Consider the following 57,400-nt stretch of genomic DNA (forward strand, 5'->3'; position numbering starts at 1 on the left):
AACTGGTCGCACGCCAAGACCCAGGGCGTCTACAACATGGTCCGCGACTTCAAGTCCCGCGGCGTGCCCATCGACTGCGTCGGCTTCCAGGCCCACTTCAACTCCGGCAACCCCGTGCCGTCCAACTACGACGTGACCCTGCGCAACTTCGCCGCCCTCGGCGTCGACGTGCAGATCACCGAGCTGGACATCGAGGGCTCCGGCAGCTCGCAGGCGCAGCAGTACCAGGGCGTCGTGCAGGCCTGCCTGTCCGTCGCGCGCTGCACCGGCATCACCGTGTGGGGCGTGCGCGACTCGGACTCGTGGCGCGCTTCCGGCACCCCGCTGCTCTTCGACGGCTCCGGCAACAAGAAGGCCGCCTACACCAGCGTCCTCAACCAGCTCAACGCCGGCGGCACCACGAACCCGAACCCCAACCCCACGACCCCCGGCCCGACGACGCCCCCGCCGACGACGCCCCCGCCCACCGGCGGCGGCAGCTGCACGGCGACGTACTCCGAGGGACAGAAGTGGAACGACCGCTTCAACGGCACCGTCACCATCCGCGCGAACACCAACATCAGCGGCTGGCAGTCGACCGTCACGGTCCGCAGCCCGCAGCGGATCATCGCGACGTGGAGCGGGTCCCCCACGTGGGACTCCTCGGGCAACGTCATGACCATGCGGCCGAGCGGCAGCGGTGCGCTGTCGGCCGGTCAGTCCACGACCTTCGGGTTCACCGTCCAGCACGGTGGGACCTGGACGTGGCCGAGCGTCACCTGCACGGCCTCCTGACGCTCTAGGGGTCAGGTCGCGCGCGGCGGGCACGGCACCGACAGGTGCCGTGCCCGTCGTCGCTCCCGCTCAGACGGACGTCTCGCTCAGCAGGGCGCCGGCCGTCGTCGAGCCGGGGGTGGCTCCGGTGCGAGCCGCCTGCCGGGCGTGCCGCTGCAGGACGGCGTTCACCGGGGTGGCGACGCCGTGCAGCCGGCCGAGCAGCACGATCTCGCCGTTGAGGTGGTCGGCCTCGATCGACCCCGTGCCGCGCACGAGGGACTGCCACGACGACCCGCCGGTGCGCTCCTGCCCGGGCAGCCGGGTCATCCGGAAGCCGGCCCGCGCGGCGTCGTGCACGGCCTCGTCGAGCACCGCGACGCCTGCGGCGCTCAGCACCGCGCGGCCCTCGGCCTCGGCCCGGGCGGACAGCTCGGCGACCGCGTCGTTGCGCGTGGTGCCGCACAGCGCCTCGACGGCGTTACCCAGGTTCGACAGGAGCTTGCGGTACTTCCACTGCATGACGTCCGCGGTCACGGGGGCGTCGAACCCGGCGCCGACGAGGTCGCGGGCGTAGGCCGTGACCAGGTCGGGGTCGGCGACGGGGGCGGCCGGCCCGACCGTGAGGACGCCGGGCACGGGGGTCCCGCCCGCGGAGACGCGGCCGGGCTCGAGGTAGGTCGCGGGGAGCCAGACGCACATCGCGACGACGGAGGCGAACCGGCGCAGCGCCTCGCGCTCGTTGTCCACGCCGTTCTGCGCGCAGACGACGGGCAGCCGTTCCGCGGCCGTCCCGCCGCCGGCCACGGGGCGGTCCGCCCAGTCGCCGAGCGCGGCGGGCGTGTCCTGGCTCTTCACGGCCAGCACCAGCACGTCGTCCGCACGGAGCTCGACGTCCTGCGGCCCGGCGGCGACCGGCGGTTCCACCCGCACGGTGCCGCTGGCCGTCGTGACCTCGAGCCCCCGCGTCCGCAGAGCCTCCAGCTGCGCGTTGCGCGCGACGAGCACGACGTCCTTCCCGACGCTCGCCAGCAGCCCTCCGACCACGCCGCCCACTGCACCTGTCCCGATGATGATGTGTCGCACCGGGACACGGTCGCACGACGGCACGGTCCGCCGCCTGACGACGTCATCGACTACGTCACACTGCCCATCGCTCGGACTGCAGGGACCGGATCCGGCCGCGTGCCTTAGTTTTGCCCCGTGACCGCACCCCTTCCCCCGAGCGACACCGTGCAGAGCCATGCCGCCGACGGCGCCACCGGCTCCGCCACGAGCCCCGTGAGCCACGAGGTGCCCGAGCCGCTGCGCAACGACGTCCGGGTGCTCGGCGAGTTCCTCGGCCGCGTGCTGCGCGAGGCGGGCGGCGACGACCTGCTCGCCGACGTCGAGCACCTGCGCGAGCTCGCGATCCGGGCGCACAACGGCCCCGACGCCGGGGCGCTGGCCCAGGCCGAGGAGCTCGTCGCCGGGTTCAGCCTGGCCCGTGCCGAGGAGGTCGCCCGCGCGTTCACGTGCTACTTCCACCTGGCCAACACCGCGGAGGAGTTCCACCGCGTGCGGGTCCTGCGGGACCGCGAGGCCAACCTCCTGCCGCACCACCTGGCGCCGGACGACTCGCTGCCGTCGGCGGTCGCGCAGCTGGCCGACGAGGTGGGCGAGGACGTCGCACGGCAGCGGCTCGCGGAGCTCGAGTTCCGGCCGGTGTTCACCGCGCACCCGACGGAGGCCCGTCGCCGGGCGGTGTCCAGCGCCATCCGCCGCATCGCCGAGCTCGTCGCCGAGCGCGACCTGCGCTACACGGGCGGGATGTCGCTGGCGGAGAACGACCGCCGGCTGCTGAGCGAGATCGACACCCTGTGGCGCACCGCCCCGCTGCGCGAGGCCAAGCCGTCCGTGCTGGACGAGGTCCGCACGGTGATCAACGTGTTCGAGGCGACGCTGGCCGAGGTGCTGCCCGCCGTCTACCGCCGCCTCGACGACTGGCTGCTGGCGGACGCCGCGGGCACGACGGCTCCGGCGGTGCGCTCGTTCGCGCGCCTCGGCACCTGGATCGGTGGCGACCGCGACGGCAACCCGAACGTCACCGCCGAGATCACCGAGACGGCCGCGGCCATGGCGTCCGAGCACGCCCTGCTGGAGCTCGAGTCCTCGGCCCGCAAGACCGCCCACGGCCTCACGCTCGACGCCTCCGGGACGCCCGGCTCGGCCGAGCTGGGTGCGCTGTGGCAGCGCCAGCGCGGCCTGTCCGCGCCGCTGGCTACGCGGATCGCCGGCGACGCCCCCAACGAGCCGCACCGCCGGGTCGTCTACTTCCTGGCCGAGCGCATCGCGGCGACGCGGACGCGCAACGCCGACCTCGGCTACGGCTCGGCCACCGAGCTCGAGGCCGACCTCGCGGTCGTGCAGCGCTCCCTGGCGGAGGCCGGTGCGACGCGTGCGGCCTACGGCGACCTGCAGCGCCTCCTCTGGCAGGTGCAGACCTTCGGGTTCCACCTGGCCGAGCTCGAGGTGCGTCAGCACTCCCAGGTGCACGCCGCCGCGCTGGCGGACCTCGCCGCGAACGGCATCGACGGCACCCTGGAGCCGCGCACGGTCGAGGTCATCGACACGTTCCGCGCCATCGGTGCGGTGCAGCGCCGCTACGGGGTGCTCGCGGCGCGTCGCTACATCGTGTCGTTCACGCAGTCGGCCGAGCACCTCGCGGCGGTCTACCAGCTGGCGGAGATCGCGTTCGCCGGGGTGGACGCTCCCGTCATCGACGCGATCCCGCTGTTCGAGACGTTCGCGGACCTCGAGGCGTCCGTCGACATCCTCGAGGGCGCGCTGGCGCTCCCGCAGGTGCAGCGCCGGCTCGCGGAGAACGGGCGTCGCGTCGAGGTCATGCTCGGCTACTCGGACTCGTCCAAGGACGTCGGTCCGGTGTCCGCCACCCTGACGCTGGACGCCGCCCAGCGCCGCATCACGGAGTGGGCCCGGCGTAACGACATCGTCCTCACGCTGTTCCACGGCCGCGGCGGTGCCCTCGGGCGCGGGGGCGGCCCCGCCAACCGCGCTCTCCTCGCGCAGCCGCCGGGGTCGGTCGACGGCCGGTTCAAGCTCACCGAGCAGGGCGAGGTCATCTTCGCGCGCTACGGCGACCCGGTGATCGCGGCCCGGCACATCGAGCAGGTCGCCGCCGCGACCCTGCTGGCCGGGGCGCCGTCGGTCGAGCGCCGCAACTCGGCCGCGACCGAGCGGTTCGCCACGCTCGCGGCCAAGCTCGACGAGTCGTCGCGAGTCCGCTTCCACGAGCTGGTCAAGGCCCCGGGCTTCCCGCAGTGGTTCGCCGAGGTCACCCCGCTGGAGGAGGTCGGTCTGCTGCCGATCGGCTCCCGGCCCGCGCGCCGCGGCCTGTCGGTCGAGTCGCTGGACGACCTGCGCGCCATCCCGTGGGTGTTCAGCTGGTCGCAGGCGCGGATCAACCTCGCCGGCTGGTACGGCCTGGGCACCGCGCTGGCGGCCGCGGGTGACCTGGACGAGCTGCGTGAGGCGTACGCGCAGTGGCCCCTGTTCACCACGATGATCGACAACGTCGAGATGTCGCTGGCCAAGACCGACGAGCGCATCGCCGAGCGGTACCTGGCGCTCGGGGACCGCGACGACCTGGCGCAGCTGGTGCTCGACGAGATGGCGCTGACCCGGCAGTGGGTGCTCGCCATCACGCAGAGCGAGGCGATCCTGTCCCGCCGGCGGATCCTCGGCCGTGCGGTGCAGCTGCGCAGCCCGTACGTGGATGCCCTCTCGCTGCTCCAGCTGCGCGCCCTGCGCGGCCTGCGCACGGGCGACGCCCCGGAGCAGGCGGACGACCTGCGCCGGCTCCTGCTGCTCACCGTCAACGGCGTGGCCGCCGGTCTGCAGAACACCGGCTGACCAGACCGCCCCCGACGCTCGGAAGGACCCGGCCTGCGCCGGGTCCTTCCTGCGTTCACGGTCCGGTCGGTCCGAACCGCTCGGTGCGGATGCGCTCCGGGTCGTGGCCGAGGTCGACCAGGGTGTCGGCGACGGCCTCGACGAAGGGCGTCGGGCCGCAGACGAACACGTGCGCGCGCTCGTCCGGCGGGAAGCAGGCGGCCTCCAGCAGCGCGGCGTCGATGCGGCCCACCGGACCGGTCCAGCTCTCGGGTGCCCGACGCGTCCACACCCGGGTGATCTCGACGTCGCCCCCGAGGGCCTCCAGCTCGTCGGCGTAGATCGCGTCCGCCGGCGTGCGCACGGAGACCACCAGCCGGAACGGTGCCCGGCTTCCGGCCAGCCGGCGGGTGCGCAGCATCGACATGAGCGGGACCAGACCGGACCCACCCCCGATGAGCTGCACGGGGTGCGGGTCGGCGGGCTGCCAGACGAACCAGTGCCCGACCGGTCCGCGGAGCTCGATCTGGTCGCCCACCTGCAGGTCCTCGGTCAGGTACGGGGAGACCTCGCCGCCGTCGACCACCTGCACGGTGAGCGCGATCCGGCTGCCGTGCGCGGCGGGGTCCGGGGGGACGCCGGGGAGCCCCATCGTGCCGGCCGAGGCCAGGGAGTAGGAGCGCTGGGTGGAGTACCCGTCCTCGGCGGTCAGGCGGACGTCCACGTGCTGGCCGGCCAGGGCACCGCGCCAGCCGGGGACGTCGATCTCGAGCGTCATGGCGGTGGGCGTCTCGGCGGTGCGGGCGACCAGCGTGCCGACCATCCACGGGAGCGCGTACAGCTGGTTGTCGGAAGGAGTGTCCAGGGTGTCCACGCTCAGTCCCCCCAGTACCGCTGCTCCTTCCACGGGTCCCCGTAGGCGTGGTACCCGAGCCGCTCCCAGAACCCCCACGTGTCCTCGGTCATGAGGTCGAGGCTGCGGACCCACTTGGCCGACTTCCAGAAGTACAGGTGCGGGATGAGCAGCCGGGCGGGACCGCCGTGCTCGGGCGGGAGGGGAGCGCCGTCGTACTGGTAGGCGATCCAGGCCTTGCCGCCGCGCAGGTCCGCCAGCGGGACGTTCGTGGTGTAGCCGCCGTCGCAGTGCGCCATCGCGTACTGCTCCTCGGGGGCGACCTCGACGCCGTCGAGCAGCGTGTCCAGCGAGATGCCGCGCCACGCCGAGTCGAGCTTGCTCCACTTGGTCACGCAGTGGATGTCCTTGACGATGTCGTCGTGCGGCAGGTGCGTCAGCTCCGACCACGTCCAGGACGCCCGGGGGGCACCGCCGGCGGTGATGGAGAAGGTCCACGTGGACAGGTCGGCGCGGGGCGTGGGGCCGGCCGACAGCACCGGGAAGCCCCGCTCGAGGTACTGGCCGGGCGGGATCCGGGGGTCGACGTCGCGCTTGCCGCGGAACCCGCGGGAGATGATCGCCATCAGGTGGCCGTGGGGTTCGGCATGGTCACTCCCGGGTGTCGGAGACGCTCGGGATCATCATGCGGCCCCGCGTCGTGGATGCGCCAGAGGCCGGCCCGAGGAATCGGACCGGCCTCTGATCTGCAGGTTCGTCAGCCGCGCGAGTACACGACGCGCGGTCCGCCGGACGTCGACGCGCCGGAGCCGCCCGAGCCCCGACCGCTGCCGCCACGACGGCGACGCTGGCCGGACCCGGCTGCCGGAGCGGCCGCTGCGGGAGCGCCACCGCGGCCGCGGCCACGGCCACGTCCACCGCCGCCCCCGCCGCCACCGCCGGCCGGCTGCGCGGGCGGAGCGACGTACTTCACCGGCGCGGCGACCTCGCCGACGAGACGCGTGAGCGTCGCGTCGCCGGGGAAGACGGGCTTCGGCGTCGCGGTGATCTTGGCGGCACGCGTGAGCTGGCGGACGTCCCCGCGCTGCTCGGGCAGGACGATCGTGACGACGTCACCACCGGAGCCGGCACGGGCGGTACGGCCGGAGCGGTGCAGGTACGCCTTGTGCTCGGCCGGCGGGTCGACGTGCACGACGAGCTCGATGTCGTCGACGTGGATGCCGCGCGCGGCGATGTCGGTGGCGACGAGCACCCGGACGGCACCGGAGGAGAACGCCTCGAGGTTCCGCTCGCGGGCGCCCTGGGCCAGGTTGCCGTGCAGGTCCACGGCGGGGATGCCGTCCATGGTCAGCTGCTTGGCCAGCTTCTTGGCCTGGTGCTTGGTGCGCATGAACAGCACGCGGCGGCCGGTGCCGGAGGCGAGGTGGTGGACGACCTGCTTCTTGGCGTCGGCGTCGCGCACCTCGAACAGGTGGTGCGTCATGGCGGCGACGGGGGACTCGGCGCTGTCGACGGAGTGCTCGACGGGCGAGGTCAGGTACCGCTTGACCAGCTGGTCGACGCCCTTGTCCAGGGTGGCCGAGAAGAGCAGCCGCTGGCCGGCCTTCGGGGTCTTGTCCATGATGCGCTTGACGCCGGGCAGGAAGCCGAGGTCCGCCATGTGGTCGGCCTCGTCCAGCACGGTGACCTGCACGTCGTCGAGCGTGAGGGCCTTCTGGTTCAGCAGGTCCTCGAGGCGTCCCGGGCAGGCGATGACGATGTCGATGCCGCCGTTGAGCGCGGAGGTCTGCTTGCCCTGGGACACCCCACCGAAGATGACGGTCGTGTTGAGGCCGAGCACCTTGGCCAGGGGAGCGACGGTCGCGTCGATCTGCGAGGCGAGCTCGCGCGTCGGGGCCAGCACGAGGGCCCGCGGGCGCCGCGGTGCCTTGCCCTTGCCAGCCGTGGCGGCGAGCCGCACGACGAGCGGCAGGGCGAACGCCAGGGTCTTGCCGGAGCCGGTGCGGCCGCGGCCGAGGACGTCGCGGCCCGCCAGCGAGTCGGGGAGCGTGGCGGTCTGGATGGGGAAGGGGGCGGTGATGCCCTGTGCCGTCAGTGCTGCCGTGAGGGCAGCGGGCACGCCAAGGTCGGTGAACGAAGTCATAGAGAGAGCCTCTCGGGGCTGGGTCGGGGTCCGCCGCCAGAGCAACCAGAGCGGGTGCTCCGGGGGACCTCCACGACGCGGGGCGCGCAGGTTCGCGCAGCCCTTGGTGCGCCTACCCTCTCACACCAGCCGCCTCGGGACCGCTCGCGGTGTCGAGCGTCACAGGAGACGATCGGACCCCGAGGACCGTCTGACGAGGAGGAACGCGCCCGAATGACCACTCCCGTCATCGCGTCCGCGCACGAGCTGGTGAAGGTCTACGGTGCCGGGGCGACCGCCGTCCGGGCGCTCGACGGGGTCGACGTCGACCTGGTCCGTGGCGAGCTGACCGCGATCATGGGGCCCTCCGGATCGGGCAAGTCGACGCTGATGCACTGCCTGGCGGGGCTGGACCGGCCGACGTCCGGGACGGTCGTGGTCGACGGTCAGACGGTGAGCAGCATGTCGGAGCGGAAGCTGACGGCGCTGCGCCGCACGCGGATCGGCTTCGTCTTCCAGGCGTACAACCTGGTGCCCACGCTGACGGCCCTCGAGAACATCACGCTCCCGCTCGACATCGCGCGCCGGGAGGTCGACCAGGCCCATCTCGACCTCGTGGTGGAGACGCTCGGCCTCACCGACCGGCTGGGGCACAAGCCGAGCGAGCTGTCCGGCGGGCAGCAGCAGCGTGTGGCCTGCGCACGGGCCCTGGTGGCACGACCGGCCGTGGTGTTCGCCGACGAGCCGACGGGGAACCTGGACAGCACGTCGGCGGCGGAGGTGCTGGGCTTCCTGCGCAGCAGCGTCGACGACCTGGGGCAGTCGGTGGTCATGGTCACCCACGACCCCACGTCGGCCAGCTACGCGCACCGCGTGCTGTTTCTCGCGGACGGGCGGCTGGTGGGCGAGCTGCGCGACCCGACGGCGGAGGGCGTCCTCGCCGCACTCACAGGACTCACGGCCCGTCCCACCGGCGCGCCCTGATGGTCCGGGTCGCCCTGCGGGGGGTGCGCGCGCACCTCGTGCGGTTCTGCCTGTCGGTGCTCGCCGTCGCGCTCGGGGTGGCGTTCGTCGCCGGGACGTTCGCGCTGCGCACGATGCTCAGCTCCACGTTCACGGACATCGTGGCGACGACCACGCTGGGGGACGCCTACGTCCGCGGGTCGGAGGCGGCCGGCGGGACAGGGGGTCCCGACCGGATCAGCCCGGAGGTGCGCAACCCCGTCCCGCTCACGCTGGTGGGCGACCTCGAGGCGGTGGACGGCGTGGCCGCGGTGCTGCCCGACGTCCAGGGACCGCTCGTGCTGGTCGGCGCCGACGGCACGGCGGTGCAGAGCACGCAGGCGCCGAGCTTCGCGTTCGCCTACGACTCCCGGGACCCGGCCGTGGACGTGGTCGACGGACGCGCCCCGCAGGCCGCCGACGAGATCGCGGTCGAGTCGGCGACGCTGAGCGCGTCGGGGCTGGCGGTCGGTGACGCGACGAGCGTGGTGGTCGGCGGCGAGGTCCGGCCGGTGACGGTCGTCGGCGAGATCGGGCTGGGAGCCGCGCTGGCCGGTGCCACCGTCGTGTTCCTCGACCCGGCGACCGCCGAGGCCTCGTTCGCGCCGGACGGCACGGTCGCCACCATCGCCGTGCTCGCGGACGACGGGCTGTCCGAGCAGCAGCTGGTGGACCGGCTCGCACCCGCCCTGGCGTCCTCGGGCGTCCCGGCGGAGGCGGTGACCGGGGACGAGGTGCGTGAGCAGTCGACCGCGAACATCCTCACGGTCCTCGGGTTCATCACCACGTTCCTGCTGGTGTTCGCGGGCATCTCGCTGTTCGTGGGCGGCTTCATCATCGCCAACACGTTCTCCATGTGGGTCCGGCAGCGGACGCGCGAGCTCGCCCTCCTCCGGGCGGTCGGCGCGTCACCGCTGCAGGTGTTCACGTCGATCGTCCTGCAGGCTGCGATCGTCGGGGTGGTCGGCGCGATCCTGGGCGTGGCGGGCGGGCTGGGGCTCGTCGTGGTTCTCCGGGGCGTGCTCGGCACGTTCGGCATGGACCTCACGGGCCGGGTTCCGGTCGACGGGTTCACGCTGGTGGTCTCCGTGCTCGTCGGGACCCTGGTCAGCGTGCTCGCGGCGGCCCTGCCTGCCCGCCGCGCGGCGCTCGTCCCGCCCGTGGAGGCGCTGCGCGACGAGGTGCTGCTGCCGGAGCGCTCGCTGACCCGGCGGGCGGCGGTCGGGATCGCGCTGGTGGTGCTGGGCGTCGCCGCCGTGGTGGTGGCGCTGCTCGACCCGACGGCGGACCGCGCCGGGGCGGTGCTCGGGATCGGCGCGGGTGCGGTCGTCCTCGGCGTGCTGGCCGCGTCGCCGGTGCTGGCGCGCGGGTTCCTGCGGGTGGTCTCGATGCCGTTCGCGGCCTGGCGGCCCGTGGGTCCGCTGGCGCGCGGCAACGTCACGCGCAACCCGCGACGCACGGCCAACACGGCGGGTGCCCTCATGGTGGGCATGGCCCTGGTCGGTGCTGCCGCGGTGATCGCGGCGACCACGCAGGCCTCGACCAGCGCCATCGTCACGCAGGAGGCCACGACCGACTACATCCTGCGCGGCGCCGCGCAGGGCACGGTGCCGGAGCAGGCGATCACCGACGTCCGCGCACTGCCCGACGTCAAGGCGGCCGACACGTTCGCGACCGCCAGCGTGCTCGTCGACGACGCCCCGTTCGCCGTCACGGGCATCGACCCCACCGCCGTCGGCCGCAGCATCCGCACCGAGGTGGTCGAGGGCGACTTCCCCGGCGCGCTCGCGGCGGGCGAGGTCGCGGTGCAGCGGACCACGATGGACGACGAGGACTGGTCGCTGGGGGAGGAGCTGCGGTTCGTCGGCTCGTCCGGCGTCGAGACGCTCACCATCGGGGCGGTCATCGACTCGCCCGCGTTCGGGGTGCCCTTCGTCGTGTCGCAGGACGTGCTGGACCCGCTCTTCCCGCCCGACGAGCAGCGGGTGACCACCGTCTTCGTCACCGCGGCCGACGGGGCGGACGTCGAGGCGCTCCGCGGCGAGCTCACCGCGGCGGTCCGCCCGTACGTCGTCGTCTCGGTCATGGACAGCGAGGAGTTCGTGTCCGACCTGGCCGAGCAGGTGGACCGGGTGCTCGTCATCCTCTACGCGCTGCTCGGGCTGTCGGTCGTCATCGCGGTGCTCGGCATCGTCAACACGCTCGCCCTGTCCGTGATCGAGCGCACCCGGGAGATCGGGCTGCTGCGCGCAGTCGGTCTGGGCCGGCTGCAGCTGGGTACCACGATCACGCTGGAGTCGGTGCTGACCGCCGTGTTCGGCACGACCGTCGGCCTCGTCCTCGGGGTGGCCCTGGCGGCGACGCTGCCCACGGTGTTCGCGGACGTGGGGCTGCGGACGCTCGCCGTCCCGTGGGGGAGCCTCGCGCTGATGCTCGCGCTCGCGGTGGTGGTGGGGGTCGTCGCGGCGCTGTGGCCCGCGGTCCGAGCCGCCCGCCTGCCCGTCCTCGACGCGGTCAGCACGGAGTGAGCAGCCGCTCAGCACGGCGTGACCCGATGTGCGCGCCCGCGGTGACCTCGGCCGATACCCTCGGAGGGTGAGCGACACGGGCTACGGCGACTTCGAGTTCGAGCGTCGCTTCTGGGCGCGTGACGTCCCGCCGGACCTCCTCGACGAGTCGCCCGCCCTCATCGTGCAGAGCTACGTGCTGGCCGACGCCGGGTTCGCCATCCGCGTCCGGGTGCAGGCCACCGTCGCGGGGCTCGTGCTGGACCAGGGGCTGGACGAGCTGGCGATCCTCGACCGCTACGCCGACCAGATGGACTTCTGCGCGATCACGGTCAAGGGGCCCATGAACGAGGGCACCCGCTACGAGGCCGAGCGCGAGCTCGACGTCTCCGTCGGGATCGAGCTGGTGCGACGCGGCGGCGCGCGGGTGGCCAAGACACGCCACTCGGTGTGGCTGGGCGACGACGGCTGGGTGGTGGACACGTTCGCCGGCGGCAACGCGCCGCTGATGATCGCCGAGGTGGAGCGCGGCGGACCCGTCACCGACCTGACCATCCCCGACTTCTGCGTCACCGAGGTGACGTCGGACCCGCGGTTCTCCAACGACGCGCTGGCGGGGACGCCGTACGGGACGTGGTCGGCCGCCTACGAGTCCGAGCTGGCGGCCCACGGTCCCCGGTTCCTGGAGAGCCTCGGGCACAACCACCGCACGGTCGAGCCGACCGACTAGCCCATCCAGCGGCGGTGGCCGTGTCGCGCGACGCGCCGCAGCGGTTTCGCCGCGGCCTCCTGCGCCGCCTCACCGGCACGCTGCTCCAGCGCGTGCAGCCGCCCGTACGTGAACGTGCTCTCCCCGTCGAGCTCGGCCTGGTGGGCGAGCCGGCGCAGCGTCTCCTGCCGGGTCACCGCGTCGTGCTGCGTCCCGAGCACCTCCTGCACGCGGTGCGCCCGCCTCGCGCTGCGGCGGGCGGGGGCGCCGACGGCCTCCGCCGCGACCTCGCTGGCGTACCGCGCGCGACGGGCCGCCTTCCGGACCTCGTGCATCGCCTCGTCGCGGTCCTCCGGGTCCTCGCAGGCCGCGGCGATCTCCATCGCGTGGTCGAGGCGGTCCCACGCGCGGCGGGCACGCCGCGGCAGGACCGTGGTGGCGTCGCGGGCCGCCTTCGGGCCGCCCGGCAGGTCCTCGGTCAGCGTCGTGAGGAGCTCGGTGAACCGTGCCGACGCCAGCCAGGCGTCGAGAGCGTCCTGCGCGGCGAGGCGCGCGGCCGTGCGGTCCTCGTCGATCCGCTGCTCGACGGGTCCGACCACGAGCGACGGGTCCTCCTGCGACAGCCTGCGGCGCAGCGCGTGCCGCTCGACGTGGGCGTCCCGTGCGGCGCCGAGCACCCGGCCCAGCTCGGCGAGCTCGTCGCGCAACCGGTCGGTGACCGCCCGGTCCAGCACCGGGCGGTACACGGACAGTGCCGCGCGCAGCCGACGGGTGGACACCCGTGCGTCGTGGACGGCGTCGTCGTCCCCGTCCCGCACGGCGGGGACCGCGGCAAGGAGCCGCTCGACCTGGGTCGTGACGTACGTCTGCACGACCTCGCGTCCGGATCCCATCCGTCGAGCGTGGCACGACGGCCCCCCTGGCGCGCGTGCTGCCGGACCGCTCCCGGGTCCGACGTCGGCTCCCTCGTATGCTGGCCGTCGACCGCGACCAGGAGGTAACAGCTGTGCCGATGGGCCGTCGCGCCTCCGTGGTGGTCGCGCTGGTCGCCGTGCTCCCCGTGCTCGCTCTGGCCGGCTGCACGGACGACGGTGCGGTCGGGCCGACGCCGACGCCGAGCACAGCCGCACCGACCCCCACCCCGACGCCGACGCCCACGCCGGTCTCCGCCCGGCTCGAGGCACCGCCCGAGCCGGCGACCGTCCTGCCCGGGGTGACGCCGCAGGACGCGGCGCTCGAGGCGTCGCGCGCGGTGTTCGCCGCGGCACCCGTGGTGGTCGTCGCGCCGGTCGACGACGTCGCCGCCCAGCTCACCGCCGCGTCGGCGGCCGTCGCGCTCGGCGCCCCCGTGCTGGTGACCGGACCCGGGCTCGACGCGGCCCCGGTCCTCGCCGAGCTGACGCGGCTCGGGACGCAGGCCGTCGTCGTGGTCGGAGCGGCCGCCCTGACGCCTCCGGACGAGCTGACGGCGGTGCTCGTCGCCGCCGGTGCCGGTGCGGACGCCCTGCGCGCGGCCACGGGGATGCGGTTCGGGGCGGCGACCGAGGTCGCCGCGGGGCAGGAGGCGGGAGCCGTCCGCGCGCTCGCAGGCCCGCGGCCGGCGGTGCTGGTGGTTGCCGGTGCCGTGCCCGTCCCCGCGCCCTCGCCGAGCCCGTCAGGATCGTCGACCCGGTCGCCGAGCGCGTCGCCGCCACCCTCGCCCACCGCGTCGCCGCAACCCGCGCTCCCGCCGGTCCGTCCGCCGGCGGCCGTCACCGGCACGGTCGCGCTCACCGGGGTCGGCGTCGACCCGCTCCCCGCGCTGGCGACGCTGCGAGCAGCGGGCGTGCCGGTGCTCGACACCCCGGGCGGCGACCCGCGTGCCACGACGCCCGGCGTCCAGGCCCTCGCTGCGGCCGCGCCGCAGCGCACGATCGCGCTCGGCGCCGCGTTCGGCCCGGCGGACCGGCTGGCCCGCCGGGTGGCCACGGCGTCGACCGGGGCGCTGCTGGGCGGCGGCGGTCAGCTGGTGTTCCCGCAGGTCCCCGGGGTGCCGGGCAAGAAGTACGTGGCGCTGTACGGGACCCCCGGCTCGTCGGCGCTGGGGGTGCTGGGGGAGCAGGACGTGCCCGCCACGCTGGCCCGCGCCGACGCCACCGCCGCGCCATACCGGTCGCTCACGGCGGACGCCGTCGTGCCCGCGGTGGAGATCATCGCCACCATCGCGTCAGCCGGACCGGGGGAGGACGGCAACTACTCGCGCGAGCGGCCCGTCGAGGAGCTCCGCCCGCTGGTGGAGGCCGCCGGAGCCGCGGGCATGGCCGTGGTCCTGGACCTGCAGCCGGGCCGCACCGACTTCCTCACGCAGGCCCAGCAGTACGCCGACCTGCTCGCGCTCCCGTACGTGGGCCTCGCTCTCGACCCCGAGTGGCGCCTGGCCCCGGACCAGGTGCACCTGCGGCAGATCGGGTCGGTCGGCGTCGACGAGGTCAACGGCGTCGCGACGTGGCTCGCGGACTTCACGGCCCAGCGTGCGCTGCCGCAGAAGATGCTCGTCCTGCACCAGTTCGCGGGCCGGATGATCCAGGAACGGGCGCGGCTCGACACGTCCCGGGACGAGCTGGCGATCGTGATCCACGTCGACGGCCAGGGCTCGCAGCCGGCGAAGGCGGGAACCTGGAACGCGCTGCGCACGGACGCGCCGCCCGTGCACTGGGGCTGGAAGAACTTCTACGACGAGGACGTCCCGATGCTGGACCCGACCCAGACCTACCAGGTCCAGCCGGTCCCGGACCTGGTCACGTACCAGTAGTCCCGCGCTCGACCAGGAACGTCCGACCGCGGGCGTCGACCACGCGGTCGAACTGCTGCTGGAGCTCGGCGTCCCGGGCCACCTCGTCGTCGGACAGCACCTTGCGCGGACCGCGCGGGTTGCCCACCTGCGCCGGTCCCAGGTAGGTCAGCAACCACTCCGTCAGGTCGCGGCGCGGCTTCTTCGGCATGGGGGCTCCTCGGTAGTTCGTGCCCTAACTATATGTGCACGACCTAGGATGAGCCACATGGACGATCCGCTCGCCGTCGAGGCCCAGGTCTGCCTGACCATGTCGGCGGCCGCCCGGAGCCTCGTCGCGTTCTACCGACCGTTGCTCGAGCCCCTCGGGCTGACCCATCCGCAGTACCTGACGATGCTCGCGCTGTGGCAGTACGGCCGCCTCTCGCTCAAGGACCTGGCGGCGCTGCTGCACCTGGAGCCCGCGACCACGTCACCCCTGGTCAAGCGCCTGGAGTCGATGGGCCTCGTGCGGCGCGAGCGGGCCGCCGACGACGAGCGCGCGCTCGACATCGTCGTCACGGACGCCGGCCGCGCCATGCGGGCCTCGGCCGTCGGGATCCCGGCCGCGATGGTCGAGGGCCTCGGGCTCGCCCCGGAGCAGATCGAGCAGATCCGCGCGGCCGCGGAGCTGCTCATCACGGCGACGTCGGCGACTACGCCCGCATGATCTGCTGCACGGCCCACCGGTTGCCGTCGGGGTCCGCGAAGAACGTGAACCGGCCCCACGGGTACTCGACCACCGGCTCGGCCGCGACCCCGCGGCCGACCAGGTACTCGTAGGTCGCGTCTGCGTCGTCGACGACGACCTGCAGACCCTGCTGCGCACCGGCGGGCATCGACGTCATGCTCACGTCGAGCACGATCGAGCACGCCGAGCCGGGCGGGGTGAGCTGCACGAACCGGAGGGTCTCGTCGACCGGGACGTCGTGGTCGGCGACGAAGCCCACCTGGTCGACGTAGAACGCCTTCGCACGGTCGATGTCCGTCACGGGGACGTTGACGAGCTCGAGCTTCATGTCCATGGAGAACTCCTTCGGTGAGGTCGTGGACCCAGCCTCCTCGCAGAAGAGGTCAGATCCTGTCCGTGCGGCGAGCCGGGAGATCCGTAGGCTCGGAACCATGACGCACCCCATCCGCATCGGAGTCCAGCTCCAGCCCCAGCACGCCGACTACGCGCAGATCCGCGACGCGGTGCGCCGCACCGAGGACCTCGGTGTCGACGTCATCTTCAACTGGGACCACTTCTTCCCGCTGAGCGGGGACCCGGACGGCAAGCACTTCGAGTGCTGGACGATGCTCGGCGCCTGGGCGGAGCAGACCAGCCGGGTGGAGATCGGCGCGCTCGTGACGTGCAACTCCTACCGCAACCCCGAGCTGCTGGCGGACATGGCCCGCACGGTCGACCACATCAGCGGAGGTCGGCTGATCCTCGGCATCGGTGCCGGCTGGTTCGAGAAGGACTACGACCAGTTCGGCTACGAGTTCGGCACCGCCGGCTCCCGGATCGCGGACCTCGCGCAGGCGATGCCCCGCATCACGGCGCGCTGGGCCGCGTCGAACCCGGTCCCGACGCGCCAGATCCCCGTCCTGATCGGCGGGGGCGGCGAGCGCAAGACCCTGCGGGTCGTCGCGGAGCACGCCGACGCGTGGCACTCGTTCGGCGACGTCGACACGCTCATCCGCAAGAGCGCGATCCTCGACGAGCACGGCGCCGCCGTCGGCCGGGACACCGCCGCGCTGGTCGAGCGGTCGGTCGGTGTCGGGGCGCCGCCGAGCGAGGTCGCCGACGCGTTGGTCGCGGCCGGGGTCACGCTCTTCACGGTCGGGACGAGCGGGCCCGACTACGACCTGTCGCTGGCGGCCGAGTGGGTGGCCTGGCGCGACGCGCAGGGCTGATCCGCGGCCACCCGCATAGGCTCGGCCCCGATGAGCGAGCCGCGCAGCCCGGAGCCGGGCGTCGAGCGACGGTGGTGGCCGCGGGCTCTCGTGGTGGTCGCCGCCGTGCTCGTCGCGCTCACGTTCGGGGTCACGACGGCGTCCGTCGAGAGCAGCCTGGGCCCGCACGAGGCCCGGTACGACGTCACCACCGACGACACGGTGACCATCGACCTCGGCCCGCTCGGCACGCTCGAGATCGACTCGCCCCTGCCGCTGACGCTCGGCGTCCGGGTGACCGTGCAGGAGATCCCGGCGTCCGTCACCGAGCTCACCCCGGCGCGCACCCTGGCGGCGCTCAGCGGAGACCTGCAGAGCTACCTGCAGTTCTTCTCCGGCCCGCAGGGGACGATCCAGGACGTGGCGCGGGCGCTGGGCGTCGACGCGCTCGGGCGGACCGCCCTGGCGCTCGCGGTGCTCGTCGGCGGCTGGTACCTGGCCCGGCTGCTGGTCGGTGCGGCGCGCCGGGCGGAGCTGCACGACCGGCTGCGGCCGCACCTGCGCTCGGCGGTCGTCGGGGTCGTCGTCGTCGCGCTCGTCGGCACCGTCGTCACCTCGAGCCTCGGGCGCCGCGACCGGCCGTCGGTGTCCCAGCGGGCCTCGTCGGTGTTCGACGGCACGCACCTCGAGGGGGCTCGGGTGACGGGACGGCTCGGCGGTGTGATCGACACCTACGGCGGGCAGGTGGTCGCGGAGCTGCGCAAGAACGAGAAGTTCTACGCGGAGGCGAACGCGTCGGTGCAGGCCGCCTGGGACGAGCGGGAGGAGCTCCTGGCCGCCGACCCCGAGCCGTCCCCGACCGGCAGCCCGGAGCCACGGGCGAGCGCACCGGCCGACGACGAGGACCTGGTGACCGTCGTCGTCGTCTCCGACCTGCACTGCAACGTCGGCATGGCACCGCTCATCCGGACGGTGGTGGAGAGCTCCGAGGCCGACCTCGTCCTCGACGCCGGTGACACGACGATCAACGGGACCTCGGTCGAGCAGTACTGCGTGACGACCTTCGCGCGCGCCGTCCCCGACGGCGTGCAGCTGGTGACCTCGCCGGGCAACCACGACTCCGCCGAGACGTCGAAGAACTACGCACGGGCAGGAGCCACGGTGCTGGACGGCGCGGTGGTCGAGGTCGACGGCCTGCGCATCCTCGGCGACAGCGACCCCAACGAGACGCGCGTCGGCGCCGGTGGCACGGCGCAGGCGGGCAAGGAGACCGCGTCCGAGGAGGCGCAGCGCCTCGCCGAGGTCGCCTGCGACGACCCCGACGGCGTGGACCTCCTGCTGATCCACACGCCCGCCGTCGGCCAGCAGACCCTGGACGACGGTTGTGCCGCCGCGCAGATCTCGGGGCACCTGCACCGTCGGTACGGTCCCGAGCGGGTGGGCCGCAGCGTCCGCTACATCAGCTCGAGCACCGCCGGCGCCACCCTGGGCCAGGCGACCGTCGGACCGCTCAACGGCGTCGCCGAGATGACGGTGCTGCGCTGGGATCCCGACACCCGGCGGTTCGTCGACTACCAGCTGGTCCAGGTGCACCCGGACACCACCGCGACCGTCTCGCCCCGCCTGCAGTGGCCCGGTCCTCTCGCGCCTCAGGTCGTCGGCCCTTCACCCGTGTGATCTGGGTCACCCTGACCTAGGGTGGGTGTGCGTGCCGGCCTGAGCTCCTGTCAGGTCGGTCCGTGCGAGGGGGTGGACAGGTGACCCGAGGAGCCGTGCGGGTGGGCGGTGGGGAGCGGGACGCGCGAGCGCGTCCCGTCGTTCGCGCCGCGCTGACCTGCGCCTGCGTCCTCGTCGGCACCCTCGCCCTCGCCCCGTCGGCGTCCGCCGCCTCCGGCGAGGGGGAGCTGCGCCCCGGCGAGTCCCTCGGGTCGGGGCAGGGGCTCGTCTCGGCGGACGGGACCCAGACGCTCGTCGTCCAGCCCGACGGTGTGCTCGCGCTGTTCGGTGCCGAGCCCGAGCCGCGCTGGGTGTCCGGCCCTGCGGTGCCCGGCTCGTCCCTGGTCGTCGCCCCGAGCGGCGACGTGGCGCTGACGGCACCCGACGGCACCGTCACCTGGCGCCCGGACGCACCCGCCACGGTAGGGTCCCGGCTCGTCCTCCAGGACGACGGCGACCTCGTCGTCCTCGACCCGCAGGGCACCCAGGTGTGGGAGTCCGGGACCGCCGTGCGGCCGTCGATCCTCCCGTCGGGCGGTGTCCTCGAGCCGGGGGACGCCCTGTCCTCGCCCGACGGCCGCCACACGCTCCTCGTGCTCGACGACGGCGACGTCGCGCTGCTCGGCCCGGACGCCGCGACGCGGTGGTCCACGGGCACCGACCAGCCGGGCGCCACCCTGACCCTGAGCGAGGACGGCAACCTCGTCGTCGCCGACCCGGACGGCGACCGCCTGTGGCGCAGCCGCACGGCCGGCCACCCCGGGTCGTCCCTGGTCCTGCAGGACGACGGCGACCTCGTCCTGTACGACGTCGCCGGGACCGCCGTGTGGAGCACCGGGACCGTTGTCGGTCCGCCCGCGCTGGCCGCCGGGACGCCGCTGGCCGCCGGCGGCCGGCTCACGTCCCCCGACGGGCACCTGCACCTCGAGCTGGGTGCCGCCGGGCTCGTCCTCGCGTACGACGACACGGTCGTCTGGACCGCGGAGGCCCCCGGCGCGACGGCACTGGCGGTGCAGGGCGACGGCGACGTCGTGCTCACCGGCGCTGACGGCGCGGTCCTGTGGGCCAGCGCGACGCCGGGCCACCCGGGGGCGACGCTCCAGCTGGAGGAGGGCGCGATGCTGCTGCGCGCGCCGACCGGGCAGGAGCTGTGGCGCGTCGACGTCCCGGTCGAGCTCGTCGCGGGCAGCCAGGTGGCCACGGACTGCGACGACGTGTCCGGGCCGGTCCCGCAGGCGGACACCGTCGTCACCGCGTTCGGGGTGCGGGTCCACGCGTGCCTCGCCGACGCCGTCGACGCGCTCATGACCGCCGCGCGTGCCGACGGCATCGAGCTGCGCGCCTGGGGCTGGCGAAGCTCCAGCCAGCAGATCGCGCTGCGCGCCGCCAACTGCAGCGCCACCGAGGCCGACCCCTCGGTGGTCACCTGCCGCCCGCAGACCGCCCCGCCCGGCACCTCGCGCCACGAGCGTGGCCTCGCCCTCGACTTCACCGTCGCCGGATCGGTGCTGCGGTCCGGGTCGCCGGCCTTCGCCTGGCTGAGCCGGCACGCGCAGGACTACGGCCTGGAGAACCTCCCCGGCGAGCCGTGGCACTGGAGCGTCGACGGCTGGTGAGCCGGACGTGGTGGGTCGCGCCCTAGGCTGGTCGCCGTGAGCACGCCGACGACACCCGAGCTGAGCGCCGTCACGCAGGACTACCTCAAGGTCGTGTGGTCGGCTCGCGAGTGGTCGGATCAGCCGGTCACCACCAAGATGCTGGCCACCCGCCTCGGCGTCGGGGCCTCCACCGTCTCCGAGACCGTCCGCCGGCTCGCCGACAGCGGCCTGGTCACCCACCAGCCCTACGGCGCCGTCGAGCTCACGGCCGACGGCGAGCGCCACGCGCTCGCGGTCGTCCGCCGCCACCGGCTGGTCGAGACGTTCCTGGTGGAGATGCTCGGCTACGGCTGGGACGAGGTCCACGACGAGGCCGAGGTGCTCGAGCACGCGGTCTCCGACCTGTTCGTGGAGCGGCTCTCGGCACGTCTCGGGCACCCCACCCGCGACCCGCACGGGGATCCGATCCCCGGCTCCGACGGCTCGGTCGACGTCCCGGCGGCCAGCGTGCTGTGGGACGTCGAGCCGGGGGAGTGGGCCGTCGCACGGATCTCCGACGCGGACCCGGGCCTGCTGCGCTACCTCGAGTCGGTGGACCTGCTGCTCGACGCGCCGGTCACGGTGGTCGAGCGCCGCACGGTCGCCGGGGTGATCTCGATCCGTGCCGCGGGCTCCACCGTCGACCTCGGCGAGGTCGCGGCGCGCGCCATCTGGCTGGTCCCCGCGGCCGGGCACCCCGTACGCTGACGGTCATCCACCGGAGCTGACGACGTCGCACTCCGTCTCGCGATCGAATCGATTCGTCCGGAGGCTCCTCGTTGGTCACCCTGTCGCCCGCGCGCTCCCGCGCCGCGCTGCTCGCCCTCGCGCTCGGCGGGTTCGGCATCGGCACCACCGAGTTCGCGACGATGGGTCTGCTGCCGGAGATCGCCGACGACCTGGGCGTGTCCATCCCCGCCGCCGGGCACGCCATCACGGCCTACGCGCTCGGCGTCGTCGTCGGCGCCCCGACGCTGGCCGCGCTGGGCGCGCGCCTCGACCGGCGTCGGCTCCTGCTGCTGCTCATGGTCGCGTTCACCGTGGGCAACGTCCTGTCCGCGTTCGCGCCGAGCATGGGCTGGCTCGTGCTCGCCCGCTTCCTGGCCGGGCTGCCGCACGGTGCGTTCTTCGGGGTCGGCGCCGTCATGGGCACGGCGGTCGTCGGGCCCGAGCGACGGGGCCGCGCGGTTGCCGCGATGATGGCCGGGCTGACGGTCGCGTGCGCCGTGGGCGTCCCGCTCTCGACCATCGTCGGGCAGGCCGTCGGCTGGCGCTGGGCGTTCGTCGGGGTCGGCGTGCTCGGCCTGGTCACGCTCGCGGCGCTGCACGCCTGGACGCCGTCCCTGCCGTCCGCGCCCGGCACCACGGTCCGCACCGAGCTCGCCGCGCTGCGCAACCGCCGGCTCTGGATCGCGTTCGGCGCCGGCGCCGTCGGGTTCGGCGGCATGTTCGCGGTGTACTCCTACGTCAAGCCGCTGCTCACCGAGGTGACCGGTCTCGGGCTCGGCCTGGTGCCGCTGGTGCTCGCGCTGTACGGGATCGGCATGACGATCGGGACGGTGGTCGGCGGACGGCTGGCGGACCGGTCCGTGCTGGGCACCGTCATCGGCAGCATGGTGGCGACCATCGTCGTGCTCGTCGCCATCGCGCTCGTCGGTGCGTACCCGGTGCCGGCCGTGCTCGCGCTCGTCCTGCTCGGCGTCACGTCGCAGGTGCTCGGCCTGTCGCTGCAGACGCGGCTGATGGACGTCTCACCGGCTGCTCCGTCGCTCGGTGCGGCGCTGTGCCACTCCGCGCTGAACCTGGGCAACGCCGCGGGGGCGTTCGCCGGCGGGCTGGTCATCGCCGGCGGGTTCGGCTACCTCGCGCCGGCCTGGGTCGGCGCCGGCCTCACGGCGGTCGGGCTGGTGGTCGTGCTGGTATGCGGTCGGGGTGGGGTCCCGGTGCTCTCAGCGCCGGCGGGTGCCGAAGATCGTGCGCGTGATCTCACGCCCGAGCTGAGTACCCGCTGACCGCAGCAGGCTGTCCAGCGGGCTGGTCCGGCTGGTCGACCGCCGGGGAGCACTCCGGCGGGCCTCCCGTGCCGCCTCGTCCGCACGGTCCTGCGCCTCCTCGGCCTCCTGCTCGCGGCGCGCGGCCTCCTGCGCCTGCTCGGCCCGCACGGCCAGCAGCTCGTACGCCGACTCCCGGTCGACGGCGACCGCGTACCGCGCGGACAGCGGTGATGCCGCGACGGCCGCCGCCAGGTCGGCCGCGGGCATCGGCTCCATCGACGACTGCGGCGCCCGCAACCGGGTCCAGGCCACGGGTGTCGGCGTCCCGCGCTCCGACTGCACCGTGACCACCGCCTCGCCCGTCCCGAGCGACTGGAGCAGCTGCTCGAGGTCGTAGGGCGAGGTCGGGAACGTCCGGGCGGCCGCCCGCAGCGCCTTCGCGTCGTCCGGGGTGAAGGCCCGCAACGCGTGCTGGACGCGGTTGCCCAGCTGCGCGAGCACGTCGGCGGGCACGTCCTTCGGGCTCTGCGTGACGAAGAAGACGCCGACGCCCTTCGACCGGATGAGCCGGACCGTCTGGGTCACCTGCGTGAGGAAGTCGGACGACGCGCCCGTGAACAGCAGGTGGGCCTCGTCGAAGAAGAACACCAGCCGCGGCTTGTCGGGGTCGCCCACCTCGGGCAGCACCTGGAACAGCTCGGCCAGCAGCCACATGAGGAACGTGGAGAAGAGAGCCGGCCGGTCCTGCACCGCGGGAAGCTCCAGCGCGCTCACCACGCCGCGACCGTCGGGCGTGGTCCGCAGCAGCTCCGAGACGTCGAACGCGGGCTCGCCGAAGAACGCGTCGGCGCCCTGGCCCTGCAGCGACACGATCTCGCGCAGGATCACCCCCGCGGTCGCCGCCGACAGCCCGCCGATGCCCTTGAGCAGCGGCCTGCCCTCGTCACTGACCAGGTACGCGATCGTCGCCTGCAGGTCCTTGAGGTCCAGCAGCGCCAGTCCCTGCGTGTCCGCCCAGTGCATGATCAGGCCGAGGCTCGACTCCTGCGTCGCGTTCAGCCCGAGAACCTTGGCCAGCAGCAGCGGCCCGAAGTCAGTGACCGTCGTGCGCACGGGCGACCCCTCGCCGAGCCCGCCGAGGCTGAGGAACTCCACCGGCGACGCCGTCGCCACCCACTGCTGACCCAGGCTCTGCGTGCGCGCGAGCAGCTTCTCGCTCGACGCACCGGGGACGGCCAGACCGGACAGGTCGCCCTTGATGTCGGCGACGAAGACCGGGACGCCCGCCGCGGACAGCCCCTCGGTCAGCACCTGCAGGGTCTTGGTCTTGCCCGTGCCGGTCGCGCCGGCGACGAGGCCGTGGCGGTTCATCATGGCGAGCGGGATGCCGACCGGTGCGCCGGGGATCGCGACGTCGTCCTCCACCAGCGCGCCGACCGGGAGCATCGGGCCGGTGAACGTGTACCCGGCGACGATCTGGGCGGCGTGCTCCGACAGCGCCGGTGCGTCGTCGGAGGGGGCAGGTGGCCCTGCCGTCCCTGCCGCTGCCTCGGCCGCGGCGAGAGCCGCTGCGGCGGCCTCCGCTCGGGCTTCCGCCGCCTCGGCGGCGGCCTGGGCGGCCGCGGCGCGCAGGGCGGCGAGGTCGGCGGCGGACGAGACGGGGGCCGACGACGTGGGGTCCGACATGTCCGGAGCATACGACCGCGGCTCCGCCTGCACCCGGCCGCGTACGTCGGCCCGACACGTGGTCGGTAAACTCGCCGGGTGACCTCGCAGGACGCCCCCACCGCCACCCCGGCCGCCGCCACCGCCGCGTCCACCGACGACGTGCCCTTCCGCTACACGCCGGAGCTCGCGCGCCAGATCGAGCTGCGCTGGCAGGACGAGTGGGCGGACCGCGGCACGTTCTTCGCCGCCAACCCGACGGGCGACCTCACGGACGGGGAGGGTCGGCACGCGGACCCCGCGCAGCCGGCCTACTTCGTGATGGACATGTTCCCGTACCCCTCGGGTGCGGGCCTGCACGTCGGGCACCCGCTGGGCTACATCGCCACGGACGTCGTCGGCCGGTTCCGTCGCATGCAGGGTGACAACGTCCTGCACGCGTTCGGCTTCGACGCGTTCGGCCTGCCCGCGGAGCAGTACGCGGTGCAGACGGGTCAGCACCCGCGCACCACCACCGAGGCCAACATCGTGATCATGCAGCGCCAGCTGCGCCGGCTCGGCCTCGCGCACGACCCGCGTCGCTCGTTCGCCACGATCGACCCGGCCTACATCCGCTGGACGCAGTGGATCTTCCTGCAGATCTTCGACTCCTGGTACGACGAGACGGCACCCCGTCCCGACGGCGGCACCGGCCGCGCGCGTCCCATCGCGGAGCTGGTCGAGGAGTACGAGTCCGGCGCCCGTGGCGGCGAGTGGGCGAGCCTGGACGCGGTGGCGCGGCGCCGGGTGCTGGACACGCACCGGCTGGCCTACGTCTCCGAGACGCCGGTGAACTGGTGCCCGGGCCTGGGCACCGTGCTGGCCAACGAGGAGGTCACCCCCGACGGCCGCTCCGAGCGCGGCAACTTCCCGGTCTTCCAGCGCAGCCTGCGGCAGTGGAACATGCGGATCACGGCCTACGCCGACCGGCTGATCGACGACCTGGAGCACATCGACTGGCCCGACAAGGTCAAGGCGATGCAGCGCAACTGGATCGGCCGGTCTTCGGGCGCCCGCGTGCGCTTCGCGGTCCAGGGCGGGGACCAGGTCGAGGTGTTCACCACGCGTCCCGACACCCTGTTCGGCGCCACGTTCGTCGTCGTCGCCCCGGAGCACCCCCTGCTGGACCAGGTGCCGGCGGCGTGGCCGGACGGGACCAAGGATGCGTGGACCGGCGGGCACCGCACCCCGGCGGACGCCGTGGCGTCCTACCGTGCGGAGACGGCCGCCAAGACCGCGGTCGAGCGCCAGGCCGACGCCGGCCGCAAGACCGGGGTGTTCACGGGCCACCTGGCGGCGAACCCCGTCAACGGCGAGCTGCTGCCCGTGTTCACCGCGGACTACGTGCTGATGGGCTACGGGACCGGCGCGATCATGGCCGTCCCCGGCGGTGACGCGCGCGACTTCGCGTTCGCGGAGGCCTTCGACCTGCCGGTCGTCTACACGATCGACGCCCGGGAGGGCACCGAGCCTGGTGCCCGCACCGGTGACGGCGTCGCCATCAACTCCTCGAACGAGGAGATCAGCCTGGACGGCCTGGGCGTCGCCGACGCCAAGGCGGCGATCACGGACTGGCTGACCGCCAAGGGCGTCGGCGAGGGCACGACGACCTACCGCCTGCGCGACTGGCTGTTCAGCCGCCAGCGCTACTGGGGCGAGCCGTTCCCGATCGTCTACGACGAGCACGACCTGCCGCTCGCCGTCCCGGAGTCCGCGCTGCCGGTGAACCTGCCCGAGGTGCCGGACTACTCGCCGCGCACGTTCGACCCCGACGACGCCCACTCCACCCCCGAGCCGCCCCTGGGCCGCAACGAGGACTGGGTGACCGTCACGCTGGACCTGGGCGACGGCCCGAAGCAGTACCGCCGGGACACCAACACGATGCCGAACTGGGCGGGTTCCTGCTGGTACTACCTGCGCTACCTGGACCCCACGAACGACACCCTCGTGGTCGACCCGGCGCTCGAGCAGTACTGGATGGGTCCGGGGCACGGCGAGCAGGCGCCGGGCTCGATCGGTGGCGTCGACCTGTACGTCGGCGGCGTCGAGCACGCCGTCCTGCACCTGCTGTACGCGCGCTTCTGGCACAAGGTGCTGCACGACCTCGGCCACGTCTCCAGCGGCGAGCCGTTCCACAAGCTGTTCAACCAGGGGTACATCCAGGCGTACGCATACACCGACGCCCGCGGCGTGCACGTACCCGCCGACGAGGTCGTGGAGGACCCGTCCGTCACGACCGGCTTCACCTGGCAGGGCGAGGAGGTGAACCGCGAGTACGGGAAGATGGGCAAGTCCCTGAAGAACATGGTGACGCCCGACGACATGTACGCGGAGTACGGCGCGGACACGCTGCGCGTCTACGAGATGTCGATGGGCCCGCTCGACCTGTCCCGTCCGTGGGAGACCCGCGCGGTGGTCGGGTCGCAGCGCTTCCTGCAGCGGCTGTGGCGCAACGTGGTCGACGAGGGCACGGGTGCCACGCAGGTGTCCGACGAAGCCCCGTCCGTCGAGACGCTCAAGGTGCTGCACCGCGCGATCGCCGACACGACGGCGGACATGGCGGCCATGCGCATGAACACCGCGATCTCGCGCCTGATCGTCCTGAACAACCACCTGACCACGCTGCCGACGACGCCTCGGGCGGCCGTCGAGGCCCTCGTGCTCATGACCGCGCCGGTCGCGCCCCACCTCGCCGAGGAGCTGTGGTCCCGCCTGGGCCACGACCGGTCGCTCGCGTACGAGCCGTTCCCGGTGGCGGACCCGGCGTACCTGGTCGAGGACACCGTGACCTCCATCTTCCAGGTGCAGGGCAAGGTCCGCGGCCGGGCCGAGGTGGCCCCCGACGTCTCGGAGGACGACCTGCGCGCCCTGGCCCTCGCCGACGCGGGGGTGCAGCGCGCCCTCGACGGCCGCGGCATCCGCACCGTGATCGTGCGGGCGCCGAAGCTCGTCAACATCGTCCCGGCCTGACCCGCATGCCCTCACGACGGCACGTCGAGCAGCCGTCGGTCGCGATCGTCACGGACTCGACGTCGTCCCTGCCCGACGGTGCGGCGGAGCGCTGGGGCATCGGCGTCGTCCCGCTGGACGTCGTGGTCGACGGCGTCCGGCACGTGGAGGGCGTCGACCTGACGCCGGGCGAGCTCCTCGCCGCCGTGACCGCCGGCGCGAAGGTGTCGACGTCGCAGCCGCCGCCGGCCGCCTTCGCCGCGGCCTACGACCGAGCGGCCGCGTCGGGAGCGCGGGAGATCGTCTCGATCCACCTCTCGGGTGACCTGTCGGGCACCGTCCGGGCGGCGCAGCTCGCCGCCGAGGCGTCGCCCGTGCCCGTCCACGTGGTCGACTCGCGTGCCGTCGCCATGGCGCTCGGGTTCGCGGTCCTCGACGCCGCCCGGTTCTCGGTGGGCCCTGCGCCGGCCGAGCCAGCCGCCGCGCCGGTCACCGGACCCCTTGCGGCGGCGCGCGCGTGGTGGCGCGGCAGAGGGCAGGTCGAGCCGCTGCTGCCCACCGGGACCGAGGTCGCCGCCCGGGCCCGTGCGGTCGCGGGGTCGACGCGCGTCTGGTTCCTCGTGGACTCCCTGGACCACCTGCGCCGAGGCGGGCGCCTCAGCATCCCGGCCGCCGCGATCGGCATCGTGCTCGGCCTGCGGCCCATCCTCACGCTGCACGACGGCGGGATCGACGTCATCGAGAAGGTGCGCACGCGGCGCGCTGCCAGGGACCGGCTCGTCGCCCTGGCCGTCGCCGAGGTCGCCCAGCGTCCGCTCGCCCGCGTCGCCGTGCACCACCTGGGCCAGCCGGAGCTGGCGGCGACGATCGCGAGCGAGCTCGCGGCGGCGACCGGCGACCACCTAGCGGAGACGTCCGTGTGCGAGTCCAGCGCGGTGCTCGCCGCGCACGCCGGTCCGGGTCTCCTGGCGATCGTGGTGGCGGACGCCTGACTGCCGCCGCACTCTCGCGACGACTGGCGGTGGCGTGACGAGCCCTCTGACCGACGTCCCCGGACCTGTCGCCCGTGCGGGCCTGTGACGCCGGTGATCCGCCCACAGCCCCGCCCGACGGGTCCTCCTCCCGGCCGTGCACGTGCGCGGCCTCTCGTCGTCGGCGCCGACCGTACGTTCACCGGGTGCACCGCCGTGATCGCGACCTCGCCCGGATCGCCCGGCACCGCCTGACCGCACTCACCACACCCCGCGCGCCCGCCGGACCCGACCATCGACCGGCTCCCGACGACGCGGGCGACGGAGGGCTGCTCGCACCGCCCGCGTCCGTCGGACTTGACCACCGACCGGCTCCCGACTACGCGGGCGACGGAGCGGCGACCGATCTCCGCCCGCCGGCGGGCGTCCCCGCGACCACCCGGCGTGTCGCCGCGCACCCCGTGCGGTGGTCAGCCCCGGACGTGGCCGGCTGGGTCCCTCCTCTGGGACCCGCGCCGGAGCCGGGCGGGGCCGCGGTGCTGCCGTCCGCCGGCATCCCTGAGCGCCTGGAGGTCGGTGGCGGCCAGCCCGTGCCGCCACCGACCCACGCCCAGGCGACGCTCACGACCGCGGCGCTGCAGGTCGCAGCCGCCGGCTACACCGCGACCCACGGACACCCGGCGGCCCGCGCGCACGCGGCACGCCGCCGCGTCCGGTGGGCGATCTCCTGGCGGCTGGCCGCGGCGGCGGGAACCGTGGTCCTGCTCGTGGCCGGTGCGGTGGCCCTGCGTGCGGCCGCCCTCGCGCCCGGACCTGCGGTCGCGCTGCCCACGCCGGCCCCGAGCGTCCCGGAAGCCAGCGCGTCCCCGACCGGGACGGCGGACGTCGTCGTGGACGTCGTGGGCGCCGTCGCGACCCCTGGCGTCGTCCGCCTCCCGCAGGGGTCCCGTGTGGTCGACGCTCTGGCCGCGGCGGGCGGTGCTGGCGCGGACGCGGAGGTCAGCGCGCTGAACCTCGCGCGGGTCCTGGTCGACGGCGAGCAGATCGTGGTGCCCCGGCCCGGAGAGCGAGCGGCACAGCCCGGAGCCGCGGGGCCGGCGGGCGAGGGGGACGACCTCGTGGACCTCAACACCGCCGACGCCACGGTGCTCGACTCGTTGCCCGGCATAGGCCCGGTGCTGGCGGAGCGGATCGTCGCCCACCGCGAGGACGGCCCGTTCACGACGGTGGACGAGCTGGCGGACGTCGCAGGCATCGGCCCGACCCTGCTCGAGCGTCTCCGCGACCTGGTCCGCGTATGACCCCGACCGGCACACCATCGCCCCTGTCTCGGTCCGGTCGGACCTCGACGGTCGCGCCTCCGCCGGGAGCCTCGCACCCGACCATCACGCCACCGCGCCTGGCTGGTCCCGCTGCGCCCCCGCGACCAGGACCCACCCGAGAGCGCACGGGGACATTGCCGCCTCCAGCCCCGCCGTCGGCGCCGACCGGTGGGCACGGTCCGGACGACGACCCATACCCACCGATCACCGTCGACGTGCGACTGCTCCCCGCCGCGGCAGTCGCGTGGCTGGCGGCACTGCTGGTCGCGCGCGTGCCGTCGGGCGCCGCGCTGACCGGTGCTGTGGCCTCTGTGGCCTGCCTCGCGGTCGGGGCCGGCGTCCTGGCGGTGGGCCGTCACGCCGGCCGGCGAGCACCTCGCGTCCGGGCGTACGGTGCGGTCGGCCCGGTCGTCGTCCTCTGCCTCGTCGCGGCGGCTGCCGTGCTCGGCGCGGGCGCGAGCCAGACCGCTGGACGCGAGGGCGGTCTGCTCCCGGTGCTCGTCACGCAGGGTGCGGTGGGCCGGGTCGAGGGCGTCGTCGTCGGGGAACCGACCCTTTTGCCGCCGGCGTGGCCCGGTGCACCGGAGCGGGTCCGGTCCGTCGTCGCGGTCGATCACGTCGCCGCCCGGGGTGAGGAGTCGGGGGGGACGGGTCAGGTGCTGGTGCTCGGACCGTCGTCGTGGGCTGCACTGCCCGCCGGTGCGCGGGTCGCGGCCACCGGCCGGTTGCGCGCGGCCGAGACGGGTACCCGGACGGTCGCCGTCCTGCTCAGCAGCGGGGTGCCGGAGCTGGTCGCGGCGCCGCCGCGGGCGGATGCGGCTGCCGCACGCTTCCGAGCGGGCGTCCGGACGCTCGCGGCGACGCTCCCGGGGGACGCCGGGGCGTTGTACGCGGGCATCACCGTCGGCGACACGTCCGCGATCCCCGACCCGCTCGAGGACGCTCTGCGCACCGCGGGGCTGACCCACGTCACGGCCGTGTCCGGCGCGCACTTCTCGCTGGTCGCCGCGCTCGTGCTCGCCCTGACCTCCGCGGTGCGGCTGCCGCGGCCGGTCCGCGTGGTCCTGACGCTGGCGGCGATGGCGGCGATGGTGCTCGTCGTCCACCCGTCCCCGAGCGTGCTCCGGGCTGCGGCGATGGGAGCGGTCGCGTTGCTCGGTGTGCTGCTCGGCCGTCCCCACCGCGCGCCCGCCGCCCTGGGCGCGACCGTCGTCCTGCTCCTCGTCGCGGACCCGTGGCTGGCCGGCGAGCTGGGCTTCGTGCTCTCGGTGCTCGCCACCGGGGCGCTCGTGCTGCTGGGTGGCCCGCTCGCCGACCGGTGGTCCGGCGCGCTCGGCCGTCCCGCGGCCACCGCGCTCGCCCTGCCCGTCGCTGCCCAGCTGGTCTGCGCTCCGGTGGTCCTCCTCCTCACACCCGCCGTGTCCCTGTACGCGATCCCGGCCAATCTCCTGGCCGCACCGGCGGTCGCCCCGGCGACCGTGCTCGGCCTCGCGGCGGGCTGCGTGGCGCCGTGGTGGTTCGACGGCGCCCAGGTGCTGGCGCTGGGTGCCGGCGCGGCGTGCTGGTGGATCGGGGCGGTCGGTCGCGTGGCCGCTGCGGCGCCCGGCGCGCAGGTGGCCTGGCTGCCCGGATGGACGGGCGCCGTGCTGCTCGCCGTGGCGGGCGCCTGCGCGATCCGGCTGCTGGCCGTCGGGCGGGCGACACCGACGTCGCCGTCGTCGGGACGTCAGTGACGTCTGGCAGGCTGTGCGCGTGCCTCCCTCCACCCGCCGTCCTGCGTCCCGCGCCGCGAAGGCCACGGCCGGCGTCTCGTGGGAGGCGGTCGAGCTGGCACCCGTCCTGCTGGTCAGCGGGGCCGAGGGTCTGCTGGCGGACCGCGCGGTGGACCGGGTCGTCTCGCTCGCCCGAGCGGCGGACGCCGGCGTCGAGGTCACCCGGCTGGACGCGGCCGACTACTCGGCAGGGACCCTGGGCGTGGTCAGCAGCCCCTCGCTCTTCGCCGAGGACAAGGTCGTGGTCGTCGACGGGCTCGAGCGCGCCGGTGAGGAGCTGCTGGACGACGTCACCGCGTACCTGGCGGCACCCCCGCCCGAGGTCGTGCTGGTGCTGCGGCACGCCGGTGGACAGCGCGGCAAGAAGCTGCTCGACGCCCTGCGGTCGACCGGTGTCCCCACGGTCGCGTGCGACGTGATCAAGTCCGACGGCGACAAGAGCGCCTTCGTCTCCGCCGAGCTCCGGCGGGCCGGCCGCCGCGCCGACGCGCAGGCGGTCCGGGCGCTCGTGGACGCCGTGGGCAGCGACCTGCGTGAGCTCGCCGCGTCCTGTGCACAGCTCGTCGCCGACACCACCGGCCTGGTCGGCCCCGAGGCCGTCGAGCGCTACTACGGGGGCCGGATCGAGGCGACGGGCTTCCGCGTCGCCGATGCCGCCGTCGCCGGGCAGTCGGGTCAGGCCGTGGCGCTGCTGCGGCACGCGCTGGCCACGGGCGTGGACCCCGTCCCCGTCGTCGCGGCCCTCGCCGCCAAGCTGCGCGTGCTGGCCAAGGTGGCGGCGGTGCGCGGGCGCGGGGCCGGTGCGGTGCGGGACCTGGGTCTCGCACCGTGGCAGACGGACCGGGCGATGGCGGACCTGCGCCGGTGGACGCCCGAGGGCCTCGCCAGCGCGATCTCCGCGGTCGCGCAGGCGGACGCGGAGGTCAAGGGGGAGGGACGAGACCCGCAGTTCGCGGTCGAGCGGGCGGTTCTGCGCGTCGCAGCGGCCGTCGGTTCCTGAGAGTCGCGCGCCTACGCGGTGAGGGTGATCGCGGGACCGAGGACGTCTCCCTGCAGCAGGTCGAACCCCCACGCGCGGCACTCCTCGACGAGCAGGGAGTCGGAGACCCGCTCGGCGACCAGCTGGGCCCCGTGCGTCCGTGCCAGGTCCACCAGCGCCGCGCCCTGCCGCCGGACGTCCCGGCAGTCGATCTTCACGAAGTCGGCGTAGGGCATCATCGCGACCTGGTCGGGTTCGGCCGCGAAGTCGTCGATCGCGATGAGGTAACCGCGCTCCCGCAGCCGCTCCAGACCGTCCATGACGTCCTCGTCCGCCGCGACGGACTCGACGATCTCGAGCACCAGCCGGCCGGCGTGAGCGGGGAGCGGGCGGTCGTCCACCAGGAACGAGCGGGTGATGTTCACGAACGCGTAGGTGGTGGCCGCAGGGGGACCGTCACCGAAGAGGGCCTCGAGCACCGACGCGGTGGCGACGTCCTGGCGGTCGGACCGCCACCGGTCGACCTGCGCGGGGAGGCCGTCGCGCGACCGGTAGAGGAACTCGTTCCCGAAGAGCCTGCCGTCGGTCGTCCAGATGGGCTGGGACGCGATGGGCAGCCGCGACGGGAGGGCGGGGGAGACGACGGACGCGGTCACACTGGATGAGAGTGACGTCGCGCCGGTTCATGACGCGGTTCACCCGCTCGGAGCAACGGGCTGTGACGGGGCACGTCGGCCGACGTGCTAGAGGCTGACGCGACGGGCACCCGCGCGGTCGAGGACGCCGGCCCGCTCGAGCAGGTTTCCCTGGAAGAGCGTGAACCCGAGGTCGCGCGCGTGACGCAGGGTGTCCGGGGTCTCGACGTACTCGGCGACGAGCAGCGCACCGTAGGACCGCGCGAGGTGGACCACCGGCGGTCCCTCCACGTCGAGGTCGCGCACGTCGATCTTGACGAAGTCGGCGTGCGGCAGGAGGCGGCGCTGGTTCGGGTTGCTGACGAAGGCCGGGACGGCGACGCGGAAGCCTTCCTCCCGCAGCCGGCGGATGCCGGACAGGACGGCGGAGTCGACCGTCACGGCGTCGTTCACCTCGATCACCAGGCGGTCAGGCCTGCGCGGGATGGGCAGATCGCCCACGAGGTAGGCACGCGGGCACCGCACGAAGAGCAGCCGGCCGTTGGCCACGTGCTCGAGATCGGCCCGGCCGAACGTGGCGCCGAGGACGTGCGCGGTCGCCCGCTCGTGCTGGTGCGAGCTCCAGGACATCGCGCTCGCGGTGAGCTGGTCGGGGGAGCGGAACGACAGCTGGTAGGCGAACGGGCGCCCGTGCTCGGAGAAGATCCCCTGCCGCGCGACGAGCACCGGCTCGTGGGAGATCCGCTGAGCCCACTCCTGCCTGAGGGCAAGAGGGATGGCGTCCTCCACCGCGGCTGCCAGGTGCGCGAGCCGCCCGTCGGCGTCGTCGGGTGTCATGGGATCTATGACACCACATGTTCGGTGCTGTGAACCGCCGCCGAGCGGGTGGAATTCTGAGCCGGTGCAGAGGGCTCCTGCTGAGCGGGCGCCGAACCGTGATCTTTCACCCTTTCAGGGCGGGACCGGTGAGTAACGGAAGACACGATGCGAGTCACAGGCCATCATGGGCACCACCTGCACGCCGGTACGACAAGAAGATGGAGCACCTCCCATGCCCAGACCCCTCAAGTCCGCCATCGTGGTCCTCTCCGTGCTGGGGTTCCTCACCCTGGCACCGAGCTCGGCCCTCGCCAACGGCAGCGGCACCGTCATCAACGGCGGCGCCAGCGGCTGCTGCCGGATCATCAACTGACCCCACCCGCGATGCACAGCAGAGGCACAGACACGCCGTCTCTGCTGGGGGGTGGTGCATCGGGGGGACGTCACACATACAATGACTGACCATGACCACGATTGCTGACCGGGTGCGTGACGCCCGGCTCGCTGCTGGGTTGTCCCAGACCTCGCTCGCGGGCTCCGCGTTCTCACCCAGCTACATCTCCCTGATCGAGGCGGGTCATCGTGAACCGACCGACTCCGCGCTCGCCGTGCTGGCTACACGCCTCGGCACGACCCTCGAGTACCTGAAGCACGGCGAGGACGGTCCGAACGAGGCGCGCACGCGTCTCGAGATCGACTACGCCAAGCTCGACATGACGCAGGGCGACGCCGTCGGTGCGCGACGCAGGCTCGAGGCGCTGGACCTCGAGATCGTCTCGCCGGCCGTCCGCGTCGACGCGCTGACCACGCTGGCCCACTCGTTCGAGGTCCTGGGCGACCTCGAGGGTGCCGTCGCGATCCTCGAGCCGCTGCTGGCGGACTCGCGGGGCCGCGCGCACCACGTCGAGTCGGCCAAGCTGGCCAACGCGCTGGTGGCGTCGTACCTCGAGGCCGGTGACCTGCACCGCAGCGTCGAGGTGGGCGAGCGCACGCTCGACGAGCTCGAGGCGGCGGACCTGGCAGGGACCGACGAGCATCTCCGACTGGCGTCCACAGTGCTGTGGGCCTACGTCGAGCGCGGGGACCTCCTCTACGCGACGCACCGCGCGGCCGAGCTCGTGCGGCTCGCGGAGTCGCTGGGCAGCCCGCGTGGTCGTGGCAGCGTCTACTGGAACGCGGCGCTCGTGGCCGAGCAGCGGCGCGACTACGAGCTGGCGCAGCGGTACACGGAGCGGGCCCTCGGGCTGCTGTCCGAGGGCGAGGCCGACCGTGACCTGCCTCGTCTGCGGCTCAACTACGCGTGGCTGCTGCTGCGGTCGGACCCCGTGGACCCGCGGGGTGCGCTGGACCAGATCGAGCGTGCGACGCCCGGGCTCTCCGTCCTGGGCTCGGAGCTCGACCTGTCGCGTGTCGACGTCGAGAGCTCGCGGGCGTACCTGCTGCTCGGTGACGTCGACGCCGCGGAGCGGTTCGCGAACGCCGCGCTCGAGCGGCTGGGCGACCCGCCGCGTCTCGAGACCGCCTTCGCGCAGCTGTCCCGTGGCGACGCGCTGCACGCGCGTGGCGACGTCGTCGGTGCGGCACGGGCGTACGAGTCGGCCGCGGACCTGCTCGGCATGATGTCCGCGTCCCGGCAGTCGGCGTCCGCATGGCGCGACCTCGGTGACCGGTACGCCATGCACGGTGACAGTGCCGCTGCGGCGCAGGCGTACGACCGAGCGTTGCGCGAGGCAGGCTTCCGTCCCACGATCCCGCTCAGCTCCTGGGAGACCTGGTCGCTGATCTGATCGAGGTCGGAGAACAGCGAAGGCGTCACCCCGCAGGGGGGGTGACGCCTTCACTGTGTCTCCAGCCCAGCGTCTCTAGCCCGGCGGGTCATGCCGGGGGAGAACAGCAGAAGGCGTCACCCGCACGGGGTGACGCCTTCGCTGCTGCTGTCCCGCTGGCGGTCACGGCGAGGCCGTGACCGTGCTCAGCGGTCGATCAGAGTGCGCCGACCGACTTCGCCAGCGCCGACTTCTTGTTGGCGGCCTGGTTCTCGTGGATGACACCCTTCGAGACGGCCTTGTCGAGCTTGCGCGACGCCTCGACGAGGGCCGTCGAAGCGGCCTCCTTGTCGCCACCGGCGACGGCCTCGCGGACGCGACGGATGTGCGTCTTGAGCTCGGACTTCACCGCCTTGTTGCGCAGGCGCGCCTTCTCGTTGGTCGTGATGCGCTTGATCTGGGACTTGATGTTGGCCACGTGTGGACTCTCTTGTGCGTTCGCCGAAGCGATCTGACAGGTCTAGAGGGCGCGCACAGCTCCGGGACTAGGGCGTGGGGATACCCGCGGAGAGGAGCTGGGCTTGTGCCCGCCGACCCGGGCGGACACGCGAATGACCATGTTAGCAGGCCAGAGGCACCGGGCAGAACGGCGTGACTGGTCTCACCTGGCCGGCCTCCCGCAGGCTCACCAGCCCTGCGCGCGACGCAGGCCGGCGGCGACCTCGTCGAACAGGGCTCGGTCGACGATCGCGCCCTCGCGGCGGACCGCGGACGGCCGGAGCCGGAGCACGCGGTCCAGGCGGACCTCGCTCGGTCGTCGTCGGGAGTCCCACGCGCCCGTGCCGATGTCCATCCACACCCGGCCCCGCCGCGCCTCCAGGGCGGTGTCGCGCGAGTGGTCCTTGCTGGTGAGCATCAGCCCGAGGAGGTCGTCGGCGTCACGGCCGATGAGCAGGACCGGCCGGTCCTTGCCCTGGCTCGGGTCGTCCTCGAACGGGACCCACGCCCAGACGATCTCGCCGGGGTCCGCGTCGCCGTCCAGCGCGGGGGAGTACTGCAGCCGGACGGTGCCGCGGTGGTCAGGCAGCGTGGTCGGGGCGGCAGGTCCGGTGGTCCGAGGGGCGGGTCCGCGGGAGGGGCCGGTCAGCCGGGCGACACCGTCGCGGAGCGCTCGTCGTACCCGGGTCCAGCGCGCGCTCGTCGTCACGCGCCGACCGTACCGGGCTGCGCGCGCACGCATGAGGCCCGTGCGGTACGGGACCCGCCGGGGCGGGCCCACGTAACGCGGCGTTATCACCGGACGGATACTGTCCGGATCATGGCCGACCTGTTCGACGACTACCCGACCGGACCGGCGTGGGACGAGATGATCGATCCCGACGGTGGCGGCTCCCGCGCGGCGTACGCCGGTCTGCACCGCGCGCTGGCGCAGCTGAGCGCCGGTGAGCTCCGCGCGCGGGCCGAGACGCTGGCCCGGTCCTACCTCGCACAGGGCGTGACGTTCGACTTCGCCGGCGAGGAGCGCCCGTTCCCGCTCGACGTGGTGCCGCGCGTGCTCGCGGGCGACGAGTGGGAGCACGTGGCGCCCGGCGTGGCGCAGCGGGTCCGGGCGCTCGAGGCGTTCCTGGCCGACGTCTACGGCCCGCAGCGGGCGATCGCCGACGGGGTGATCCCACGCGGTGTCGTCGTCTCGTCGACCAACTTCCTGCGTGCGGCGCGCGGCATCAACCCGCCGAACGGCGTCCGCGTGCACGTGTCGGGCATCGACCTCGTCCGGGACAGCCTGGGTGGCTGGCGGGTGCTCGAGGACAACGTCCGGGTACCCAGTGGCGTCAGCTACGTGCTGTCGAACCGCCGGGCGATGGCGCAGACGTTCCCGGAGCTCTTCGCGGCCCTGCGCATCCGGCCGGTCGCCGACTACCCGCGGCGCCTGCTCGCCGCGCTGACCGCCGCTGCTCCCTCGGGGGTCGACGAGCCGACGGTGGTCGTGCTGACACCGGGCGTGTTCAACAGCGCCTACTACGAGCACTCGCTGCTGGCCCGGACGATGGGGGTCGAGCTGGTGGAGGGGCGCGACCTGTTCTGCTCCGGCGGGCGGGTGTGGATGCGTACGACGCAGGGCCGGCGCCGGGTCGACGTCATCTACCGGCGCGTCGACGACGACTTCCTCGACCCCGTCGTGTTCCGCAACGACTCCTACCTGGGCAGCCCCGGGCTCATGACGTGCGCGCGCAACGGCACCGTGACGATCGCGAACGCGGTGGGCAACGGGGTGGCCGACGACAAGCTCGTCTACACCTACGTGCCCGACCTCATCCGCTACTACCTGAGCGAGCAGCCGATCCTGCGCAACGTCGACACCTGGCGGCTGGAGGAGCCCGACGCGCTCGAGGAGGTGCTGGACCGCCTGGACGAGCTCGTCGTCAAGCCCGTCGACGGCTCGGGCGGCAAGGGTCTGGTCGTCGGCCCGAAGGCCTCCGCCGCCGAGCTGGCGACGCTCAAGGTGCGGCTCCGGGAGGACCCGCGCGGGTGGATCGCGCAGCCGGTGGTGCAGCTGTCCACCGTGCCGACGCTCGTCGAGGACGGCCTTCGTCCGCGGCACACCGACCTGCGGCCGTTCGCCGTGAACGACGGGGAGTCGGTGTTCGTGCTCCCGGGCGGGCTCACGCGGGTGGCGCTGCCCGAGGGCGAGCTCGTCGTCAACTCCTCGCAGGGCGGCGGGTCCAAGGACACCTGGGTGCTCGGCGGCGCCGTCCCGCGCCGCGCGGTGCGGCACCAGTCGGACCTCCCGCAGGCCGTCGCCCAGGACGCCGCGGTCCCCATCGACTCCAACCCCAACGACGTGCGCGCCCAGGTGATGCAGCAGCAGCAGGGCCGCACGACGACCACCGACGGAGGTGTCACGTGCTGAGCCGGATCGCCGAGTCGCTGTTCTGGATCGGTCGCTACGTGGAGCGGGCGGACGACACGGCCCGCCTGCTCGACGTGCACGTGCAGATCCTGCTGGAGGACCCGTGGGCCGAGGAGGACCTGGCCTGCCGGTCGCTGCTGTCCGTGATGGACCGCGCGGCGCCACCCGCGCACGTCGAGGTCGGGCGCGAGTTCGTGCTGGACATGCTCGCGTACGAGCGGTTCGCCCCGTCGTCGATCGCCGGGTCGCTGGTCTCGGCGCGCGAGAACGCTCGCCGTGCCCGGGAGATCATCTCCACCGAGCTGTGGGAGTGCCTCAACGCCACCTGGAACCAGCTGCCCTCGCACATGCGGCCTGCACGTCCGCACGACTACTTCACCTGGGTGCGGGAACGCGCGGCCATCGTGGCCGGGATCATGGACTCCGCGACGTCGCGCGACGACACGTGGAACTTCATGGTGCTCGGCCGGTCGATCGAGCGTGCGGACATGACTGCCCGGCTGCTGACCACGCGGGCGCTCGCCGGCTCGGCCGGCCCGAGCTGGACCACGCTGCTGCGGTCGTGCGGCGCCCACGAGGCCTTCCTGCGCATGTACCGCGGGGCCGCGTCCGACGAGCGGGCCGCCGGCTTCCTGCTGACCGACCGGCTCTTCCCCCGGTCCATCGTGTTCGCGCTCAACCAGGCAGAGGCGTGCCTGTCGAACCTCGAGGGCACCTCGGACCGGGCGGCCGTCGACGACGCGCGGCGGCACATCGGGTACGTGCGCACCAACCTCGAGTACCGCCCGCTGATCGAGGTCCTCGACGCGCTGCCCAAGGAGATGGAGCGGGTGCAGCGCGCCTGCTCGGCAGCCTCGGACGCGATCCGCGGCCGGTACTTCCCGAGCGCGTCGTCGACGAACTGGGTGGGGGAGGCACTGTGAGCGAGCCGGAGGGCGGGGTCGCCCGCAGGCTCACGAACGAGGAGGCACTGTGAGCAGGCTGCGGGTCGTGCACACGTCGACGTTCCGGTACGCGAACGCGGTCGTGGCGTCGTACAACGAGGCGCGGATGACGCCGTTGTCGCAGCAGGGGCAGACGGTGCTGGAGACGAGGATCGACGTCCAGCCGCACACCGGCTGGCACGAGTACCGCGACTACTGGGGGACGGCCGTCTCGGCGTTCGAGGTGCTGACCCCGCACGAGTCGATGGTCGTCACGGCCGAGCACCTGGTCGAGGTGGCCGAGCGCCCGCCGCTGCGGTCCCCGGCGTCGTGGGACACGCTGCGGGGCGCGGAGCTGCGCGACCGGCTGGCGGAGTTCCTGTCCGACACGCCGACGACCGCGCCGCCGCCCGACGTCGCCGAGCTGGCGCAGCGGGTGGCGGGAGACCTCGAGCCCGCGGACGCCGCGCTCGCGGTCGCCGCCGCGCTGCGCGACCGGATGGAGTACATCCCGGGTGTCACCACGGTGCACACGCCGGCCGGCGAGGCGTGGACGGCCGGGGCGGGGGTGTGCCAGGACATCGCGCACCTGGTCGCGGGCGGGCTGCGTGCCGTCGGGATCCCGGCGCGGTACGTCTCGGGCTACCTCCACCCGGACTCCGCGGCGCCCGTGGGCACGACCGTGGTCGGGGACTCGCACGCCTGGGTCGAGTGGTGGGTGGGCGAGTGGGTCGCGTACGACGTGACCAACCGGGTCGTGGCAGGCGACCACCACGTGGTCCTGGCTCGCGGCCGGTCCTACGACGACGTCCCGCCTCTGCGGGGGATCTACGCCGGCGCGGGCACGCAGGCCGCGGAGGTCCAGGTGCAGATCACGCGCGAGGCCTGAGCGTCAGGGGGTCAGCCGGCGGTCCAGCGCGTCGTCGAGCACCGCGGTGGGTCCGTCGACCGTGAGGCGCGGGTCGGCGGACGTGGTCCGGCCCCACAGGAGCAGGGCGAGGGTCTCGGCCGGGCCGGTCACCGTGACGTCCGGCTGCCCGGTTCCCCCGAGCAGCCACGTCCGGTCGGCGTCGGCCGCCACCAGCCCGACCGGAGCGGGGAGCGCCTCCATGCGGCCCATCCGCTCCTGCCGCGGCTGCATGACGGTCACCACCTCGTCGACGGTGTCGGACCAGAGCGCAGGGTCGACGGTGAGCGGCAGCCCGCCGGCCGTCCGCAGGTCCCAGAGGTGCACGAGCGTCTCGTGGGTCTGGCGGCGGTGCCAGAACGACGCCGGGCCGTTCTCGACGAGGGTCCACGCGACGGCGTCCGGCCCGAGCGCGGTGAGCGTGTCGTGCAGCTCCGCCGCACAGGTGGCGTAGAGGTCCTCGAGCACGAACGGGCCGCGACCCAGCGGCGTCTCCTGCTTCCGCCGGGCCTGCGCAGCCGCCCAGTGGTGGATGCGCGCCAGGTGCACGACGAGGTCCTTGACCCGCCAGCGACCGCACCACGGCACGCGCGTGGCGGGGTCGACGAGCGGGATCGTCGCGAGGAACTGGCCCTGGAGCTCACCGAGCGTGTCCAGGGAGGTGAGACCCGAGCCCGTCGTCATGGGACCATGGTGGGACCGACCGCCGACAGCCACCAGGCTGGCCGCGGTCACCGTCCGTCGGGAAGGCGCCACCGCGTGCGCCGCCCGACTCCAGCGCCAGGAGCAGTCCGCTTGTCCCCGATCCCGAGTGCAGCCGCGTCGTCGCGCATCCACCCCGCGGCCACGGCACCCGAGCTGCTGCGCAACTTCTGCATCATCGCGCACATCGACCACGGCAAGTCGACGCTCGCCGACCGCATGCTCCAGCTCACCGGGGTCGTCGACTCCCGGGCGATGCGGGCCCAGTACCTCGACCGGATGGACATCGAGCGCGAGCGCGGCATCACCATCAAGTCGCAGGCCGTGCGGATGCCGTGGGGCGTCGGTGACGACGCCTTCGCCCTGAACATGATCGACACCCCCGGGCACGTCGACTTCACGTACGAGGTGTCCCGCTCGCTCGCCGCGTGCGAGGGCGCCGTGCTGCTGGTCGACGCCGCGCAGGGCATCGAGGCCCAGACGCTGGCCAACCTGTACCTGGCGCTCGAGAACGACCTGACGATCATCCCGGTGCTGAACAAGATCGACCTGCCTGCCGCGCAGCCCGAGAAGTACGCGGAGGAGCTGGCCAAGCTCATCGGCGGGGAGCCCGAGGACTGCCTGCGCGTGTCCGGCAAGACGGGCGCGGGCGTCGAGGCGCTGCTGGACCGGATCGTGGAGCTCGTCCCGCCGCCCACCGGCGACGCGGACGCCCCGGCGCGCGCGATGATCTTCGACTCCGTCTACGACACCTACCGCGGCGTCGTCACCTACGTCCGGGTGGTCGACGGCAGCCTCAACCCGCGCGAGAAGATCGTCATGATGTCGACCCGCGCGACGCACGAGCTGCTCGAGATCGGCGTCATCTCCCCGGAGCCCGTGCCGACCAAGGGGCTGGGCGTCGGCGAGGTCGGGTACCTGATCACGGGCGTGAAGGACGTGCGTCAGTCGAAGGTCGGCGACACCGTCACCAACGCGAGCAAGCCGGCGGCCTCCGCGCTGGGCGGGTACTCCGACCCCAAGCCGATGGTGTTCTCGGGCCTGTACCCGATCGACGGCACGGACTACCCGATCCTGCGCGACGCCCTGGACAAGCTGAAGCTCAACGACGCGGCGCTCAACTACGAGCCGGAGACGTCCGTCGCCCTGGGCTTCGGGTTCCGCGTCGGCTTCCTCGGACTGCTCCACCTCGAGATCATCCGCGAGCGGCTGGAGCGTGAGTTCGACCTCGCGCTGATCTCGACCGCGCCGAACGTCGTCTACGAGGTCACGCTCGAGGACAAGAGCGTGGTCACCGTGACGAACCCCAGCGAGTTCCCGACAGGAAAGATCGGCGAGGTCCGCGAGCCCGTCGTCAAGGCGACGATCCTGGCGCCGAGCGAGTTCATCGGCGCCATCATGGAGCTGTCCCAGACCAAGCGCGGCGAGCTGCAGGGCATGGACTACCTGTCCGAGGACCGGGTCGAGCTGCGCTACCTGCTGCCGATGGCCGAGATCGTCTTCGACTTCTTCGACCAGCTCAAGTCCAAGACGCGTGGGTACGCGAGCCTCGACTACGAGCGCATCGGCGACCAGGTGGCGGACCTGGTGAAGGTCGACATCCTGCTGCAGGGCGAGACGGTCGACGCGTTCAGCGCCATCGTGCACAAGGACAAGGCGTACGCGTACGGCGTGATGATGACCGCCAAGCTCAAGGACCTCATCCCGCGCCAGCAGTTCGAGGTGCCCATCCAGGCGGCCATCGGCGCCCGGGTCATCGCGCGCGAGACCATCCGGGCGATCCGCAAGGACGTCCTGGCCAAGTGCTACGGCGGCGACATCACCCGCAAGCGCAAGCTCCTGGAGAAGCAGAAGGAGGGCAAGAAGCGCATGAAGACGATCGGTCGGGTCGACGTGCCGCAGGAGGCCTTCATCGCCGCGCTCTCCAGCGAGCCCGCCGGGTCGGCCGGCGGCAAGGACGCGAAGAAGAAGTGAGCTGAGTGTCTCCGGCGCTGCCTGACGGCGATGCCGCACCCGACGACGGTCGCCTGCCGGCCTCGGCGCTCGAGGGTGCCGACGAGCGGGCGTTCGCCGTCTACCTGCACGTCCCCTTCTGCACGGTGCGCTGCGGGTACTGCGACTTCAACACCTACACGGCCACGGAGCTGGGCGGGGGCGCGAGCCAGGGCGCCTATGCCGACACGGCGCTGAAGGAGATCGCGCTCGCGGCTGCCGTGATGTCGGACCTGCCGCCGCGGCCCGTCAGCACGGTGTTCGTCGGTGGCGGGACCCCGACCGTGCTGTCGGTCCCGGACCTGTCCCGCATGCTCGGCGGCGTCCGGGACACCTGGGGGTTCGCCGACGACGTCGAGGTCACCACGGAGGCGAACCCCGACTCGGTCACGCCGGAGTCGCTGGCCGCGCTGGCGGACGCCGGGTTCACGCGGGTCTCCTTCGGCATGCAGTCCGCGGTGCCGCACGTGCTGGCCACCCTCGACCGCACCCACGACCCGCGTCGCATCCCGGACGTCGTCCGGTGGGCCCGGGAGGCCGGGCTGGCCGTGTCGCTCGACCTCATCTACGGCACGCCGGGGGAGTCGCTGGACGACTGGCGCACGAGCGTCGAGACGGCGCTCGCGACCGGTGTCGACCACGTGTCCGCGTACGCGCTCGTGGTCGAGGCGGGCACGCGCATGGCCGTACAGGTGCGCCGCGGCGAGCTCGAGCTGCCCGACGGCGACGACCAGGCCGCGAAGTACGAGCTGGCCGACGACCTCTTCGAGGCGGCGGGGCTGCGCTGGTACGAGGTGAGCAACTGGGCCCGGACGCCCGCCGACGCGTGCCGGCACAACCTCAGCTACTGGCGGGGCGACGACTGGTGGGGCGTCGGTCCGGGTGCGCACAGCCACGTCGGCGGCGTCCGCTGGTGGAACGTCAAGCACCCGCGCGCGTACGCCGACCGGCTGGACCGTGGGCTGAGCCCCGCCGCCGGCCGGGAGACGGTCACGGGGGACGGTGCCCTGCTCGAGCGTCTGATGCTCGGCGTGCGGCTCGCCGGCGGCCTCCCGCTCGGCGACCTGCCGAGGGACGCCCGCCGGTCGGTCGCCGGGCTCGTCGCGGACGGGCTCGTGGACGGTCGCGCTGCGGTCGGTGACGGGCGGGTCGTGCTGACCCGTCGCGGCCGGCTGCTGGCGGATGCCGTGGTGCGGACCCTCGTCGACTGACGCCCCGCGGGACGTCAGCCGGGCGGTGCCGTCAGCGCACCAGCTCCAGGCTGAACGGGTAGCGGTACGAGCCGCCGCGCTGCACGGCCACGGCCGCCAGGACGCTCAGGACCAGGCTGATGAGGCTCACGGCGATGAAACCGAGCCAGCCGACGAAGCCGATGACCGGGATCGAGCGGACGATGGCGCAGACGATGAGCGCGATCAGCACGGTGAGCTGGAAGTTGAGCGCGACCCGGGCCTCCTCGGCGGCGACGTTCCGCTTCTCGCGGTTCACCAGCCAGATGACCAGCGCGGCCACCCAGCCGGCGTAGAAGTACGCCAGGATGCCGCCCAGGTGCGCGAGCATGCCCAGGGTCCGGACCTGGTCCGCACTGCTCGGCGGGGGGCTCTGCGGGTGCTCGTACGACATCGTGGCTGCTCCTCGTCCGGGGCCGTCGACCTGACGGCACGCGCAGCCTACCGACCACGACGGCACCCCGCCGGACGCGTCGACATGCCGGGAACGTCCGCGTTCCTTGACACGTGACCGCCGCCCCCGGTTCGCTGCTCGGTGGGCGACGATCGCCCTGTGACCAGGGAGGCCACACATGAGCGAGAACCCCGGCGGAACCCCGCCGCGCGACGACGACCCCGCGAAGGCGGCGGAGCCGGTCGAGCCGGTCACCCGAGGAGGCGGCCCCGACGGCGGCTCGATCGAGCCGCCGACCACGCCGGACCCCGTGGTCCCGCCCGCACCCGACGCACCGCCCGTCCCGCCCGCGCCCGCAGCCCCCACGGGCCCGCCCGCGCCCCCGGCCCCGCCGGCCCCGTCGTACGGTCAGCCTCCGGCCGGGCCGCCGCCCGCCCCGGCGTACGGGCAGCCGCCCGCCGGCTCGTCGCCGTACGGTCAGCCCGCCCCAGGCGGCTACCCGCCGCCCCCGCCGCCGGGCTACGGCCAGGGTCCCGGCGGCTACCCGCCCGCGGGCGGGTACGGCCAGGCACCTCCCGGTGCGTACCCGCCGCCTGCGGGCGGCTACGGTGCGCCGGTCCAGGCGTCGCCCATCGGCGAGGCGTACTCGTACGGCTGGAAGAAGTTCACGCAGTCCGGAGGCCTGTTCATCGGCGCGGCGCTCGTGTGGTTCATCGTGGCGGTCGTCGTGTTCTTCGTCGTCGCGGCGATCTTCGGCGGGTTCGGCGCGCTGCTGGACCCCGACGGCGACGGCGTCAGCAACGGCATCGGGTTCGGGCTGTCGTTCGGCTTCATCGTCGTCTCGGCCGCGTTCGCCATCGTCAGCTACCTCATCCAGGCGGCGTTCATCCGCGCCGCGCTGACGGTCACCGAGGGCAGGCAGCTGCAGTTCGGCGACTTCTTCAAGTTCGTCGACGCGGGGCCGATCATCCTCACGGCACTGCTGCTGGCCGCCATCGGCGTCGTGCTGAACCTCATCCCGTTCTTCGGCGGGATCGTCACGATCGCCGTGAACTTCCTCCTGTTCTTCACGTTCTGGTTCGTGATCGACAAGCACCTGAGCCCGATCGACGCGCTGAAGGCGAGCTACCAGCTGGTCACGACGAACCTGTCGACGACGCTGCTCTTCTACCTGCTGTCCATCGCGATCATCTTCGTCGGCGCGATCCTGTGCGGCATCGGCCTGCTCGTCGCCGTGCCGGTCGTCCTGCTGGCGTCCGCGTTCCTGTTCAAGCGGCTGCTGGGCGACCCGATCGCCGCCTGAACCGTCATCCGATCGGTGCCCGGTCGCCCGGTGGGCGGCCGGGCACCGTCATGCGGTGACGAAGTCGATGAGCTCCTCGACCCGCCCCAGGAGGCGCGGCTCGAGGTCGGCGTAGCTGCGCACCGAGCGCAGGATCCGCTGCCACGCACGGGCGACGTCCGCCTGGTCGTCGGCGGGCCAGCCGAGCTCGCGCAGGATGCCGCGCTTCCACTCGGTGCCGCGCTCGATGACCGGCCACGCGTCGAGCCCGACGCGCTCGGGGCGCACGGCCTGCCACACGTCGACGTACGGGTGCCCGAGCACCAGGACCGAGCCGGCCGGTGTCCCGCGGACCGCCTCGGCGGCGATCCGGCTCTCCTTCGAGCCGGTCACGAGGTGGTCGACCAGCACGCCGACGCGTCGCCCGGGGCCGGGTCCGAAGTCGCGCAGGGCGTCCTGCAGGTTGTCGACACCGTCGAGGAGCTCCACGACGACCCCCTCGAGGCGCAGGTCGTCGCCCCACACCTTCTCCACCAGCTCGGCGTCGTGCTTGCCCTCGACCCAGATCCGGCTGCCGCGGGCCACCCGGGCGCGGGCGTCGTGCACCGCGACCGACCCGGACGCCGTGCGCGTCGGACGGGCGGGCGCCGGTGCGCGGACCGGCGCGGTCAGCGCCACGGGCTCCCCGTCGAGCCAGAACCCCCGGCCGAGCGGGAAGGTGCGCGTCCGGCCGTGCCGGTCCTCGAGCACCACGACGTGCTGACCGCCGGACTTCTCCACCCGGACGACCGCCCCGACCCAGCCGGTGGTGATCTCCTCGACGACGAGCCCGGTCTCGGCGGGCTGCGGGCGGCTGGTGCGGGTGGGCCGGTGGTGCGCCGAGGCGGTACCCCCGAGCACGTCGGAGCCGTAGCGGTCGTCGTTCACCCGGGCAGCCTAGGGGCGCGGCGGTACGTCGTCCCGGTGCCGCCCCGTGCGTGTCGGGTCCGCGGCGTAGCATTGGCACTCGCGTACGGGGAGTGCTACCCGCGCGACGGCCCGGCGACGACGGAGGAGGCGACATGAGCGAGGACCGACGGCTGGACGTGCTGCGGGCGATCGTGGAGGACTACGTCGCCACCAAGGAGCCCGTGGGGTCGCGTGCGCTCGTCGAGCGGCACGCCCTGGGCGTCTCGCCCGCGACCATCCGCAACGACATGGCGGCGCTCGAGGAGGGCGGCTACATCGCACAGCCGCACACCTCCGCGGGGCGGGTGCCGACGGACAAGGGCTACCGGCTGTTCGTCGACCAGCTCTCGACCGTCAAGCCCCTGTCGAGCCCGGAGCGGCGTGCCATCGGCACCTTCCTGGAGACCGCGCAGGACCTCGACGACGTCGTGGACCGCGCGGTGCGGCTCATCGCCCAGCTGACCCAGCAGGTCGCGGTCGTGCAGTACCCGTCGCTGCGGCGCTCGGCGCTGCGGCACGTGGAGCTCGTGCCGGTGGGCACGCGGCACCTGCTCGTCGTGCTCATCACGGACACCGGGCGCGTCGAGCAGCGGACCCTCGAGCTCGTCGCCGACCTCGACGAGTCCGTGGTCGCGCGCCTGCGCACCCGGCTCAACGTGAGTGCCGCCGGTCGTCGCCTCTCGGAGCTGCCCGTCGCGCTGGGCGAGCTGGCGGAGGGGTTCGCGCCGGCCGACCAGCACCTGGTCAACGCGGTGGTCGCCGTGGTCGAGGAGACGCTGGCGCAGGAGAGCGAGGAGCGGGTGGTGCTCGCGGGCACCGCCAACCTCGCCCGCGTCGGCAGCACCGACGTGCGCTCGATCGGTCCCGTCCTGGAGGCGCTGGAGGAGCAGGTCGTGCTCCTGCGCCTGTTCTCCGAGATGGCCGAGGACCACGCGGCCGTGGCCGTGCGGATCGGCCGCGAGACGCAGCACGACGGGCTCGTCGAGACGAGCTTCGTGACCACCGGGTACGGGGACGAGGGCGGCGGGTCCGTCGCGCGCATCGGCTCCATCGGCCCGCTGCGCATGGACTACCCCGGGACGATGTCCGCGGTGCGTGCGGTCGCGCGCTACCTGACGCGCATCCTCGCCCAATGACACGCCCGACGGCACGGCTGACCACACGGCCGGCAGCACGGCACAGCACCCTCACCGCAGCACACGTACCCACCGCTGGAAGCGAGCAGAACCTCCCGTGACCGACTACTACGAGATCCTCGGCGTGCCGCGCGACGCGAGCCCGGAGCAGATCAAGAAGGCCTACCGCAAGCTCGCGCGCGAGCACCACCCCGACGTGGCGGGGACGGAGGCCGGCTCGGACGACCGGTTCAAGGACGTGTCGCGCGCGTACGACGTGCTCGGCAACCCCGAGAAGCGCCGCGCGTACGACCTGGGCGGCGACCCGTCGTCCCCGGGTGGCGGCATGGGTGGCGGGTTCGGCTTCCAGGACATCTTCGAGACGTTCTTCGGCGCCGCGACCGGTGCCGCCGCCCAGCGCGGACCGATCCCGCGCGCCCGTCGCGGGCAGGACGCCCTCGTGCGGCTCGACCTCGACCTCGCGGACGTCACGTTCGGGGTGCACAAGGACGTCCCGGTGGACACCGCGGTCGTCTGCCCGACGTGCAGCGGCTCGTGCTGCCGGCCGGGCACGTCGCCGCGCACCTGCGAGGTCTGCGGCGGGCGCGGCTCGGTCCAGCGCGTCGCGCGGTCGTTCCTCGGCCAGGTCATGACGACGCAGCCGTGCGCCGCGTGCCACGGGTTCGGCACGGTCATCCCCGAGCCGTGCACCGAGTGCTCCGGCGAGGGCCGCGTGCGGTCGCGCCGCACCCTCAGCGTGGACGTGCCGGCGGGCGTCGACACCGGCACCCGGATCAAGCTCACCGGCCAGGGCGAGGTCGGCCCCGCAGGCGGCCCGGCGGGCGACGTCTACCTCGAGGTGCGCGAGCGCAAGCACGACACGTTCGTGCGCCGTGGCGACGACCTGCACGCCACGCTGGAGGTGCCGATGACGGCGGCCGCCCTGGGCACGGTGCTCATGCTCGACACGCTCGACGGTCCGCGCGAGGTCGACCTGCGGCCCGGCACACAGCCGTCCCAGGTGGTCTCGCTCAAGGGCCTCGGCGTCGGTCACCTGCACGCCGCCGGGCGCGGCGACCTGCACGTCCACGTCGAGGTGCACGTCCCGACGGCGATGGACGACGAGCAGGCCGAGCTGCTGCGCAGGCTGGCCTCGCTGCGCGGCGAGGAGCGCCCGGAGGCGCGGCTGTCCGCGTCCAGCTCGGGCGTGTTCTCGAAGCTGCGCGACAAGCTCTCGGGCCGCTGAGCGTGGCGTCCTCGACCGTGTCATGAGCGCGCCCGTCTTCCTCGCCGAGCCCGGCACCCTCGACGGCGTCACGGACGGCGCCACGTACCTCCTGGACGGCACCGAGGGCCGGCACGCGGGCGTGGTGCAGCGCCGCGGTCCCGGCGAGCGGGTCGACGTCGTCGACGGCGTGGGCGTGCGCCTGCTCGGGGTGGTCGGTGCGGTGACGCCCGAGGGCGTGCTCGTGCACGTGCAGCAGCGGGTCGTCGAGCCGGCTCCCGCGGTTGCGCTCGTCCTCGTGCAGGCGCTCGCGAAGGGCGACCGGGACGAGCTGGCGATCGAGGCCGCCACCGAGGTGGGCGTCGACGTGGTGGTGCCGTGGCAGGCGGAGCGGTCGATCGTCGTGTGGCGCGGCGAGCGGGCGGCCAAGAGCCGGGCCCGCTGGCTGGGGACCGTGCGGGCGGCGGCCAAGCAGTCGCGGCGCGCGCGGGTGCCCGAGGTCGAGGTCGCGCTCGACGGCCGCGCGCTGGTCGAGCGCGTCCGGGCGGTCGTGGCCGCCGGCGGTGCCGTCCTCGTGCTGCACGAGGAGGCGAGCGAGCCGCTGGCCTTGACCGCGCTGCCAGAGGCGGGGGAGTGCCTCGTCGTCGTCGGGCCCGAAGGGGGCATCGGCGAGGTCGAGCTGAGCCGCCTCGTGGAGGCAGGCGCCCGTGCCGTGCGGCTCGGCCCGCACGTGCTGCGGACGTCGACCGCGGGGCCCGTCGCCCTCGCGATGCTGGCCGAGCGGCTGGGCCGCTGGGCGTGACCGGCCCGTCGAGGGGAATGCTGTGGGCGGTGCCTCGTAGACTGTGGACGCACGCCGCGAGACCCGCACCGCCTTCTGCACCGAGCTCGGTGCGGACGTCCGCACCGCCAGCACTTGAGCAAAGGAGCGCACGGCGCACGCCGAGCACATGACCGAGTCACCTTCCGCCGCTCGCTCCTCCGCCGCACCCGCGCGCGTCGAGCACCGGATCAGCGTCCCCTCCGAGGTCTCCATGGTCGAGCTGCTCGGTCTCCGGGACGAGGTCCTGCGGACCATCGAGCAGGGCTTCACCGGCGTCGACATCCACGTCCGCGGCAACGAGGTCACCCTGGCCGGTCCCGTCGGTGACGTGGCCCTCGTCTCGCGCCTCGTCGACGAGCTGGTCGAGATGGCAGCCGGCGGCACGCCGCTGACGGCCGAGGTGGTGACGCGGTCGGTCGCCATGCTGACCGCCGCATCGAGCGCCCGCCCGGCCGACGTCCTGTCCTTCAACATCCTCACGGGCCGTGGCCGGACCATCCGTGCCAAGACGTCGGGGCAGAAGGACTACGTCGACGCGATCGACCGGCACACCGTGACGTTCGGCATCGGGCCCGCGGGCACCGGCAAGACGTACCTCGCGATGGCCAAGGCCGTGCAGGCGCTGCAGGACCGCAAGGTGCACCGGATCGTGCTCACGCGGCCGGCCGTGGAGGCGGGGGAGCGGCTCGGGTTCCTGCCCGGCAACCTCTCCGACAAGATCGACCCGTACCTGCGCCCGCTGTACGACGCGCTGCACGACATGGTGGACGCCGAGTCGATCCCGCGGCTGATGGAGGCGGGGACCATCGAGGTGGCACCGCTGGCCTACATGCGCGGCCGCACGCTCAACGACGCGTTCATCATCCTCGACGAGGCGCAGAACACGTCCGTGGAGCAGATGAAGATGTTCCTCACGCGCCTCGGGTTCGGCTCGAAGGTCGTCGTCACCGGTGACATCACGCAGGTGGACCTGCCGTCGTCGCAGACGTCCGGGCTGCGCGTGGTCGAGCAGATCCTGCAGGGGGTCGACGACGTCGCCTTCTGCCGCCTGACGTCCTCGGACGTGGTCCGGCACCGCCTGGTCAGCGAGATCATCGACGCGTACGCGCGCTGGGACAGGAGCTGAGGCGGCCGTGAGCGTCGAGGTCAACAACGAGTCCGGGTACGACGTCGACGAGGCGGAGTTCGCGGCGCTCGCGCGCTACGTGCTGGACGAGATGCACGTGCACCCGCAGACGGACCTGTCGGTCCTGCTCGTGGGGACCGACGTGATGACGGACCTGCACGTCAAGTGGATGGACGAGCCCGGGCCGACCGACGTGCTGTCCTTCCCGATGGACGAGCTGCGCCCGGGGCGCGAGGGGGACGTGACGCCTGCCGGGCTGCTCGGCGACGTCGTGCTGTGCCCCGAGGTGGCCGCGCAGCAGGCGCGCACGGCGGGGCATTCGACGGCCGAGGAGCTCCTGCTCCTGACCACGCACGGGATCCTGCACCTGCTCGGGTACGACCACGCCGAGCCGGAGGAGGAGAAGGAGATGTTCGCCCTCCAGCGTCGGCTGCTGCTGACGTTCCTGGCGTCCCGATGACCGACGTCCCCGTCGCGCTGCTGGTCCTCGTCGCGGCGCTGGGCATCGTCGCGGCCGCTGCGCTGTCCGCGGGCGAGGTCGCGGTCGTCCGGATCTCCCGGTCGGCGGTCTCCGAGCTGCTCGCCGACGGGCACCCCGCGGCGAACCGCGTCCGTGCGCTCACCGAGCACCCGGCGCGCGTCGCGTCGGCGGCGGCGTTCCTGCGGCTGCTGGCGGAGATGACGGCGACGGTGTGCATCACTCTCGTGGTCTCCTCGGCGGACCTCGCGTGGTGGGCGGTGCTCCTCGTGGCGGTCGCGATCTGCGGCCTCGTGGCGTTCCTCCTGGTGCGGGCGAGCCCGCGCACGCTCGGCCGTCGGCACCCCGTCGCGGTGGTGACCCGGCTCTCGCGCGTGCTCGTGGCCGTGACGGCGCTCGCGGGCCGGCTGGGCGCCGCGGGTCGGCCCGGTGCCGGGTCCGCCGCCGAGGACGAGGACGAGCTGCGGGACATGGTGCAGCGCGTCAGCGAGTCGGACGTCATCGAGGACGAGGAGCGGGAGATGTTCCGATCCGTCCTCGAGCTGGGCGACACGCTCACCCGCGAGGTCATGGTCCCGCGCACCGACATGGTGACCGCGTCGGAGGACACGCCGCTGCGCAAGGCGCTCGCGCTGCTGCTGCGCTCCGGGTTCTCCCGGGTCCCGCTGGTCGGCGACTCCGTGGACGACCTGCGCGGCGTGCTCTACCTCAAGGACGTGGTCGCCCGGCTGCCCATCGCGCCGGCCGGCCGGTCCGACCGCCAGCAGCAGGAGGCGATGCTCGACGCGCCGGCCTCGTCGCTCGCGCGGCCCGCCGTGTTCGTCCCGGAGTCGAAGCCCGTCGACGAGCTGCTGCGCGAGCTGCAGAGCGGCTCGTCGCACATGGCCATGGTGGTCGACGAGTACGGCGGCATCGCGGGCCTGGTGACCATCGAGGACGCCCTCGAGGAGATCGTCGGAGAGCTGACGGACGAGCACGACCCGACCGCGCCCGTCGTCGAGGAGCTGGACCCCGGGGTCTTCCGGGTCCCGGCGCGACTCGGCCGTGACGAGCTCGGCGAGCTGTTCGACCTCGAGGTGGACGACGAGGACGTCGACACCGCCGGGGGTCTGCTGGCCAAGGCTCTGGGCAAGGTCCCGCTCCCGGGCTCCGCCGGCGACATCCACGGCCTGCACCTCGTCGCCGACCGGGTCGAGGGCCGGCGGCGTCGGCTGGCCACGGTGCTGGTCAGCCTCGTGGACGACACGGACCGACCGACGGACACCGCTACCCCGGGCCGCGCCCCGACCGACAACCACGGAGCCACCCGATGACCTTCCACTCCGGATTCGCCTGCTTCGTCGGGCGGCCCAACGCCGGCAAGTCGACGCTGACCAACGCGCTCGTCGGCCAGAAGGTCGCCATCACCTCCGGGCGCCCGCAGACCACCCGGCACACCGTCCGCGGGATCGTGCACCGGGCCGACGCCCAGCTGATCCTCGTCGACACCCCGGGTCTGCACCGCCCGCGGACGCTGCTCGGGGAACGGCTGAACGCCCTGGTCAAGGACACGCTCACCGAGGTCGACGTGGTCGGCTTCTGCCTGCCCGCCGACCAGCGGGTGGGTCCCGGTGACCGCTTCATCGCCGAGCAGATGACCGAGCTCGCCCGGGACGGGCGCGGTACACCGGTGGTCGCGGTGGTGACCAAGGCCGACCTCGTCGGCAAGGGCAAGCTGGCCGAGCACCTCATGGCCGTGCAGGCGCTGGGGGAGTGGGCGGACATCGTGCCCGTCTCGGCGACCTCCGGGTACAACGTCGACGTGCTGGAGAACGTGCTGATCGGGCACCTGCCCGAGGGCACGCCCCTGTACGCCGAGGGAGAGCTGACCGACGAGCCCGAGGCCGTCATGGTCGCGGAGCTGGTGCGGGAGGCCGCACTCGAAGGGGTCCGCGACGAGCTCCCGCACTCGCTCGCGGTCGTCGTCGACGAGATCGTGGCCCGCGACGAACCGGCCGCCAACGGCGTGCCCATGCTCGACGTGCGCGTGCACCTCTTCGTCGAGCGCGACAGCCAGAAGGCCATCATCATCGGCAAGGGCGGCGCACGGCTGCGTGACGTCGGCAGCCAGGCGCGCCGCGGGATCGAGGCCCTGCTCGGCGCCCGCGTCTACCTGGACCTGCACGTGAAGGTGGCCAAGGACTGGCAGCGCGACCCGAAGCAGCTCGGGAAGCTGGGCTTCTGAGCATGCTGAGGTCGGGCGGGCGCGCGGTGTCACGCGTGAGCACGGACGTGGACAGGCACGTGGGCCGGTCGTACCGGGTCGCGGCCAGCACGGCCCTCGGCGTCGTGATCCTGGCGGTCCTCGGCGCGGTCATGGGACCGCAGTGGGACCCGGTCCCGCTGGCCGACCCGCTGGTGGTGGAGACGTCCTCGACAGCGATCGGCTCCGCCGCACCGGTCGGGACGTACGAGGTCCGGACCTCCGTGGTGACGGTGCAGCTCGACGGCGCGACCGTCGACGCCCGGATCAGCGAGCCGGTCGGGCTCGACGAGCCCGCACGCGGCGTCGTGTTCGTGCACGGCGCGGGCACGGGGCGCTTCGACACGGCGTTCCTGGAGCAGGCGCACGCGCTCGCGGCGTCCGGGATCGTGGCGATGGTCCCCAACAAGCGGCTCGACACGTACACCACCCGGCACCGTGACTACGTGCTCATGGCGGCGGACTACGCCGCCTCCGTCGCGGTGCTCCAGGCGTACCCGGGCGTCGACCCCGACCGGGTGGGCATCTACGCCGAGAGCGAGGGCGGCTGGATCGCGCCGGTCATGGCCGCGCAGGACCCGTCGATCGCGTTCGTCGTCCTGGTCTCCTCCCCGGTGGTGCCTCCGCGCGAGCAGGCCGCGTTCGCGGTGGACTCCTACCTGCGCAACACGGGCGTGCCGCACGGGGTCTTCCGGGCGATCCCGCGGGCCGTCGGCATGTCGTTGCCCGGCGGAGGCTTCGAGTACGCGGACTTCGACGTCACGCCGTACCAGCGGCAGATGGAGCAGCCGGTCCTCGTGGTCTACGGGACCGGTGACGCCTCGATGCCCACAATCCAGGGTGCCGAGCAGGTGCTGCGGGACACCGCCGTCGCGGGCAACGGCGACGTGACCGTCCGCTACTACGAGGGGGCCAACCACGGCATCCGCGTGGGCGGCGAGGTGGACCCCGTGTTCCTGCGGGACCTGTCCGGCTGGGTGCGGGGACTGCCGGCCACGGGCGACTCGGCACCGCGCGTCGCGGGTGCCCAGCCTGTGCAGACGTACGTCGCGGCGCCGGTGCCGGAGCCGCGGTGGTTCGGTGACGGCGACGTCGTGCTCGCGCTCGCGATCGGCGCCGTGGCGCTGATCCTCCTGGGCCCGCTCGCGGTCCTGCTCGCGCGCGGCGTGGAGGAGGCCACGGACCGGGTGCGCCGCCAGCGGGGTGCGACGGTGACCGTCCCCGGCCCGCGGTTCGCCCGCGGGGTGCTGCCGCGGCTCGTCGCCCTGGGCGTCGGAGCCATCCTCACGGTCGCCGGGCTCGTCTGGTACATCGTGGCCGTCGCGCGCCTGGCGCTCGACTACCAGCGCAACGACGTGGTCGTGCAGGGCGGCTGGGTCCTGGTGCGGATCCTCGGCATCGCGGTGGTCGTGGTCGGTGTGCTGCTGCTGCGCCGCTGCCGTCGGGTCCGCCTCGCCGGTGGCGTCCCCGCGCCGGGGATCGTGCGGACCGCGGTGCTGTGGTCGGGCGTCATAGGCTCCGTCCTGCTGCTCGTCATCCTCGCGTACTGGGGTGTCTTCCAGCTCGGGATCTGACGACGGACGGCCCCACCAGCGGGTCGCGTTGTGTACGAAGCGCTCACGTACGGCACGATGTGCGCCGATGATCTGAACGGGTCTGTCAGGACCGTTCCCAGGACAAGGGGGTCGCGTGCGCACGTCGTGGGGTTCGGCCACCGACCGTGGCCTCGTCCGCGAGGTCAACGAGGACGCCCTCCTGGCCTACCCACCCGTCTTCCTGGTGGCGGACGGCATGGGTGGGCATGACGCGGGTGACCTCGCGAGCCGCATCGCCGTCGAGGAGTTCGCGCAGCTCGCCGGGCAGGCCGCGGCCACGGCCGACGACGTGCACGCCTGCTTCGACCGGACCGCCGCGCGCATCCGCACCGAGTTCACCGGGGGGCGCCAGGGCGGCACGACCGTCGCCGGGGTCGCGGTCACCGAGCACGACGGCGGCTCCTACTGGCTCGTCTTCAACGTGGGCGACTCGCGCGTGTACCTGTGGTCCGGCGACGCCCTGGAGCAGGTGAGCGTGGACCACTCGGTGGTCCAGGAGCTGCTGGACCTGGGGGAGATCGACCTGACCGAGGCAGCAACGCACCCGGAGCGGCACGTGCTGACGCGCGCCCTCGGCACCGGCGACCCGCCGGAGCCCGAGTACTGGCTGCTGCCCGCGGGCCTCACCGACCGGCTGCTCATCTGCACGGACGGGCTCACCCGCGAGGTCGGCGACGAGGACCTGGCCCGCGTCCTGGCGGAGACCGCCGACCCGCAGGACGCCGCCGCGCACCTGGTCCGGCTCGCGCTCGAGCACGGTGCCCGGGACAACGTGAGCGCGGTCGTCGTCGACGTCGCCACCGCCGCCGGTGCGCACGACGACGTGCACATCACCGTGCCCCGCACGGGGGCGGAGCTGGGCCCCTACGTGTGGGACGAGATGCTCAACGGCGTCACGGTCCCCCGCCGTGCGCGGACGGCCACCAAGCCGATCCCGCGCGTGCCCCCCGGACCCAGCACGCCGGACCCGAACCCATCGAACGAGGAGCTCCCGTCATGAGCGTGCCCGAGTACTCCACCGGCGAGTGGACGGCCGTGGTGCGCCCCGGGTTCGTCGCGCTGCTCGGCGCGGGGGCCGCCGAGTCCACCGTCCGTGCGCTCTGGCAGGACAGCGGCGAGGGCGTGTTCGCGGCGCTCGCCCTGCTCGCGCGGGACGGCTTCGGCGGTCTGCCGCCCTTCGCCGTCGTCGCCGTCGACGGGCGCCGGGTCCACGCCGCCCTGCGTGGTGACGTCGAGGTCGTCGTCGAGGTGGACGGACGGCAGGACGTGTGGCGCTCGGGCGAGGTCAGCACCTGGACGGAGCGGGTCCTCGAGGGCGTCGCCGACGTCGTCGTGCAGGCGGACGGTGCGCCGGCCGGGGGAGCGAGCCTCCCGCTCGCCGACGGGGTCGCCGCCGCGTCTCGCGTCCGGCTCGCGCTGACCGCGCGCGACGTCTCCGAGGTGCCACCGACGACCGCTCCCGCGACCGACCCGGTCGGCGTGCAGCCCGTCGCGGCCGCGCAGGTGCCGTCCGTCGTCGACGAGCCCGCCGCGCAGGAGCCGGTGCCTGCCGTCGAGGAGGCCCCGGTCGAGGACGAGCCCGCCGTGCAGGAGCCCGTCGTGCCCGCCCTCGAGGAGGAGGCGCCCGCCGAGGCCGAGCCCGAGCCCGCGTCCTCGACGATCGTCGACGCCGTCCCGTGGGAGACGTCCGCACCGGACCTCGTGCCCGGGCCGGCCGCCGGGGTCGTCGACGTCGTCACCTGGGACGAGCCGACCGAGGTCGAGCTGGTCCCGCTCGCCGAGGCCGACCCCGAGGACGAGGCGGACGACGCCGGTGCGGCTCCGGACGAGTCGGGCGTGGTCGCGGCGGCCGAGTCGATCCTCACCTCGCAGCTGCGCCCGCGCGGACGCGGCGACGCACCGGTCACCCCGCTGCCCGTCGGTGGTGCCTCGCTGGACGACCACGACGGTCTGACGATCCTGTCCACGGACCTCGCCGAGATCCGCGAGCAGCTCCCGTCGTGGGCGTCGGACGACCTGCCCGGGCCGTTCCGCACCCCGCCCGTGGCCAGCACGCCCGCGCGCCTCGTGCTGTCGACGGGTCTCGTCGTCCCGCTCGACCGTGCCGTGCTGCTGGGCCGCGCTCCCCAGGTCGCCCGGGTCACCAACCGCGAGCTCCCGCGGCTGATCACCGTGCCGAGCCCGCAGCAGGACATCTCGCGCACGCACGCCGAGGTCCGGGTCGACGGCGAGCACGTCGTCGTCACCGACCTCGACTCGACGAACGGCATCCACGTGGCCCGCCCCGGGGAGGGCGCGCGACGGCTGCACCCGGGGGAGCCCAGCGTCGTCGGCGTCGACGAGGTCGTCGACCTCGGCGACGGTGTGACCTTCTCGGTGGAGCGGGGTTCGTGACCGCACGCCGCGAAGCGTCGACGCCGCCGCGCCTGCCGGGCTACGAGTACCTCCGGGTCCTCGGCCTCGGGGGCTTCGCGGACGTCTTCCTGTACCAGCAGGAGCTTCCGCGGCGTGAGGTGGCGGTGAAGGTGCTGCTGGCGGGCAGCCTCGACGACGGCGTGCGCCGACGGTTCCAGCAAGAGGCCAACCTCATGGCCCAGCTGTCGCACCACCCGTCGATCGTCACGATCTACCACGCGGCGATCGCCGCCGACGGTCGCCCGTTCCTGGTCATGGAGTACTGCTCCCGGCCCGGGCTGGCGGAGCGGTACCGGCAGGAGCGC

At 73.7% G+C, this 57,400-nt stretch carries 51 protein-coding genes (1 of these 51 cut by a window edge); 36 read left to right on the forward strand and 15 right to left on the reverse strand.

Going from position 1 to position 57,400, the window contains the following annotated elements; all coding sequences use genetic code 11:
• On the forward strand, positions 1 to 774 hold a 774-nt coding region (locus CXY01_RS00005; RefSeq protein WP_186813238.1), incomplete at its 5' end, for an endo-1,4-beta-xylanase.
• Between the two features lie 69 nt (positions 775 to 843).
• Here CXY01_RS00005 and CXY01_RS00010 read toward each other — a convergent pair.
• Entirely contained in the window at positions 844 to 1,839 is a 996-nt protein-coding gene (locus tag CXY01_RS00010; RefSeq protein ID WP_146925034.1) for a ketopantoate reductase family protein, read from the reverse strand.
• A 147-nt stretch (positions 1,840 to 1,986) separates the two neighbouring features.
• Here CXY01_RS00010 and CXY01_RS00015 point away from each other — a divergent pair, with 147 nt between their 5' ends.
• Positions 1,987 to 4,665: a phosphoenolpyruvate carboxylase gene (locus CXY01_RS00015; protein WP_371862743.1), complete on the forward strand. Its 2,679-nt coding sequence runs from the start codon at positions 1,987 to 1,989 to the stop codon at positions 4,663 to 4,665.
• Between the two features lie 55 nt (positions 4,666 to 4,720).
• On the opposite strand, the gene CXY01_RS00020 is transcribed toward CXY01_RS00015, so the two are convergent.
• The 3 genes from CXY01_RS00020 to CXY01_RS00030 form a co-directional block, all read right to left on the reverse strand.
• Complete coding sequence (locus tag CXY01_RS00020) at positions 4,721 to 5,467, reverse strand: ferredoxin reductase (RefSeq protein WP_146925509.1); 747 nt, start codon at positions 5,465 to 5,467, stop codon at positions 4,721 to 4,723.
• A 53-nt stretch (positions 5,468 to 5,520) separates the two neighbouring features.
• The gene (locus tag CXY01_RS00025) at positions 5,521 to 6,123 is read right to left on the reverse strand and encodes a sulfite oxidase-like oxidoreductase (RefSeq protein WP_146925035.1); all 603 of its coding nucleotides are present in this window, start codon (positions 6,121 to 6,123) and stop codon (positions 5,521 to 5,523) included.
• A gap of 131 nt (positions 6,124 to 6,254) precedes the next feature.
• Entirely contained in the window at positions 6,255 to 7,640 is a 1,386-nt protein-coding gene (locus tag CXY01_RS00030) for a DEAD/DEAH box helicase (protein WP_146925036.1), read from the reverse strand.
• Positions 7,641 to 7,853: 213 nt separating this feature from the next.
• Here CXY01_RS00030 and CXY01_RS00035 point away from each other — a divergent pair, with 213 nt between their 5' ends.
• The 3 genes from CXY01_RS00035 (at position 7,854) to CXY01_RS00045 (ending at position 11,858) form a co-directional block, all read left to right on the forward strand.
• Complete coding sequence (locus CXY01_RS00035) at positions 7,854 to 8,603, forward strand: ABC transporter ATP-binding protein (protein WP_146925037.1); 750 nt, start codon at positions 7,854 to 7,856, stop codon at positions 8,601 to 8,603.
• Between the two features lie 23 nt (positions 8,604 to 8,626).
• Complete coding sequence (locus CXY01_RS00040) at positions 8,627 to 11,149, forward strand: ABC transporter permease (protein WP_307724373.1); 2,523 nt, start codon at positions 8,627 to 8,629, stop codon at positions 11,147 to 11,149.
• A gap of 67 nt (positions 11,150 to 11,216) precedes the next feature.
• A complete protein-coding gene (locus CXY01_RS00045) occupies positions 11,217 to 11,858 on the forward strand; it encodes a CYTH domain-containing protein (protein WP_146925039.1) in 642 nt (213 codons plus the stop codon).
• On the opposite strand, the gene CXY01_RS00050 is transcribed toward CXY01_RS00045, so the two are convergent.
• Positions 11,855 to 12,730 (reverse strand): CHAD domain-containing protein, encoded by an 876-nt coding sequence (locus CXY01_RS00050; RefSeq protein ID WP_146925040.1) that lies wholly within the window; start codon positions 12,728 to 12,730, stop codon positions 11,855 to 11,857. The genes CXY01_RS00045 and CXY01_RS00050 overlap by 4 nt on opposite strands.
• 77 nt (positions 12,731 to 12,807) lie before the next feature.
• Here CXY01_RS00050 and CXY01_RS00055 point away from each other — a divergent pair, with 77 nt between their 5' ends.
• Entirely contained in the window at positions 12,808 to 14,628 is a 1,821-nt protein-coding gene (locus tag CXY01_RS00055) for a serine/threonine-protein kinase (protein WP_246124863.1), read from the forward strand.
• On the opposite strand, the gene CXY01_RS00060 is transcribed toward CXY01_RS00055, so the two are convergent.
• Positions 14,615 to 14,818: a hypothetical protein gene (locus CXY01_RS00060; RefSeq protein ID WP_146925041.1), complete on the reverse strand. Its 204-nt coding sequence runs from the start codon at positions 14,816 to 14,818 to the stop codon at positions 14,615 to 14,617. The genes CXY01_RS00055 and CXY01_RS00060 overlap by 14 nt on opposite strands.
• A gap of 57 nt (positions 14,819 to 14,875) precedes the next feature.
• Between CXY01_RS00060 and CXY01_RS00065 the strand changes: the two genes are divergently transcribed.
• Positions 14,876 to 15,316 carry a MarR family winged helix-turn-helix transcriptional regulator gene (locus CXY01_RS00065; RefSeq protein ID WP_307724374.1) on the forward strand — a complete coding sequence of 147 codons (441 nt, stop codon included), beginning with the start codon at positions 14,876 to 14,878 and terminating at the stop codon, positions 15,314 to 15,316.
• Here the strand turns inward: CXY01_RS00065 and CXY01_RS00070 are convergent.
• A complete protein-coding gene (locus tag CXY01_RS00070; protein WP_146925043.1) occupies positions 15,303 to 15,671 on the reverse strand; it encodes a VOC family protein in 369 nt (122 codons plus the stop codon). The two genes, CXY01_RS00065 and CXY01_RS00070, sit on opposite strands and share 14 nt — an antisense overlap.
• Before the next feature lie 97 nt (positions 15,672 to 15,768).
• On the opposite strand from CXY01_RS00070, the gene CXY01_RS00075 reads away from it, so the two are divergent.
• The 5 genes from CXY01_RS00075 (at position 15,769) to CXY01_RS00095 (ending at position 21,889) form a co-directional block, all read left to right on the forward strand.
• Positions 15,769 to 16,545, forward strand: a complete 777-nt coding sequence (locus tag CXY01_RS00075; protein ID WP_146925044.1) for an LLM class F420-dependent oxidoreductase — start codon at positions 15,769 to 15,771, stop codon at positions 16,543 to 16,545.
• Between the two features lie 30 nt (positions 16,546 to 16,575).
• Positions 16,576 to 18,201: a metallophosphoesterase family protein gene (locus CXY01_RS00080; protein WP_146925045.1), complete on the forward strand. Its 1,626-nt coding sequence runs from the start codon at positions 16,576 to 16,578 to the stop codon at positions 18,199 to 18,201.
• A gap of 80 nt (positions 18,202 to 18,281) precedes the next feature.
• Positions 18,282 to 19,856, forward strand: a complete 1,575-nt coding sequence (locus CXY01_RS00085; protein WP_146925046.1) for a D-alanyl-D-alanine carboxypeptidase family protein — start codon at positions 18,282 to 18,284, stop codon at positions 19,854 to 19,856.
• A 36-nt stretch (positions 19,857 to 19,892) separates the two neighbouring features.
• The gene (locus CXY01_RS00090; protein WP_146925047.1) at positions 19,893 to 20,585 is read left to right on the forward strand and encodes a metal-dependent transcriptional regulator; all 693 of its coding nucleotides are present in this window, start codon (positions 19,893 to 19,895) and stop codon (positions 20,583 to 20,585) included.
• A 71-nt stretch (positions 20,586 to 20,656) separates the two neighbouring features.
• Positions 20,657 to 21,889 (forward strand): MFS transporter, encoded by a 1,233-nt coding sequence (locus tag CXY01_RS00095; RefSeq protein ID WP_146925048.1) that lies wholly within the window; start codon positions 20,657 to 20,659, stop codon positions 21,887 to 21,889.
• Here the strand turns inward: CXY01_RS00095 and CXY01_RS00100 are convergent.
• On the reverse strand, positions 21,827 to 23,557 hold the full coding sequence (locus CXY01_RS00100; RefSeq protein ID WP_146925049.1) for a helicase HerA-like domain-containing protein: 1,731 nt from the start codon (positions 23,555 to 23,557) through the stop codon (positions 21,827 to 21,829). The genes CXY01_RS00095 and CXY01_RS00100 overlap by 63 nt on opposite strands.
• A gap of 78 nt (positions 23,558 to 23,635) precedes the next feature.
• Between CXY01_RS00100 and leuS the strand changes: the two genes are divergently transcribed.
• From leuS to holA, 5 genes are all read left to right on the forward strand, one after another.
• Positions 23,636 to 26,545, forward strand: a complete 2,910-nt coding sequence (leuS, locus tag CXY01_RS00105; RefSeq protein WP_146925050.1) for a leucine--tRNA ligase — start codon at positions 23,636 to 23,638, stop codon at positions 26,543 to 26,545.
• Between the two features lie 5 nt (positions 26,546 to 26,550).
• The gene (locus CXY01_RS00110; RefSeq protein WP_146925051.1) at positions 26,551 to 27,516 is read left to right on the forward strand and encodes a DegV family protein; all 966 of its coding nucleotides are present in this window, start codon (positions 26,551 to 26,553) and stop codon (positions 27,514 to 27,516) included.
• Positions 27,517 to 27,701: 185 nt separating this feature from the next.
• Positions 27,702 to 28,796: a ComEA family DNA-binding protein gene (locus CXY01_RS21095; protein WP_246124864.1), complete on the forward strand. Its 1,095-nt coding sequence runs from the start codon at positions 27,702 to 27,704 to the stop codon at positions 28,794 to 28,796.
• Between the two features lie 236 nt (positions 28,797 to 29,032).
• Positions 29,033 to 30,550 (forward strand): ComEC/Rec2 family competence protein, encoded by a 1,518-nt coding sequence (locus CXY01_RS00120; protein WP_186813239.1) that lies wholly within the window; start codon positions 29,033 to 29,035, stop codon positions 30,548 to 30,550.
• A gap of 19 nt (positions 30,551 to 30,569) precedes the next feature.
• A complete protein-coding gene (gene holA / locus CXY01_RS00125) occupies positions 30,570 to 31,589 on the forward strand; it encodes a DNA polymerase III subunit delta (protein WP_146925053.1) in 1,020 nt (339 codons plus the stop codon).
• Positions 31,590 to 31,600: 11 nt separating this feature from the next.
• Here holA and CXY01_RS00130 read toward each other — a convergent pair whose 3' ends face one another.
• Complete coding sequence (locus tag CXY01_RS00130) at positions 31,601 to 32,224, reverse strand: EAL domain-containing protein (protein ID WP_146925054.1); 624 nt, start codon at positions 32,222 to 32,224, stop codon at positions 31,601 to 31,603.
• Positions 32,225 to 32,311: 87 nt separating this feature from the next.
• Positions 32,312 to 33,040: an EAL and HDOD domain-containing protein gene (locus CXY01_RS00135; protein ID WP_146925055.1), complete on the reverse strand. Its 729-nt coding sequence runs from the start codon at positions 33,038 to 33,040 to the stop codon at positions 32,312 to 32,314.
• 214 nt (positions 33,041 to 33,254) lie between these two features.
• Here CXY01_RS00135 and CXY01_RS20725 point away from each other — a divergent pair, with 214 nt between their 5' ends.
• Together CXY01_RS20725 and CXY01_RS00140 are read left to right on the forward strand one after the other, a co-directional pair.
• Entirely contained in the window at positions 33,255 to 33,395 is a 141-nt protein-coding gene (locus CXY01_RS20725) for a hypothetical protein (RefSeq protein ID WP_186813240.1), read from the forward strand.
• A gap of 91 nt (positions 33,396 to 33,486) precedes the next feature.
• A complete protein-coding gene (locus tag CXY01_RS00140) occupies positions 33,487 to 34,809 on the forward strand; it encodes a helix-turn-helix domain-containing protein (protein ID WP_146925056.1) in 1,323 nt (440 codons plus the stop codon).
• 196 nt (positions 34,810 to 35,005) lie between these two features.
• Here CXY01_RS00140 and rpsT read toward each other — a convergent pair whose 3' ends face one another.
• Both rpsT and CXY01_RS00150 read right to left on the reverse strand, forming a co-directional pair.
• Positions 35,006 to 35,266, reverse strand: coding sequence for a 30S ribosomal protein S20 (gene rpsT, locus CXY01_RS00145; RefSeq protein ID WP_055913307.1), 261 nt, complete (start codon positions 35,264 to 35,266; stop codon positions 35,006 to 35,008).
• Between the two features lie 207 nt (positions 35,267 to 35,473).
• Positions 35,474 to 35,995: a type II toxin-antitoxin system PemK/MazF family toxin gene (locus tag CXY01_RS00150; protein WP_246124865.1), complete on the reverse strand. Its 522-nt coding sequence runs from the start codon at positions 35,993 to 35,995 to the stop codon at positions 35,474 to 35,476.
• Positions 35,996 to 36,106: 111 nt separating this feature from the next.
• Here CXY01_RS00150 and CXY01_RS00155 point away from each other — a divergent pair, with 111 nt between their 5' ends.
• From CXY01_RS00155 to CXY01_RS00165, 3 genes are read left to right on the forward strand one after another with little or no spacing between them, the layout of a single operon-like run.
• Positions 36,107 to 37,699, forward strand: a complete 1,593-nt coding sequence (locus CXY01_RS00155; RefSeq protein WP_146925057.1) for a circularly permuted type 2 ATP-grasp protein — start codon at positions 36,107 to 36,109, stop codon at positions 37,697 to 37,699.
• Positions 37,693 to 38,622, forward strand: a complete 930-nt coding sequence (locus CXY01_RS00160) for an alpha-E domain-containing protein (protein WP_146925058.1) — start codon at positions 37,693 to 37,695, stop codon at positions 38,620 to 38,622. The genes CXY01_RS00155 and CXY01_RS00160 overlap by 7 nt, the downstream gene beginning before the upstream one ends.
• A 49-nt stretch (positions 38,623 to 38,671) precedes the next feature.
• Positions 38,672 to 39,511: a transglutaminase family protein gene (locus CXY01_RS00165; protein ID WP_146925059.1), complete on the forward strand. Its 840-nt coding sequence runs from the start codon at positions 38,672 to 38,674 to the stop codon at positions 39,509 to 39,511.
• Between the two features lie 3 nt (positions 39,512 to 39,514).
• Here the strand turns inward: CXY01_RS00165 and CXY01_RS00170 are convergent, their stop codons facing one another.
• Positions 39,515 to 40,213 (reverse strand): maleylpyruvate isomerase family mycothiol-dependent enzyme, encoded by a 699-nt coding sequence (locus CXY01_RS00170; protein ID WP_146925060.1) that lies wholly within the window; start codon positions 40,211 to 40,213, stop codon positions 39,515 to 39,517.
• 111 nt (positions 40,214 to 40,324) lie between these two features.
• Between CXY01_RS00170 and lepA the strand changes: the two genes are divergently transcribed.
• Entirely contained in the window at positions 40,325 to 42,205 is a 1,881-nt protein-coding gene (lepA, locus tag CXY01_RS00175) for a translation elongation factor 4 (RefSeq protein WP_146925061.1), read from the forward strand.
• Positions 42,206 to 42,210: 5 nt separating this feature from the next.
• Positions 42,211 to 43,434 carry a radical SAM family heme chaperone HemW gene (gene hemW, locus CXY01_RS00180; protein WP_146925062.1) on the forward strand — a complete coding sequence of 408 codons (1,224 nt, stop codon included), beginning with the start codon at positions 42,211 to 42,213 and terminating at the stop codon, positions 43,432 to 43,434.
• Positions 43,435 to 43,465: 31 nt separating this feature from the next.
• Here the strand turns inward: hemW and CXY01_RS00185 are convergent, their stop codons facing one another.
• The gene (locus CXY01_RS00185; RefSeq protein WP_146925063.1) at positions 43,466 to 43,846 is read right to left on the reverse strand and encodes a DUF4870 domain-containing protein; all 381 of its coding nucleotides are present in this window, start codon (positions 43,844 to 43,846) and stop codon (positions 43,466 to 43,468) included.
• A gap of 178 nt (positions 43,847 to 44,024) precedes the next feature.
• On the opposite strand from CXY01_RS00185, the gene CXY01_RS00190 reads away from it, so the two are divergent.
• Entirely contained in the window at positions 44,025 to 45,149 is a 1,125-nt protein-coding gene (locus CXY01_RS00190; RefSeq protein ID WP_146925064.1) for a hypothetical protein, read from the forward strand.
• Positions 45,150 to 45,197: 48 nt separating this feature from the next.
• On the opposite strand, the gene CXY01_RS00195 is transcribed toward CXY01_RS00190, so the two are convergent.
• Positions 45,198 to 46,055, reverse strand: coding sequence for a DUF3097 domain-containing protein (locus tag CXY01_RS00195; RefSeq protein ID WP_146925065.1), 858 nt, complete (start codon positions 46,053 to 46,055; stop codon positions 45,198 to 45,200).
• Positions 46,056 to 46,189: 134 nt separating this feature from the next.
• On the opposite strand from CXY01_RS00195, the gene hrcA reads away from it, so the two are divergent.
• The 11 genes from hrcA to CXY01_RS00250 form a co-directional block, all read left to right on the forward strand.
• Positions 46,190 to 47,212 (forward strand): heat-inducible transcriptional repressor HrcA, encoded by a 1,023-nt coding sequence (gene hrcA, locus CXY01_RS00200; protein WP_146925066.1) that lies wholly within the window; start codon positions 46,190 to 46,192, stop codon positions 47,210 to 47,212.
• 97 nt (positions 47,213 to 47,309) lie between these two features.
• On the forward strand, positions 47,310 to 48,437 hold the full coding sequence (gene dnaJ / locus CXY01_RS00205; protein WP_146925067.1) for a molecular chaperone DnaJ: 1,128 nt from the start codon (positions 47,310 to 47,312) through the stop codon (positions 48,435 to 48,437).
• Between the two features lie 22 nt (positions 48,438 to 48,459).
• Complete coding sequence (locus tag CXY01_RS00210; RefSeq protein WP_146925068.1) at positions 48,460 to 49,218, forward strand: 16S rRNA (uracil(1498)-N(3))-methyltransferase; 759 nt, start codon at positions 48,460 to 48,462, stop codon at positions 49,216 to 49,218.
• 148 nt (positions 49,219 to 49,366) lie between these two features.
• Positions 49,367 to 50,365, forward strand: coding sequence for a PhoH family protein (locus CXY01_RS00215; protein ID WP_146925069.1), 999 nt, complete (start codon positions 49,367 to 49,369; stop codon positions 50,363 to 50,365).
• A gap of 7 nt (positions 50,366 to 50,372) precedes the next feature.
• Positions 50,373 to 50,825 carry an rRNA maturation RNase YbeY gene (gene ybeY / locus CXY01_RS00220; RefSeq protein ID WP_146925070.1) on the forward strand — a complete coding sequence of 151 codons (453 nt, stop codon included), beginning with the start codon at positions 50,373 to 50,375 and terminating at the stop codon, positions 50,823 to 50,825.
• Positions 50,822 to 52,156: a hemolysin family protein gene (locus CXY01_RS00225; RefSeq protein WP_146925071.1), complete on the forward strand. Its 1,335-nt coding sequence runs from the start codon at positions 50,822 to 50,824 to the stop codon at positions 52,154 to 52,156. The genes ybeY and CXY01_RS00225 overlap by 4 nt, the downstream gene beginning before the upstream one ends.
• Positions 52,153 to 53,067 (forward strand): GTPase Era, encoded by a 915-nt coding sequence (gene era, locus CXY01_RS00230; RefSeq protein ID WP_146925072.1) that lies wholly within the window; start codon positions 52,153 to 52,155, stop codon positions 53,065 to 53,067. The genes CXY01_RS00225 and era overlap by 4 nt, the downstream gene beginning before the upstream one ends.
• A gap of 35 nt (positions 53,068 to 53,102) precedes the next feature.
• On the forward strand, positions 53,103 to 54,659 hold the full coding sequence (locus tag CXY01_RS00235) for an alpha/beta hydrolase family protein (RefSeq protein ID WP_307724375.1): 1,557 nt from the start codon (positions 53,103 to 53,105) through the stop codon (positions 54,657 to 54,659).
• A gap of 115 nt (positions 54,660 to 54,774) precedes the next feature.
• Positions 54,775 to 55,680, forward strand: a complete 906-nt coding sequence (locus CXY01_RS00240; protein ID WP_146925074.1) for a PP2C family protein-serine/threonine phosphatase — start codon at positions 54,775 to 54,777, stop codon at positions 55,678 to 55,680.
• Positions 55,677 to 57,074 carry an FHA domain-containing protein gene (locus CXY01_RS00245; protein ID WP_146925075.1) on the forward strand — a complete coding sequence of 466 codons (1,398 nt, stop codon included), beginning with the start codon at positions 55,677 to 55,679 and terminating at the stop codon, positions 57,072 to 57,074. Before CXY01_RS00240 ends, CXY01_RS00245 begins: the two co-directional genes overlap by 4 nt.
• Positions 57,071 to 57,400, forward strand: partial view of a serine/threonine-protein kinase gene (locus CXY01_RS00250; protein WP_146925076.1) — the 5' end (the start) only. The gene runs 1,239 nt beyond the window's last position; the window shows 330 of its 1,569 coding nt (coding positions 1–330); it begins with the start codon at positions 57,071 to 57,073; its stop codon lies beyond the right edge, outside the window. The genes CXY01_RS00245 and CXY01_RS00250 overlap by 4 nt, the downstream gene beginning before the upstream one ends.

It is taken from the genome of Cellulomonas xylanilytica, assembly GCF_007989805.1.
Lineage (GTDB): Bacteria > Actinomycetota > Actinomycetes > Actinomycetales > Cellulomonadaceae > Cellulomonas > Cellulomonas xylanilytica.

What these genes read in the sequence shown, in the direction of transcription:
- CXY01_RS00020 (WP_146925509.1), bottom strand. Translation starts at nt 5,467, where the DNA reads ATGGTCGGCACGCTGGTCGCCCGCACCGCCGAGACGCCCACCGCCATG.
- CXY01_RS00025 (WP_146925035.1), bottom strand. Translation starts at nt 6,123, where the DNA reads ATGGCGATCATCTCCCGCGGGTTCCGCGGCAAGCGCGACGTCGACCCC.
- CXY01_RS00030 (WP_146925036.1), bottom strand. Translation starts at nt 7,640, where the DNA reads ATGACTTCGTTCACCGACCTTGGCGTGCCCGCTGCCCTCACGGCAGCA.
- CXY01_RS00035 (WP_146925037.1), top strand. Translation starts at nt 7,854, where the DNA reads ATGACCACTCCCGTCATCGCGTCCGCGCACGAGCTGGTGAAGGTCTAC.
- CXY01_RS00050 (WP_146925040.1), bottom strand. Translation starts at nt 12,730, where the DNA reads ATGGGATCCGGACGCGAGGTCGTGCAGACGTACGTCACGACCCAGGTC.
- CXY01_RS00055 (WP_246124863.1), top strand. Translation starts at nt 12,808, where the DNA reads ATGCTGGCCGTCGACCGCGACCAGGAGGTAACAGCTGTGCCGATGGGC.
- CXY01_RS00060 (WP_146925041.1), bottom strand. Translation starts at nt 14,818, where the DNA reads ATGCCGAAGAAGCCGCGCCGCGACCTGACGGAGTGGTTGCTGACCTAC.
- CXY01_RS00065 (WP_307724374.1), top strand. Translation starts at nt 14,876, where the DNA reads ATGGACGATCCGCTCGCCGTCGAGGCCCAGGTCTGCCTGACCATGTCG.
- CXY01_RS00070 (WP_146925043.1), bottom strand. Translation starts at nt 15,671, where the DNA reads ATGGACATGAAGCTCGAGCTCGTCAACGTCCCCGTGACGGACATCGAC.
- CXY01_RS00075 (WP_146925044.1), top strand. Translation starts at nt 15,769, where the DNA reads ATGACGCACCCCATCCGCATCGGAGTCCAGCTCCAGCCCCAGCACGCC.
- CXY01_RS00080 (WP_146925045.1), top strand. Translation starts at nt 16,576, where the DNA reads ATGAGCGAGCCGCGCAGCCCGGAGCCGGGCGTCGAGCGACGGTGGTGG.
- CXY01_RS00100 (WP_146925049.1), bottom strand. Translation starts at nt 23,557, where the DNA reads ATGTCGGACCCCACGTCGTCGGCCCCCGTCTCGTCCGCCGCCGACCTC.
- CXY01_RS00110 (WP_146925051.1), top strand. Translation starts at nt 26,551, where the DNA reads ATGCCCTCACGACGGCACGTCGAGCAGCCGTCGGTCGCGATCGTCACG.
- CXY01_RS00135 (WP_146925055.1), bottom strand. Translation starts at nt 33,040, where the DNA reads ATGACACCCGACGACGCCGACGGGCGGCTCGCGCACCTGGCAGCCGCG.
- CXY01_RS20725 (WP_186813240.1), top strand. Translation starts at nt 33,255, where the DNA reads ATGCCCAGACCCCTCAAGTCCGCCATCGTGGTCCTCTCCGTGCTGGGG.
- CXY01_RS00140 (WP_146925056.1), top strand. Translation starts at nt 33,487, where the DNA reads ATGACCACGATTGCTGACCGGGTGCGTGACGCCCGGCTCGCTGCTGGG.
- CXY01_RS00155 (WP_146925057.1), top strand. Translation starts at nt 36,107, where the DNA reads ATGGCCGACCTGTTCGACGACTACCCGACCGGACCGGCGTGGGACGAG.
- CXY01_RS00170 (WP_146925060.1), bottom strand. Translation starts at nt 40,213, where the DNA reads ATGACGACGGGCTCGGGTCTCACCTCCCTGGACACGCTCGGTGAGCTC.
- CXY01_RS00185 (WP_146925063.1), bottom strand. Translation starts at nt 43,846, where the DNA reads ATGTCGTACGAGCACCCGCAGAGCCCCCCGCCGAGCAGTGCGGACCAG.
- CXY01_RS00190 (WP_146925064.1), top strand. Translation starts at nt 44,025, where the DNA reads ATGAGCGAGAACCCCGGCGGAACCCCGCCGCGCGACGACGACCCCGCG.
- hrcA (WP_146925066.1), top strand. Translation starts at nt 46,190, where the DNA reads ATGAGCGAGGACCGACGGCTGGACGTGCTGCGGGCGATCGTGGAGGAC.
- CXY01_RS00210 (WP_146925068.1), top strand. Translation starts at nt 48,460, where the DNA reads ATGAGCGCGCCCGTCTTCCTCGCCGAGCCCGGCACCCTCGACGGCGTC.
- CXY01_RS00215 (WP_146925069.1), top strand. Translation starts at nt 49,367, where the DNA reads ATGACCGAGTCACCTTCCGCCGCTCGCTCCTCCGCCGCACCCGCGCGC.
- CXY01_RS00225 (WP_146925071.1), top strand. Translation starts at nt 50,822, where the DNA reads ATGACCGACGTCCCCGTCGCGCTGCTGGTCCTCGTCGCGGCGCTGGGC.
- era (WP_146925072.1), top strand. Translation starts at nt 52,153, where the DNA reads ATGACCTTCCACTCCGGATTCGCCTGCTTCGTCGGGCGGCCCAACGCC.
- CXY01_RS00245 (WP_146925075.1), top strand. Translation starts at nt 55,677, where the DNA reads ATGAGCGTGCCCGAGTACTCCACCGGCGAGTGGACGGCCGTGGTGCGC.